Origin of the sequence: Vibrio sp. 1CM23M (genome assembly GCF_023161755.1) — a bacterium.
GTDB lineage: Bacteria > Pseudomonadota > Gammaproteobacteria > Enterobacterales > Vibrionaceae > Vibrio > Vibrio coralliirubri.
Genome location: NZ_JALNTR010000003.1, coordinates 1 through 57,671, shown reverse-complemented (window position 1 = coordinate 57,671; position 57,671 = coordinate 1). Strand labels below are relative to the sequence as shown.

Annotated in this window: 53 protein-coding genes (1 of these 53 running past the window's edge); 22 read left to right on the top strand and 31 right to left on the bottom strand. The window is 43.8% G+C overall.

Annotated elements, in window-relative coordinates; genetic code table 11:
- Positions 1 to 313 carry the final stretch of a methyl-accepting chemotaxis protein gene (locus MSG35_RS11255; protein ID WP_248383939.1) on the top strand. 1,586 nt of this gene lie to the left of the window's left edge, so 313 of the gene's 1,899 nt are visible here — the last part of the coding sequence; its start codon lies beyond the left edge, outside the window; the stop codon is at positions 311 to 313.
- A 41-nt stretch (positions 314 to 354) separates the two neighbouring features.
- Here MSG35_RS11255 and MSG35_RS11250 read toward each other — a convergent pair whose 3' ends face one another.
- A complete protein-coding gene (locus MSG35_RS11250) occupies positions 355 to 2,139 on the bottom strand; it encodes an SgrR family transcriptional regulator (RefSeq protein WP_086967556.1) in 1,785 nt (594 codons plus the stop codon).
- 602 nt (positions 2,140 to 2,741) lie between these two features.
- Between MSG35_RS11250 and rimK the strand changes: the two genes are divergently transcribed.
- Positions 2,742 to 3,647, top strand: coding sequence for a 30S ribosomal protein S6--L-glutamate ligase (rimK, locus tag MSG35_RS11245; RefSeq protein ID WP_019824669.1), 906 nt, complete (start codon positions 2,742 to 2,744; stop codon positions 3,645 to 3,647).
- Positions 3,648 to 3,679: 32 nt separating this feature from the next.
- Positions 3,680 to 4,108 (top strand): RimK/LysX family protein, encoded by a 429-nt coding sequence (locus MSG35_RS11240; RefSeq protein ID WP_019824668.1) that lies wholly within the window; start codon positions 3,680 to 3,682, stop codon positions 4,106 to 4,108.
- A 129-nt stretch (positions 4,109 to 4,237) separates the two neighbouring features.
- Here the strand turns inward: MSG35_RS11240 and MSG35_RS11235 are convergent, their stop codons facing one another.
- A complete protein-coding gene (locus tag MSG35_RS11235; protein WP_248383938.1) occupies positions 4,238 to 5,026 on the bottom strand; it encodes an MBL fold metallo-hydrolase in 789 nt (262 codons plus the stop codon).
- 387 nt (positions 5,027 to 5,413) lie between these two features.
- Between MSG35_RS11235 and MSG35_RS11230 the strand changes: the two genes are divergently transcribed.
- The 7 genes from MSG35_RS11230 to MSG35_RS11200 all read left to right on the top strand — a co-directional run bounded on the left by MSG35_RS11230 (position 5,414) and on the right by MSG35_RS11200 (position 12,592).
- Entirely contained in the window at positions 5,414 to 6,016 is a 603-nt protein-coding gene (locus MSG35_RS11230; protein ID WP_248383937.1) for a 2OG-Fe(II) oxygenase, read from the top strand.
- Between the two features lie 305 nt (positions 6,017 to 6,321).
- Positions 6,322 to 7,614 (top strand): extracellular solute-binding protein, encoded by a 1,293-nt coding sequence (locus MSG35_RS11225; protein WP_048609021.1) that lies wholly within the window; start codon positions 6,322 to 6,324, stop codon positions 7,612 to 7,614.
- Positions 7,615 to 7,855: 241 nt separating this feature from the next.
- Positions 7,856 to 8,737: an ABC transporter permease subunit gene (locus tag MSG35_RS11220; protein ID WP_248383936.1), complete on the top strand. Its 882-nt coding sequence runs from the start codon at positions 7,856 to 7,858 to the stop codon at positions 8,735 to 8,737.
- 38 nt (positions 8,738 to 8,775) lie between these two features.
- Positions 8,776 to 9,618: a sn-glycerol-3-phosphate ABC transporter permease UgpE gene (gene ugpE, locus MSG35_RS11215; RefSeq protein WP_017060566.1), complete on the top strand. Its 843-nt coding sequence runs from the start codon at positions 8,776 to 8,778 to the stop codon at positions 9,616 to 9,618.
- Positions 9,608 to 10,918, top strand: coding sequence for a sn-glycerol-3-phosphate ABC transporter ATP-binding protein UgpC (ugpC, locus tag MSG35_RS11210; RefSeq protein WP_248383935.1), 1,311 nt, complete (start codon positions 9,608 to 9,610; stop codon positions 10,916 to 10,918). Before ugpE ends, ugpC begins: the two co-directional genes overlap by 11 nt.
- Positions 10,919 to 10,974: 56 nt before the next feature.
- On the top strand, positions 10,975 to 11,694 hold the full coding sequence (locus tag MSG35_RS11205) for a glycerophosphodiester phosphodiesterase family protein (RefSeq protein WP_248383934.1): 720 nt from the start codon (positions 10,975 to 10,977) through the stop codon (positions 11,692 to 11,694).
- Positions 11,695 to 11,854: 160 nt separating this feature from the next.
- Positions 11,855 to 12,592: a sulfite exporter TauE/SafE family protein gene (locus MSG35_RS11200; RefSeq protein WP_048617090.1), complete on the top strand. Its 738-nt coding sequence runs from the start codon at positions 11,855 to 11,857 to the stop codon at positions 12,590 to 12,592.
- A 65-nt stretch (positions 12,593 to 12,657) separates the two neighbouring features.
- Here MSG35_RS11200 and MSG35_RS11195 read toward each other — a convergent pair whose 3' ends face one another.
- Together MSG35_RS11195 and MSG35_RS11190 are read right to left on the bottom strand one after the other, a co-directional pair.
- Complete coding sequence (locus tag MSG35_RS11195) at positions 12,658 to 13,431, bottom strand: L,D-transpeptidase family protein (RefSeq protein WP_248383933.1); 774 nt, start codon at positions 13,429 to 13,431, stop codon at positions 12,658 to 12,660.
- A 2-nt stretch (positions 13,432 to 13,433) separates the two neighbouring features.
- Entirely contained in the window at positions 13,434 to 13,916 is a 483-nt protein-coding gene (locus MSG35_RS11190; protein ID WP_048609033.1) for a GNAT family N-acetyltransferase, read from the bottom strand.
- 209 nt (positions 13,917 to 14,125) lie between these two features.
- Here MSG35_RS11190 and MSG35_RS11185 point away from each other — a divergent pair, with 209 nt between their 5' ends.
- The 3 genes from MSG35_RS11185 (at position 14,126) to grxB (ending at position 16,409) form a co-directional block, all read left to right on the top strand.
- Positions 14,126 to 15,106, top strand: coding sequence for a Gfo/Idh/MocA family oxidoreductase (locus tag MSG35_RS11185; protein WP_248383932.1), 981 nt, complete (start codon positions 14,126 to 14,128; stop codon positions 15,104 to 15,106).
- Between the two features lie 164 nt (positions 15,107 to 15,270).
- Positions 15,271 to 15,429 (top strand): hypothetical protein, encoded by a 159-nt coding sequence (locus MSG35_RS11180; RefSeq protein ID WP_004733064.1) that lies wholly within the window; start codon positions 15,271 to 15,273, stop codon positions 15,427 to 15,429.
- A 347-nt stretch (positions 15,430 to 15,776) separates the two neighbouring features.
- On the top strand, positions 15,777 to 16,409 hold the full coding sequence (grxB, locus tag MSG35_RS11175) for a glutaredoxin 2 (RefSeq protein WP_248383931.1): 633 nt from the start codon (positions 15,777 to 15,779) through the stop codon (positions 16,407 to 16,409).
- A 160-nt stretch (positions 16,410 to 16,569) separates the two neighbouring features.
- Here the strand turns inward: grxB and MSG35_RS11170 are convergent, their stop codons facing one another.
- On the bottom strand, positions 16,570 to 17,403 hold the full coding sequence (locus MSG35_RS11170) for a pyruvate, water dikinase regulatory protein (protein WP_048612835.1): 834 nt from the start codon (positions 17,401 to 17,403) through the stop codon (positions 16,570 to 16,572).
- Between the two features lie 178 nt (positions 17,404 to 17,581).
- Here MSG35_RS11170 and ppsA point away from each other — a divergent pair, with 178 nt between their 5' ends.
- Positions 17,582 to 19,954: a phosphoenolpyruvate synthase gene (gene ppsA / locus MSG35_RS11165; RefSeq protein ID WP_048609039.1), complete on the top strand. Its 2,373-nt coding sequence runs from the start codon at positions 17,582 to 17,584 to the stop codon at positions 19,952 to 19,954.
- Between the two features lie 95 nt (positions 19,955 to 20,049).
- Here ppsA and MSG35_RS11160 read toward each other — a convergent pair whose 3' ends face one another.
- Both MSG35_RS11160 and MSG35_RS11155 read right to left on the bottom strand, forming a co-directional pair.
- On the bottom strand, positions 20,050 to 20,841 hold the full coding sequence (locus tag MSG35_RS11160) for a hypothetical protein (protein WP_248383930.1): 792 nt from the start codon (positions 20,839 to 20,841) through the stop codon (positions 20,050 to 20,052).
- Between the two features lie 66 nt (positions 20,842 to 20,907).
- Positions 20,908 to 22,263: a serine hydrolase domain-containing protein gene (locus MSG35_RS11155; RefSeq protein ID WP_248383929.1), complete on the bottom strand. Its 1,356-nt coding sequence runs from the start codon at positions 22,261 to 22,263 to the stop codon at positions 20,908 to 20,910.
- 92 nt (positions 22,264 to 22,355) lie between these two features.
- Between MSG35_RS11155 and MSG35_RS11150 the strand changes: the two genes are divergently transcribed.
- Complete coding sequence (locus MSG35_RS11150; protein ID WP_052879142.1) at positions 22,356 to 23,351, top strand: AraC family transcriptional regulator; 996 nt, start codon at positions 22,356 to 22,358, stop codon at positions 23,349 to 23,351.
- Between the two features lie 46 nt (positions 23,352 to 23,397).
- On the opposite strand, the gene MSG35_RS11145 is transcribed toward MSG35_RS11150, so the two are convergent.
- Positions 23,398 to 24,513 carry a hypothetical protein gene (locus MSG35_RS11145; protein WP_052879141.1) on the bottom strand — a complete coding sequence of 372 codons (1,116 nt, stop codon included), beginning with the start codon at positions 24,511 to 24,513 and terminating at the stop codon, positions 23,398 to 23,400.
- 330 nt (positions 24,514 to 24,843) lie between these two features.
- Here MSG35_RS11145 and MSG35_RS11140 point away from each other — a divergent pair, with 330 nt between their 5' ends.
- Positions 24,844 to 26,178, top strand: coding sequence for an MATE family efflux transporter (locus MSG35_RS11140; protein ID WP_048609046.1), 1,335 nt, complete (start codon positions 24,844 to 24,846; stop codon positions 26,176 to 26,178).
- Positions 26,179 to 26,261: 83 nt separating this feature from the next.
- Here the strand turns inward: MSG35_RS11140 and MSG35_RS11135 are convergent, their stop codons facing one another.
- The 14 genes from MSG35_RS11135 to phnC form a co-directional block, all read right to left on the bottom strand.
- On the bottom strand, positions 26,262 to 26,903 hold the full coding sequence (locus MSG35_RS11135; RefSeq protein ID WP_248383928.1) for a DapH/DapD/GlmU-related protein: 642 nt from the start codon (positions 26,901 to 26,903) through the stop codon (positions 26,262 to 26,264).
- On the bottom strand, positions 26,900 to 27,667 hold the full coding sequence (phnP, locus tag MSG35_RS11130; protein WP_248383927.1) for a phosphonate metabolism protein PhnP: 768 nt from the start codon (positions 27,665 to 27,667) through the stop codon (positions 26,900 to 26,902). The genes MSG35_RS11135 and phnP overlap by 4 nt, the downstream gene beginning before the upstream one ends.
- Entirely contained in the window at positions 27,664 to 28,320 is a 657-nt protein-coding gene (phnN, locus tag MSG35_RS11125; protein WP_248383926.1) for a ribose 1,5-bisphosphokinase, read from the bottom strand. Before phnN ends, phnP begins: the two co-directional genes overlap by 4 nt.
- A 3-nt stretch (positions 28,321 to 28,323) precedes the next feature.
- Complete coding sequence (gene phnM, locus MSG35_RS11120) at positions 28,324 to 29,457, bottom strand: alpha-D-ribose 1-methylphosphonate 5-triphosphate diphosphatase (RefSeq protein WP_048609049.1); 1,134 nt, start codon at positions 29,455 to 29,457, stop codon at positions 28,324 to 28,326.
- A gap of 15 nt (positions 29,458 to 29,472) precedes the next feature.
- Positions 29,473 to 30,198 carry a phosphonate C-P lyase system protein PhnL gene (gene phnL / locus MSG35_RS11115; protein ID WP_052879137.1) on the bottom strand — a complete coding sequence of 242 codons (726 nt, stop codon included), beginning with the start codon at positions 30,196 to 30,198 and terminating at the stop codon, positions 29,473 to 29,475.
- 10 nt (positions 30,199 to 30,208) lie between these two features.
- Positions 30,209 to 31,036 (bottom strand): phosphonate C-P lyase system protein PhnK, encoded by an 828-nt coding sequence (gene phnK / locus MSG35_RS11110; protein ID WP_017066704.1) that lies wholly within the window; start codon positions 31,034 to 31,036, stop codon positions 30,209 to 30,211.
- Entirely contained in the window at positions 31,033 to 31,953 is a 921-nt protein-coding gene (locus MSG35_RS11105; RefSeq protein ID WP_048612809.1) for an alpha-D-ribose 1-methylphosphonate 5-phosphate C-P-lyase PhnJ, read from the bottom strand. The genes phnK and MSG35_RS11105 overlap by 4 nt, the downstream gene beginning before the upstream one ends.
- Positions 31,950 to 33,071 (bottom strand): carbon-phosphorus lyase complex subunit PhnI, encoded by a 1,122-nt coding sequence (locus tag MSG35_RS11100; RefSeq protein WP_061038551.1) that lies wholly within the window; start codon positions 33,069 to 33,071, stop codon positions 31,950 to 31,952. The genes MSG35_RS11105 and MSG35_RS11100 overlap by 4 nt, the downstream gene beginning before the upstream one ends.
- The gene (gene phnH / locus MSG35_RS11095; RefSeq protein WP_248383925.1) at positions 33,056 to 33,676 is read right to left on the bottom strand and encodes a phosphonate C-P lyase system protein PhnH; all 621 of its coding nucleotides are present in this window, start codon (positions 33,674 to 33,676) and stop codon (positions 33,056 to 33,058) included. The genes MSG35_RS11100 and phnH overlap by 16 nt, the downstream gene beginning before the upstream one ends.
- A 75-nt stretch (positions 33,677 to 33,751) precedes the next feature.
- Complete coding sequence (gene phnG, locus MSG35_RS11090; RefSeq protein ID WP_248383924.1) at positions 33,752 to 34,198, bottom strand: phosphonate C-P lyase system protein PhnG; 447 nt, start codon at positions 34,196 to 34,198, stop codon at positions 33,752 to 33,754.
- On the bottom strand, positions 34,199 to 34,894 hold the full coding sequence (gene phnF / locus MSG35_RS11085; protein ID WP_248383923.1) for a phosphonate metabolism transcriptional regulator PhnF: 696 nt from the start codon (positions 34,892 to 34,894) through the stop codon (positions 34,199 to 34,201).
- A 68-nt stretch (positions 34,895 to 34,962) separates the two neighbouring features.
- The gene (gene phnE / locus MSG35_RS11080) at positions 34,963 to 35,742 is read right to left on the bottom strand and encodes a phosphonate ABC transporter, permease protein PhnE (protein WP_048612996.1); all 780 of its coding nucleotides are present in this window, start codon (positions 35,740 to 35,742) and stop codon (positions 34,963 to 34,965) included.
- Positions 35,743 to 35,802: 60 nt separating this feature from the next.
- Entirely contained in the window at positions 35,803 to 36,798 is a 996-nt protein-coding gene (gene phnD / locus MSG35_RS11075) for a phosphonate ABC transporter substrate-binding protein (protein WP_050621794.1), read from the bottom strand.
- 17 nt (positions 36,799 to 36,815) lie between these two features.
- Positions 36,816 to 37,628, bottom strand: a complete 813-nt coding sequence (gene phnC / locus MSG35_RS11070; protein WP_017067518.1) for a phosphonate ABC transporter ATP-binding protein — start codon at positions 37,626 to 37,628, stop codon at positions 36,816 to 36,818.
- Positions 37,629 to 38,224: 596 nt separating this feature from the next.
- Here phnC and MSG35_RS11065 point away from each other — a divergent pair.
- The 4 genes from MSG35_RS11065 (at position 38,225) to MSG35_RS11050 (ending at position 42,139) form a co-directional block, all read left to right on the top strand.
- Positions 38,225 to 38,890 (top strand): PAS domain-containing protein, encoded by a 666-nt coding sequence (locus MSG35_RS11065; RefSeq protein WP_248383922.1) that lies wholly within the window; start codon positions 38,225 to 38,227, stop codon positions 38,888 to 38,890.
- A gap of 24 nt (positions 38,891 to 38,914) precedes the next feature.
- Complete coding sequence (locus MSG35_RS11060) at positions 38,915 to 39,298, top strand: RidA family protein (protein WP_248383921.1); 384 nt, start codon at positions 38,915 to 38,917, stop codon at positions 39,296 to 39,298.
- A gap of 34 nt (positions 39,299 to 39,332) precedes the next feature.
- A complete protein-coding gene (locus MSG35_RS11055) occupies positions 39,333 to 40,739 on the top strand; it encodes a cation:dicarboxylase symporter family transporter (RefSeq protein WP_248383920.1) in 1,407 nt (468 codons plus the stop codon).
- A gap of 77 nt (positions 40,740 to 40,816) precedes the next feature.
- Positions 40,817 to 42,139, top strand: a complete 1,323-nt coding sequence (locus MSG35_RS11050) for a CoA-disulfide reductase (protein ID WP_248383919.1) — start codon at positions 40,817 to 40,819, stop codon at positions 42,137 to 42,139.
- Between the two features lie 1,333 nt (positions 42,140 to 43,472).
- On the opposite strand, the gene MSG35_RS11045 is transcribed toward MSG35_RS11050, so the two are convergent.
- From MSG35_RS11045 to MSG35_RS11025, 5 genes are all read right to left on the bottom strand, one after another.
- Positions 43,473 to 44,279 (bottom strand): DUF5677 domain-containing protein, encoded by an 807-nt coding sequence (locus tag MSG35_RS11045; RefSeq protein ID WP_065608114.1) that lies wholly within the window; start codon positions 44,277 to 44,279, stop codon positions 43,473 to 43,475.
- A gap of 66 nt (positions 44,280 to 44,345) precedes the next feature.
- The gene (locus MSG35_RS11040; RefSeq protein WP_248383918.1) at positions 44,346 to 46,268 is read right to left on the bottom strand and encodes a DUF4365 domain-containing protein; all 1,923 of its coding nucleotides are present in this window, start codon (positions 46,266 to 46,268) and stop codon (positions 44,346 to 44,348) included.
- A 680-nt stretch (positions 46,269 to 46,948) separates the two neighbouring features.
- On the bottom strand, positions 46,949 to 48,418 hold the full coding sequence (locus MSG35_RS11035) for a P-loop NTPase fold protein (RefSeq protein ID WP_065608113.1): 1,470 nt from the start codon (positions 48,416 to 48,418) through the stop codon (positions 46,949 to 46,951).
- A gap of 383 nt (positions 48,419 to 48,801) precedes the next feature.
- Complete coding sequence (locus MSG35_RS11030; RefSeq protein WP_141922192.1) at positions 48,802 to 49,056, bottom strand: hypothetical protein; 255 nt, start codon at positions 49,054 to 49,056, stop codon at positions 48,802 to 48,804.
- Between the two features lie 240 nt (positions 49,057 to 49,296).
- Positions 49,297 to 50,007, bottom strand: a complete 711-nt coding sequence (locus tag MSG35_RS11025) for a hypothetical protein (RefSeq protein ID WP_141922193.1) — start codon at positions 50,005 to 50,007, stop codon at positions 49,297 to 49,299.
- Positions 50,008 to 50,133: 126 nt separating this feature from the next.
- Between MSG35_RS11025 and MSG35_RS11020 the strand changes: the two genes are divergently transcribed.
- Positions 50,134 to 50,631, top strand: a complete 498-nt coding sequence (locus tag MSG35_RS11020) for a hypothetical protein (RefSeq protein ID WP_141922196.1) — start codon at positions 50,134 to 50,136, stop codon at positions 50,629 to 50,631.
- Between the two features lie 265 nt (positions 50,632 to 50,896).
- Here the strand turns inward: MSG35_RS11020 and MSG35_RS11015 are convergent, their stop codons facing one another.
- The 4 genes from MSG35_RS11015 to MSG35_RS11000 form a co-directional block, all read right to left on the bottom strand.
- Positions 50,897 to 52,339, bottom strand: coding sequence for an SEFIR domain-containing protein (locus MSG35_RS11015; protein WP_065608109.1), 1,443 nt, complete (start codon positions 52,337 to 52,339; stop codon positions 50,897 to 50,899).
- An 807-nt stretch (positions 52,340 to 53,146) separates the two neighbouring features.
- Positions 53,147 to 54,004: a hypothetical protein gene (locus MSG35_RS11010; RefSeq protein WP_141922197.1), complete on the bottom strand. Its 858-nt coding sequence runs from the start codon at positions 54,002 to 54,004 to the stop codon at positions 53,147 to 53,149.
- A gap of 133 nt (positions 54,005 to 54,137) precedes the next feature.
- A complete protein-coding gene (locus MSG35_RS11005; protein ID WP_065608107.1) occupies positions 54,138 to 54,344 on the bottom strand; it encodes a hypothetical protein in 207 nt (68 codons plus the stop codon).
- A gap of 121 nt (positions 54,345 to 54,465) precedes the next feature.
- The gene (locus tag MSG35_RS11000; protein WP_248383917.1) at positions 54,466 to 55,044 is read right to left on the bottom strand and encodes a hypothetical protein; all 579 of its coding nucleotides are present in this window, start codon (positions 55,042 to 55,044) and stop codon (positions 54,466 to 54,468) included.
- Between the two features lie 961 nt (positions 55,045 to 56,005).
- On the opposite strand from MSG35_RS11000, the gene MSG35_RS10995 reads away from it, so the two are divergent.
- A partial coding sequence (locus MSG35_RS10995) for a recombinase family protein (RefSeq protein ID WP_248383916.1) occupies positions 56,006 to 57,671 on the top strand: 1,666 nt, incomplete at its 3' end.

The window sequence follows — 57,671 nt, the reverse complement described above, 5'->3', positions numbered from 1 at the left end:
TCAACAAGCCGTGACGGCTATCGAGACCAGCACTACCCTTGGCAGTAATTGTCAGGTTGAAGCCTCCAACTCAGAGCAACAACTCTCGAGTATTTCTCATAGTGTCGACGAGATGAATGCCATGAACATGCAGATCGCCTCAGCAACAGGTCAGCAATCAAACGTCATCAACGAGATCTCACCGCATATCTCTGGAATTTCTGAAATAGCCCGAGAGAGCGACAATATGATAGAGAAAACGGCGCAAGAGTGTCAGCACCTACGCGCCAAAGCAATGCATTTAACGAGTTTGGTTTCTCAATTCAAATGCTAACTTGCATGGAACAGGAAATATGCTGACCACTCCCACTCAAGTTAATCAGCAGACCATACATTCTTGAAATCTGGCCATCCCCAGTTGGTGATGGCCACGTTTTTCAGAATCCCTTGGAAACGAACGGTCTGTAAGTGATGGAACATAGGCACTAACCAATAGTCTGAGATCAGAGTAGACGCGATGGGTTCTAGCTCTGCCAAGTAATTAGGCAGTTCAACCGATGCTTTATGACTATCCAAGCGCTGCTTGAGCCAGTCGCTGTTCATCTCTCCCAAAGCAGAGTGCAAAACAGGATCGTTCATCATCCATGAGAACAGCGAAGACGGAGCATTGTCATCGAGGTTGAGGTTACACAACACTAAGTCCTCCTTTAACTCGCCACTCTGAGAGAGCTGCGCCAACTCTCGAAAACTGTAGGTGTTCACCTCAACTTCCACGCCATAGCGTTTGAGTATATCGGATACGCAAATCGCACATCGATACAACGCATAATAGTCGTAAACCGCAATGCTCATCTTTTTCGGCAGTTGTGTCTCTTTCGAAGGCGTTCGATACAATTTCTGCCAACTTGGTAGTATATTTTGAGCTAAAGAGACACTGAACAAACCCTTGTTATGTTCCAACTGAGACAAAATCGCTTGTGGGTTGGTCAGTTGTGAAAGGTATTTGCGCTGCTCATTATTTAGTGGGCTAGCCGCTGAGTTCTGATTGAACAGGATAAACAAGCATCCATCCTCGACTCGGCTACGAAGGCCGTCTGTGTCTGCTGAAACAAGTTCCGCATCGCTTTTCCCTAATTGATGGAAGCACGATGAATCTTCATAAGGCGATACGTGCATTTGGCTATCATCGAAACGAGCAGTGCCCGTCATTGATTCCTCAAACTGCCAGATGGTCACCTCATCGGTTAACGAGCGACAACCATAATAGTGTTCAAATGCAGCGAGCTTGATTCGTTCATTGTTGGTCTCAACCACTTTAAATGGGCCGGTTCCAATAACAGCATGGGACACGGTACTTAATGGCGACGGTTCTCGGGTGACTTGCGCTGCGGGTTGAATCGAATATTTAACACCAGCAAGTAAGCCAGCAAAGCCGGTATCTGCTTTAGTGAGTTGAAAACTGATCCTCAATGGCTGCTCACTGTAAACCGAAGCGACATGGGCTAGCTCTGTCTGATAGAAAGGTAAGGTTTGCAACGCAGAAAACATCGAAACTAATTGCTTAGCATCCACAGGCTGTCCGTCATGGAAAGTAAGTCCCGGGCGCAGATAGAAAGTCCAAACGAGCTTTTCAGCATCATATTGCCAATGATGCGCCAGTTCAGGCTTCAACTCGCCTTTGCCATTACAAGTCACTAAACAACTGAACACTTGCCTGATCAAAAATCGTTCACTACTACGATGAATATGATGCGGGAACAGATCTTCGAACTTACGTTTGTAGGTTAATTGGACGTGCAGTAACCCTTCGCGCATCGTCGCACCGGATGTTTCTTGGAGAAGAGAGCCAAACACTGCACGGTCATTATCCAAAATAGAGAGCGCTTTTTCGTACTTGCCCTGCTCTATCAGCTTGCTGGCAACATGCTGAGTCAGTTGTTGATTGCTAAAGCGCAATGTCAGGTTAGAACGTTGATTCCTGCCAACTTTTGGCTCCCACACCACCCATTCAGCCTGATGCATCTTGCCGAGTAAGGTTCGTGCATGGCGCAAACTGGTAAACAGCTTGTCTGCCACCTCAGTCAAAGTCACCGAATGTGAGATGTTAGGCTCAAACGAATCCAGCCGAGTGTAGTAACGCATCATGTTTAGATCAGACAAATAATGAACCTTTTAGAAACAACCCTTCCTCATAAAGCCGATTATAAAACACATTTGTCTCTAAGTGACGATAAAAGACAAAAACAGGAACAACTTACCAAAAAACCGTCTGTTTATTACTTCCTGTTAAATGACCATAATTAATGGGTCAGCAAGGAACTTTGAGTTCCCACCAAAGCCTAATACAAGAGAAGTAATCATCATGAGAAAATACTATCTTAATAAGCTAAAAAGCACCTGTAGCAAGCTCGAAAGAGAAGCACTACGAACACTTATAGAGCTATGTAACTGGCGTTATTAGTACACTTTTAAGCACCGAGTTAACGCGAGTTGAGTACAACCTAATATGCTCCTGCCCCCAATATGAGTTAGGTCTCAACTCGCTTTTCCATTCCAAATCCCCTCTCAACCCAGTTGTACCAATCGTTCACGCATTCGATAAATTTCTGTTGTCGACTCGACAAATTTAATTCGTTTTCTTAGTTAAACGAAAAGCCTTAAGGTTCGCCCCGAAGCAAGCAAGGAGCCTCAGAAAAACTGAAAGCTCAGCTAACAACTAATTTATTTGCAGTTACCAATCAGGTATTAACTAAGGAAACGCCATGCGTATCGCAATTCTTTCTCGCAACGAAAATCTATACTCTACTTCTCGCTTAAAAGCGGCTGGAGAAGCACGTGGTCACCAGGTCGATGTTATCGACACGCTGCACTGTGATATAGATATCGCGAGTAACAATCCGAAGATTCGCTACATGGGTGAAGAGCTACCTCAATACGATGCTGTTATTCCACGTATTGGCGCTTCCATTACCTTTTACGGAACTGCGGTTGTTCGCCAATTCGAAATGATGGGCACTTTTTGTATCAATGAGTCAGTTGCAATCAGTCGTTCTCGCGACAAACTGCGCTCACTACAACTATTGTCTCGCAAAGGTATTGGCTTACCAAAAACAGGTTTCGCTAGCCGCCCAGACAAGATTCAAGACTTGATCAAAAACGTAGGTGGCGCGCCACTGGTTATCAAGCTTCTTGAAGGTACTCAAGGTATCGGCGTGGTTCTAGCTGAAACAAACAAAGCAGCAGAAAGCGTTATCGAAGCATTCATGGGCCTAAAAGCGAACATCTTGGTTCAAGAGTTCATTGAAGAAGCAAATGGCGCAGACATCCGTTGTTTTGTTGTTGGCAACAAAGTAATTGCAGCGATGAAGCGTCAAGCTGGTGAGGGTGAATTCCGCTCTAACCTGCACCGTGGCGGTACAGCTCAACTGGTTAAACTAACCAAAGAAGAGCGCGCTACAGCAATCAATGCTGCGAAAATCATGGGTTTAAACCTATGTGGTGTTGATATTCTACAATCTAAGAATGGCCCTGTTGTAATGGAAGTTAACTCTTCTCCTGGCCTAGAAGGTATTGAGAAAGCGACAGGTAAAGATGTAGCAGACATGATTTTCGAATTCATCGAAAAAAATGCAAAACCAAACGCTAACCGTACTCGTGGCAAAGGCTGATTTAACGCCGTTAACTCATGATTGGAAATAACATGAACAATAAAATGATCATAGGGAATACAGAAGCACTTTGCTTACCAGAGTTAGGGATAACTGGGCTACATACACGTGTTGATACAGGGGCTAAAACCTCTTCTCTACACGTAGACAATCTACTATGTGTAAAAACAGACGGTGAGAACTTCGTTGAATTCGATCTTCACCCAGACGTTTACCACCTAGAAGAGACTGTGCGCTGCAAAGCGAAGCTGAAAACAAGTAAAAGAATCAAATCATCGAACGGCGAAGTTGAACACCGTTGTGTGATTGAAACCATGCTAAAAATCGGCGGTCAGGAATGGCCTATCGATATCACGCTAAGCAACCGTCAAGATATGACTTATATGATGCTACTTGGTCGTCAAGGCATGAGTGACAAAGTGATTGTTGATCCAGCGGGTGAATTCCTGCTGACTCACTAATCCGAGTCATCGTAACCGCTCCACAGGTTATAACTAAAGTTAGTCACAACGATATAAGGCCAGTCTCATGACTGGCCTTATTGCGTTCTATTCTTTAATTTCGAGTTGCCGATCTTGCTTTGAGCTTATCTATTTCTTAGATTTGCCATGGGATTGAAAACCAAATCGCCAAATCGATAACAACAATTTCTTGGTTTTAATTTTTGTCACTCGCCAATGTGTAACGGGCCTTCTTGGCGCACTCATTAACAGATGTTCAAAAGCTTTCTGACTAAAATCGACTTGGCCACCATGCGCCACCAGCAAGGTATCAAGCTGCATCTCATAGATACGAGATACTGACGCTCGGTACTTGTTAGGGTGAAAGATAGGGAAAGGCGGAATCAGTTTCTTTTTCACTTCTACCATTAAGTCTGCCACATAGGCAACGCTGTGAGATGGACAATAAACCGAAAGATCTCTGTCAGTGTGCCCCGGCGTTTCTAGAACCAACCAATCATCAAATCCCGGAATGCTATCCCCATCAGACAGCTTGTAATCCGGCTTTAACTTTCTTGAATACCATAGGTTTGCTTTAGGCTTGCCTAAGCGGTTCGCCATCCACCTAGCAAGCGCTAAGTCGGTCAAGTGCATCAAAATGCCATCAATGCCGTGATACCAATCCTTATCTCGGTTTGCTGCCACCAAATGACAATTAGTGAGCTTTCTGAGCGTATGCGCAGCGCCTGCATGATCGGGGTGCATGTGCGTCACAACCACAGTGTGTAGATCGCTAAATTCACGGCTAAGCTCATCTTCAATGAAAGCTTTAAGGTGAGGAATATCCGCACGGCACGCGCCATCAAGCAACAGTAATTTGTCTGGATACTCCACCAAGTACATGTCTTGGATGTAACCTTTAATGGTATGCAGCTGCAAACCCACTCCTTGTGATAAAACAACTGGTCAGACCTATACAATAGCAAATCCAACTTCGATTGTGATCATTTTGTTAAAAACAACAATCTAAAAACGGATAGAGAACTCGAATCAAGATTTCTATTGGAATCCACTAAATCACTCAGATCGAATGTTACTCAAATCCAATTCAACTCAATGCAACGGGAACAGATTCCAAAGATGAGCATCAATTTCATCCGATATTTTTCAGCATTATCGAATGCCCACATTGCCGTAAACCTTGCTCTGTAGGCCTTGCGATTCAAGCCTCCAATACCATTTGTCGTAACGACAAAACATGTGATTTGTTGACCTAAGTTATTAGGACTATATATGCGCCTCTAATTTATTGTCTGAGTGCTATACATGAACCAATTAATCGATGCTCTTTCTACCCATGGTTATTTCGTTTGGGATGACTTCTTAACTCAAGAAGAAGTGGTGGCATTGAGGGATTGCATTCCAGAGAACTGGAAAAAGGCTAGGATTGGCCGTAACGATGAAGTAACGCGAGAGTCGACCATCCGTAGTGACAAGATTCAATGGGTGCGCCGCGATATGGGTCAGCCAGCATCTCTGTTCCTAGACAAGATGGAACAAATTCGTTTAGCGGCAAACCAAGCGTTCTTTTTGGGTCTGTTCGAGTACGAAGCGCACTTTGCTAAATACGAAAAAGGCGACTTCTACCAGAAGCACTTAGACTGTTTCAAGGGCAATGAAAACCGCCGCCTGACCACTGTGTTCTATATGAATGATGAGTGGACAGAAGAAGACGCTGGTGAGCTTGTGGTTTACGACCTAAAAGACAACCACATCGCGACCATTCCACCAAAGTCAGGCCGCTTATTTGTGTTCTTATCTGAACAGTTCCCACACGAGGTACTGCCGACAAACACAGAACGATTCAGTATTGCAGGTTGGTTCCGTATTAACGGCGTGAAAGACAACCAACTCGATATTGCACACTAGAACCAAGCCGATTATTACAAGCTCTAGCTTATTCAAAGCCTCTCCTTCGAGAGGCTTTTTTATGGAACAAATATTGAGCGAGCATTGAACAACATACCTATTAAAAACCGTACCCAATAAATATCAAAATCATCAATAACTTTTCTCTTAAATGAAATCGAAATGAATCTTTCATATCAATGAAACGGTTTAGCCACTTAAGTGAAATACGCCCTGTTCAAGATAGCTTCAAACGACACCCCTACCGTCTCGTTAACACTCTAATCCAATACCTCGACATCGATTTCATCCAAAAGGAAACGAAGATGAATAAGCTAATTTTGGCAGGCGTTCTTTCTGCGACAGCGGCAATGCCAGCGTTCGCAACGACTCAAGTCACTTGGTGGCACGCAATGGGCGGCCAACTTGGAGAAACAGTAAACAAAATTGCGACCGACTTTAATGCGTCACAAGATGATTACGAGATAACGCCAATCTACAAAGGTTCATACACAGAGACCTTAACAGCGGGTATCGCGGCATACCGAGCAGGTGAAGCACCCAATATTCTGCAAGTCTTCGATGCTGGCGCAGCAACCATCATGAACGCGAAAGGCGTCGCGAAACCGGTACAGGATATTCTGGTTGAGTCGGGCTACAACTTTAATTCAAACGACTACCTAGCGGGCGTTCGTAACTTCTATGCCGACAACCAAGGCAAGATGGTTGGTATGCCTTTCAACAGTTCGACACCGGTTCTTTACTACAACAAAGATCTTCTCGCGGAAGTCGGTGCAGACGCGCCTAAAACTTATGAAGAACTAGAAGTCGTTGCTAAGAAGCTGAAGGCGGAAGGACACATCGCCTTTTCTCAATCTCTGACCCCATGGATCATGTTCGAGAACTTTAAGTCTCGCCACAACCTGCCAGTCGCAGATCAAAACAACGGCTACGATGGCTTGTCCACTAAAATCATGTTCAACACCAAAGACATGATGATGCACGTAAGCAAGATGAAAGAGTGGTCAGATCTCGGTTACTACAAGTATTACGGCAGCGACTGGGATGCAAACCAAACCCCTTTCGAGCGCCAAGAAGTGGCGATGTGGATGGGTTCTTCAGGCTCATTCGGTGGCTTACGTAATCGCGTACCTTTCGAACTCGGCACCACATACCTTCCATACTGGAAATCGGTTAACCCAGACGCAGGCTTAACCTTCATTGGCGGCGCAGCTCTGTTTGCACTCAATGGCCATGACCAACAACAAGACAAAGGTGTCGCAGCGTTCTTTGATTACCTGACTAAGCCTGAAACTCAGGTCTACTGGCACAAAACCACTGGTTATGTACCTGTAACAACGGCTGCCTATGAGCTAGCGAAAGAGTCTGGCTACTACAACGAACAGCCAGACGCAGAAGTGGGCGTTAAGCAGCTAAGCCTAAAATCGGGCGAATGGACTAAAGGCTACCGCTTAGGTTACTACCCTCAAATTCGTGAAGTGATGCATCGTGAATTCGACAATATCTTCGCCGACCGCTCTAGTGTCGAGAACAGCCTAGATAAAGTCGAAGATGAGAGCAGCAAACTGCTGAAACGCTTCGCTCGTACGATGAACTAATTCTGCTTTTTAACCAAAGCAGATTACCGAGCTAAAGGCTTAATAAACCAAAGCCGTTCATTGCTCCTCACCACTTGTCACTGCGTCATTAAAAACGTAATGGCAAGGTGTGAGGAGATTCTTCACTAGCGCCATTTCTTGCTCCAAAAACTACAACTCAACTGGATGCATTCCTTTGCTATAGCGCTAGTGCTCACCGTAACTAACAGTGATAACAGTCACTAATTTTGGGGATTACCCTGTGGAACGACGTCAGCAATTCTTTCACTCTCCGCTGCCTTACCTATTTTTGGCGCCTCAGATACTCATCATTGCGGTTTTCTTTATCTACCCAGCGGCAAAGGCAGTTTACCTGTCCTTCATGCTAGAAGACCCTTGGGGCACTTCATCGATATTCGTATGGTTCGAAAACTATCAGATGCTATTCGAATCGAACGAGTATCTGAACTCGATTGGCTTCACATTAATGTTCGCAATCGTGGTCTCTTTCTTATCGCTTGCCTTAGCCTTGCTGCTCGCCGTAAAAGCCGACAACATCATTCACGGACAAGGCGCTTACAAGGTCACTCTCACTTGGGTTTACGCGGTTGCTCCTGCGATTGCTGGTGTTATCGGTGCTTTCTTGTTTAACCCACATATTGGCGTGTTTACCGAGATATTTGCGGTTATAGGCTGGAACTTTAGCTTCCAGACCGACCCTTTAGATGCCACGTTTGCTCTGATTTTGGTTTCGGTATGGAAACAGGTTTCGGTGAATTTCATCTACTTTCTGGCTGGGCTTCAATCGATCTCTTACGCCGTAAAAGAAGCGGCGATGCTGGATTGCGTCAGCGACTCAAAACGTTTCTGGACCATTACTTTCCCGCTACTCGCACCTACAGGCTTCTTTCTTTTGGTCATCAACCTCACCTACTCGTTCTTCGAAACCTTTGGCGTGATCGACACCATGACCAATGGCGGCCCGGGTGGCAGCACAACGTCGTTGGTGTACAAGGTGTATCGAGACGGGTTTGTTGGCGCAGATTTAGGAGGCAGCTCTGCGCAGTCAGTTGTGTTGTTGCTACTGGTGCTCACTCTTACATTTATCCAGTTTCGCGTTGTAGAAAAGCGTGTTCATTACTAGCCCACTACAACTAGGTTTTAACGCGACAGGAGTTATTTATGAAAAGTAATAAGGTTTCTGACCACCTAATTTTAATTGCTGGGATGCTGTTCATGTTGGTCCCTATCTGGCTCATCTTCGCTAGCTCGACGCATAACCCAAATACCATTGTCAGCGAAGGCCTGCAATGGCTACCAGGCGATAACTTTACGGCCATATATAGCGAAGCTTGGAACAAAAGCATGGGCTTCAGTGGCGAAGTCACCGCCAGCAAAATGATCGCCAACTCGATGATCATGGGGCTAGGTTTTGCGATCGGTAAGATCATCATTTCGATGATGGCGGCATATGCTTTGGTCTACTTCAGACTGCCTTATGCTACAGCTTGGTTCTGGTTGATCTTCGTGACGCTTTTGCTGCCATTAGAAGTGCGCATTATCCCTTCCTATGAGGTTGTCGCTGGGCTTGGGCTTCTTAATAGCTACACAGGTTTAATTCTGCCTTTGATCGCCTCAGCCACCGCGACGTTCTTTTTTAGGCAGTTCTTCAAAACCATCCCCGATGAATTGTTAGAAGCCGCTCAGCTAGATAACGCAGGTCCGTTTCGATTCTTTGTCGACATCTTATTGCCACTGTCTAAAACCATGATCGCAGCAATCTTCATCATCATGTTTGTGGTGGGTTGGAACCAATATCTGTGGCCAATCATGATGACCACGGACGAAGGCTACAACACCATCGTGATGGGCATCAAACAAGTACTCAACAACATCAATGAAACCAGTTTACCGCGCTACGACTATGTTTTTGCCATGGTGATTTTAGCTATGTTGCCACCCGTTTTAGTGGTGGTTGTATTTCAGCGTTGGTTTGTAAAAGGGCTAGTAGAAAGTGAAAAATAATAACGACACAAATCAAATGAACGACAACCGCATTCAATCACTCGCTGAGTACAAGATGTCTCACCTGCCTTCTCACCAAGCTATACACAAAAATACAGAGGACACCCCGATGCCAAAATTAAAACAAACGTTAGGGCACACCCAAGCCACTCAAAACCATACGCACAAAGCACCTACCATGTTAGGCATCAAAAACTTGGTAAAGACTTATGAGAACGGTCATCGTGCAGTGAAAGATGTCTCGCTTGATATCGAAAAGGGTGAATTTCTTGTGTTGGTTGGTCCATCGGGCTGCGGCAAGTCTTCTATCCTGCGTTCAATAGCGGGGCTGGAAAGTATCTCTGGCGGTGAGATTCACTTAGGTGGCCGTCGTGTTGATAACGAAAAGCCAGCTCAACGTGATATTGCCATGGTCTTTCAAAATTACGCACTCTACCCTCACATGACGGTATACAAAAACCTCGCTTATGGTTTAAAGAACCGGGGTGTCAGCCAACACGTGATTGAAGAGAAGATTGAGAAAGTCGCCAAGACACTGAAAATCGAAGAGTACCTAGACCGCAAGCCAGCCAAGCTTTCGGGTGGTCAGCGCCAGCGTGTTGCCATGGGACGAGCGATTGTACGTGCCCCTCAACTGTTCCTGTTTGACGAGCCTTTGTCTAACCTAGATGCTTCATTGCGCGCTCACATGAGATTAGAAATCAAAAAGCTGCAACGTGAGCTAGGCGTAACCAGTGTTTACGTGACTCATGACCAAGTCGAAGCCATGACACTGGCAGATAGAATTGTGGTTCTCAACAAAGGTCAGATAGAACAAGTCGGCACACCAAGAGAAGTCTACCACCAGCCTGCCAGCACCTTTGTGGCAAGCTTCATTGGTAGCCCCGCGATGAACTTCTTAACTGCCACGCTCGATGATGGCTATCTTGAAATCGGCGATCAACAAATGTATCTGCCAGAGTACGCGCACGTTAAGAACGCGACTATCACACTTGGCATTCGCCCTGAACACTCTGAGGTTTGTTCCGAATTAAAGATGAACACCTTGCCTCTCGAACTGCGTATCAGTGTGGTTGAGCCGTTGGGGCCGAATCAATTAGTTCATGGCCTTGTAAACGACCAACCCTTTATCGCTGTCACGCCAGAAACGACACTATGCCAAGTACTGCCGCTCGGATTAAGCATTGATAAATCCAACCTGCATATTTTTGACAGTCGTGGAAAGCGTATTCAGCCGAATAACTTTACTTCACAAGAGTCACGCGAAGAGACGACAAGCATAACGACGGCTCTCGCTTAATCGAGTACACTGATATTTAATGCGTTTTTACGGTGCGTCTTTAAGAAGGATTAATTATGTCGTCTATCATCGTAGGTCATCGGGGTGTAGCAGGTACTCACCCAGAAAATACCAAAGCAAGCATTGAACAAGCCGCTAAACTCGGCTTGAAATGGATTGAAGTAGATATTCAGCCAACTCAGGATGATCAACTTGTGGTTTGTCACGACCACACCCTTGAGCGCTGCAGCGATGGCAAAGGTCGTGTCGACGAACACACCCTTGCAGAACTGCGTCAGCTCGATTTTGGCAGTTGGAAGTCTGAGCAGTTCGCTGGTGAAAGAATATTGACGTTGGAAGAGTTGCTTGCGCTTGTTGAGCAGCATGATCTCAGCGTGAACTTAGAAATCAAAGTCGACAGTCGACATCAAGCGCCTCATGTCGTTGATTTGCTGCATACCGAGTTGATTCGTTCAAATCTAGACACCGACAGAGTGCTGCTTTCAAGTTTCAGCCATCAAGTCGTTTCTGAAATGGCTCATCACCTGCCGAGATACAGAGTTGGTGTGATCACAGAGCAACTGACTCAAGCCGACTTGATGTTGATTGACGAGGTGAAAGCGTTCAGCTGTCACATGAATTACGAGCATGTGAATCAGAGCGATCTTGATACACTCAGTGAAGCAAATATTCAAACTTGGTGCTACACAGTAAACGATCCGTCTCACTTCAAACTCATCTCAAAAGTAGATGCCGTATTCACTGATTTTCCGAATCAATTTACCTCTATAAATTGACCAAACGAATACTGCAAAAACAACCCCGAGAGACTTTAAAATTAACTCTCGGGAAACCTTAAAATTAGGTAGCAAACACAAGTGAGTAGGAGTACATTCCGCTACTCACTTGGTTTCATTAGCTCGCTCTATTTAGACAGCTTCATTGGTTACTTAATTTATGGATCTCATTTTTAGTCCAACCTTCCCAATTTTGGGTGCAATCTTCATTTTCGCCGCTATTGTTCGTGGCTTCTCAGGTTTCGGTTTCACCTTAGTGGCATTGCCATTAAGTGCGTTATTCGCGCCTGTTATCGAACTGGTTCCTGTCTTCATGCTGATCGATCTCCTAGGCAATGTTCAATTACTGCCTAAAGTTCGAAAGCATGTTAACTGGCGCTGGGTTTTAAAGGTATTTATCCCTTGTTTTGCCTTCACACCAGTCGGCTTACTTCTGCTTAAATCCGTTAGCCAAGACACGATCATCTTGATCATCAGTGCCTTCATTTTTGCGTCTGCACTTATGATCTACAAAGGCTTCCAGTACAAAAGCGAACCTAGATTTGCTCCCTATATTCTAGGCAGCCTTGCGGGTGTAATGAACGGCGCGGCTTCGATGTCAGGGCCTCCAATTGGCACTCATGCATTAGCAAGCCCAGTAGCTCCGCACATTGCCAGAGCCGGCCTGATAGCCTTCTTTGTATTAGCTGATTCCACTGCGTTTGTTTCGGCATCTATCGCTGGGTTAGTCGACCGCGATGTAGTTTGGCTGACCCTCGCACTCTTACCAAGCAGCATGTTTGGCGGTTATGTGGGTTCTAAACTGTTCGAGAGATTTGGTGGAGCGAAGTTTAAGCCAGTCACCATTGCATTGCTGATTGTGATTGCAATCTTCAGTGCAGGTCGAGTCTTACTGTAACTGGATTTAGCGCTGATTTCGGCAATTGTTGTTGAGAGTTGTTCAGGGAAATTGGGTACCGATAACTACCATTCAATATGGATAGGGGTACCCATTTTTACAAGTTGGAGAAACTCATCCATATCTTGATTGGTTAATGCGATACAACCATCCGTCCAATCAAAGCTTTGAATAAAGCTCGGCGAACGACGCTCACCATTTTTGATGCCATGGATTTTTATGTTTCCTCCGGGGTCTACGTCATTTTGCTCTGCCCATTGCATATCCGAAGGTTGCGGATAGTTAATATGTACTGAGCGATAAAAGTCCGACTCTTCCATCACATAATCTAGCTGGTATTCCCCTTCCGGCGTTCGGTTGTCCCCTTCAAAGCGTTTATGCCCTTTCGGTTGTTTGCCTAGCGCAATACGAAACTCCTGAATCACCTCTTCACCTTTTAGCAGATACATCCTACGTTTCGATTTATCAACTTTAACTAAAGTAACCACTTGCGACAGCGAATCTATCTCAGAAGCGCTATCCGGTACGTTGTAAAACTGTCGAGAGGAACTTTGAGGTGGACGTTTTGATGAGCCTTGAGAAAGCTGAGCTACCTTTTCATCAGAGCGACTGTTAAGAACATCATCCACAATAATCACATGCGTGGAGTTTGAGCTCGTGGAAGAGGTTGAGTTAGATGAAGACGTTGAGACACGTTGAGAATGAGCCGGTGCCGACTCGAATACGATGGTTTCGATAGCGGTCGCGTCTGAGACTATTTTCTCGACCACGACCTGCTCAGCATTCACATTCGAAGCCATAAACAGTAAACACAGTGATAAAGGCAGAAACAGACGCACCTTTAGATCTCCTCAAAACGCATGGACATGGTTCGTGACTGAGTTTCCATTCCTAACGACTCATAGAAACTCTGAGCTTGTTGGTTAAACTCCATTACCTCCAACCTAAGTTCTATCGCTCCTCTCGCCTGCGCCCATTGATTAAACGACTTCATTAACGCTCGACCAGCACCTTTGCTCTGAACCTGATCGTTCACCACAATCGTATTCACCCTTGCCACCTTGTGTGGCTGAATAAAACTGACACCTTTGTTCTGCGTTACCTTACCCGCTAAAAAGCCAACGACTTGCTTGTCGTCTACTGCAACCAAGAAAGCGCCAAGTGGGTCAAGCATCAAACCTAACCAATACTCTTCACTGTCGGCCAAGCCTTGTGACGCTGGCGCAAATACCATAGGTGCACCAAGATGATGTTGACGGTTTATCTGCTCAGAGAGCGCTAAGATCGCGTTAATATCAGTTACCTTGGCCGTCCGGATTTGCATATCATCACCTTGTTTGAATTCAATAACACCTTAGCAAAAATGGCTTAGTTGTGCACCGTTACACTGGTCAACTCAGACGCTCTGTGAAGGCTGATCATTAATATTAGGCACTATGTTTAGGGAAATTGTTCCGTAAATCTCAGGCACATTGCCAGCCGTTGAGTGCTACTATCTCTGCAGAATCAATATACTAACGACTGGATACCTATATGATTAAGTTTGCTGTAATTGGAACCAATTGGATTACACAAAAGTTTGTTCAAGCTGCTCACGAATCTCAATCGATGCAACTTGCTGCGGTTTACTCTCGAAATCTAGGGAGCGCAGCACAGTTCGCCCAAGAATTTGACGTTGAAACAACGTATGACTCTCTAGACGCATTGGCCAATGACAGCACTGTAGAAGCCGTGTACATCGCTTCACCGAACTCACTGCATTGCGAGCAATCTATCTTCATGATGGAACACGGAAAGCATGTTATCTGTGAAAAGCCGGTTGCATCAAATATTGAAGAAGCAACACGCATGTTCGAAGTCGCAGAGAAAAACGGTGTGGTGCTGTTTGAGGCGTATAAATCTCAATTCCTACCGAACTTTAAGCAAGTTCAACTTGGGTTAGAAAAGATTGGCAAGGTACATAAGGCACACATCAACTACTGCCAGTATTCATCGCGCTACCAAAAGTACCTAAACGGCGAGAACCCAAACACCTTCAACCCAGCTTTTTCTAACGGCTCATTGGTCGATATTGGCTTTTACTGTGTTGCCGCGACAGTCGCGCTATTTGGCAAACCTGAAAATGCACAGGCTTCTGCAAAGCTACTTGATTCAGGTGTCGATGCTCATGGCTGTGCGATCTTCCAATACCCTGAGTTTGATGTGACCCTTGCGCACTCCAAAGTCAGCGACTCTTATGCGCCAAGCGAGATCCAAGGTGAATTAGGGGCGATCATCATCGATCACATCGCTGAATGTACTGACGTTAAGATCCGCTACCGCGATGGCACGATAGAAAACCTTACTCAAGCACAAAGCGAAAACTCCATGAGTTACGAAGCGCAGGCCTTTGCTAGCTGCATTGCTGGCGACAACGCAACACAAGCGCAAGCCCAACTGCGCGCTTTAACGGTTGCTAAGTTAATTACAGAGATGCGCCAACAAGTTGGTGTCGTGTATCCAGCGGATAAATAACGTCACAGCGTAAGTTAACAAACTGATTTTTAAGACATACTGATTTATACATAACTGAATTTAATCTTTACGACAAATAACTGGATTAGTTGATTGGGGTGCCATCTGTTTAAATCCGCGTTCGATATCTATCGTATTTATTTAATTTATTGAAGGTGTGTAAAGTGTTTTCAGTTGATGATCGCGTTGTAGCAACAAAAGGTGTTGAACTAGGTGAAATGGTAGTAACTGGCCTGAGTGCTGGTGGCGGCTACGTTCACGTTACAACGGTAGAAGGCGCAATGACGCTTACTTACCCAGCGCAAGATCTTAAAAAAGCATAGTTTAACCACTCTGCGCTTTTAGTAGTCACTCTACTAAAGGTAAAAAAATTGAGGCTTTGGCTGACTTCACTCTTCTGCATTAGAGTGAGCAGCCAGAGCCTTTTTTATGCCCGTCATTTACCCACCAGCTTTCTCATTCGCTTACTCGTTACGATAAAACGGCACCCAACTGACAATAGAATTAGGCAACGAGTTTCTACACTAGGCGCTTATTCTCATCGTTCTCTTGATATCCCTGAGCACTTAATCGCAGTGAATCGTTCTGGTTAACAAAGGCTTATTGTCTGCGAAAGTTTCTGGTACATTAGCATCATCTTATACTAAGAAAGACCCGAACGAGGGAAGCTATGAAGCTTTACATTTATGACCACTGCCCTTTCTGTGCAAGAGTCTCCTACGTTGCTCAATCGCTAGGCTTGAACATTGAGCTTGTTTCTGTCGATTATGATGATGCCCAAACCCTTATCGATCTGATCGGTAAAAAGATGGTACCCGTCTTACAAAAAGACGATGGCTCTATTATGTCAGAGAGCCTAGATATCATCGCTTACTTCATGGACTTGAAATCAAGCGATGAGCAGCGTATGCCATCAGAGCAAGTGACAGTGTTCCAAACTCGCGCATTCCCTCTTACTCAACAGATTGGACGCCCACGTTGGTGGAACCTCGACTTGGCTGAATATCGCTCTGCTGGAGCTAAAGAAGCTTGGCGTGCCAGTAAAGAGACTGAAGGTTTTAACTTTGAAGAACTGTTAGAAAAGACGCCTCAGTTCGTTCAACTGATTAACCCATTACTGAAAGATGCCGAGCTATTACTGGATCTAGAGAATGGTGAGTCATCACTACCTCTAATCGATCAAGCGGTGTATTTCTCGATGCTTCGTGGCTTTTGCGTAGAACCAAGCATCAGCTGGCCACCAGCACTTGAACGCTGGTTAGAAAAGAAAAGTGAAACGCTAAAGCTGTCTTTGCTTCGCTAGAAAACTATCTCTGATAAAGAAAGCAAACTCTAATTAAGAAAGCAAGCTCTGATTCGCAAGCGACTACAACGAGCACAAACAAAAAATCGAAGCTCTCAGGTGTAAACTGCGAGCTTCGATTTTCTTTTATCTGGCCATTCTATTTCTCTAAGGCTTTGTCTTACAGCAGACGCCTTCTCAAACCTGTTCGCTCCAAGATTCGTGTCGAAATTTCTTCAACCGATAGTGAAGAGGTGTTGATATACGGCACAGCCTCTCTGCGGAACATCGCCTCCACCGTTTGCAATTCATACAAACATTGTGAGTCACTGGCGTATTCACTGCCTGCTAAGCGGTTCTCACGAATTTCAGTGAGCCTTTCTGCATCAATGGTTAAACCAAACAGCTTATGTCGGTAGATCTCAAACTCTGGCAACAGCTTTAAGCGTGCCAAGTCATCGTGGATAAATGGGTAGTTTGCTACGCGTAAGCCAAACTGCATCGCCATATACAAACTTGTTGGTGTTTTGCCACTTCGAGAAACACCCAACAAGATGATATCGGCTTCTTCCAGCCCTTTTAGCGTGATGCCATCATCATGCGCGAGCGTGTACTCAATCGCAGCAATACGGTCGAAATACTTCACCGAGTCCTTGTTTACACTGCGTGAGCGCTGCAACTTAGGAACAGGCGCCATCTGAATGTCATCCTGTACTTTCTGCACGATGCTCTCTAACACGTCATAACAGTGCGCGGGCGCTTCTAGCAATTTGGTTTTGATATCAGGTATCACAATCGAAAAGAACACTAGCGGTTCTAACCCGGTATCACGATACGAAATTTCAATCTCTTTTAATAAATCAGAAAGTTTGTCCTCACTTTCCACAAACGGAAAGGTTTTTTCATTGGCTTTGAAAGGGAATTGACCTAGAACAACATGCCCTAAAGTCTCACATGTTATGGCCGTTCCATCAGAAACATAGAATACATCACGACTTTGGATATCAATTTGCATTTTTTATTTAATGTTTAAAATTATTTTGAGTAGGATGGGAACCATAATATATATAACGAAACCCTGCTGACTATTACGTCCCCCACAGCTTTAAAAAATAATTTACATTTTTTTAAACTGATACGTAATCGTTTGCCTTTAAATCCCTACAATGCTTGCTATGTTTCTGGAGAAATAAATGCAAAATAATACCCTATGGTTCAATGGCCTATCCATGGAAGATGTCGACAAAGTCGGCGGTAAGAACGCCTCACTGGGCGAGATGGTTTCTAACCTGTCCAATGCTGGTGTTTCTGTACCTAATGGTTTTGCTACCACCTCTTATGCGTTTAACGACTTTCTTGATTACAAAGGTCTTGATGAGCGCATTCACCAACTACTTGATGAACTTGATGTTGAAGACGTTGACGCACTGCGTAAGACAGGTGCAACGATTCGACAATGGGTTCTAGATGCACCCTTCCCAGAATCACTAGAGCAAGACATCCGTGAGAACTACCGCGAGCTAATTGAAGACAACGAAGAATTGTCTGTAGCGGTTCGTTCATCGGCAACCGCAGAAGATCTTCCAGATGCTTCTTTCGCAGGCCAGCAAGAAACCTTCCTTAACGTGAAAGGCATAGATGCTGTACTCGAAGCAACTAAGCACGTTTACGCTTCACTCTTTAACGATCGCGCTATCTCTTACCGTGTACACCAAGGCTTTGACCACCGTGGCATTTCACTGTCTGCGGGTATCCAGCGCATGGTTCGTTCAGACAAAGCCTCTTCAGGTGTGATGTTTACGCTTGATACTGAGTCTGGCTTCGACCAAGTGGTATTCATCACCTCTTCTTGGGGCTTGGGTGAAATGGTTGTACAAGGTGCTGTGAACCCAGACGAGTTCTACGTTCACAAACCAATGTTAGAAGCGGGTCACTACCCAATCGTTAAAAAGACGTTTGGTTCTAAGTTGATCAAAATGATCTACTCGACCAATCAAGAGATCGGTAAGCAAGTAGATATCATCGACACCGACACTCAAGAGCGTAACGAGTTCTCACTCAACGATGAAGAGATCAAAGAGCTAGCAAAGCAAGCGATGATCATCGAGAAGCACTACCAACGTCCGATGGACATTGAGTGGGCGAAAGATGGCATCGACGGCAAGCTTTACATCGTTCAGGCTCGCCCAGAAACCGTATGTTCTCAAAGCGACCAAAACGTTATCGAGCGTTACGAGCTAAACAACAAGGCGGATGTCTTGGTTGAAGGTCGTGCTATCGGTCAACGCATCGGCTCAGGCCCAGTTCGCTTGGTTGATTCACTAGACCAAATGTCACTGGTTCAAGAAGGCGACGTATTGGTAACAGACATGACAGACCCAGATTGGGAACCTGTGATGAAGAAGGCGTCTGCGATTGTCACTAACCGTGGCGGCCGCACTTGTCACGCTGCAATCATCGCTCGTGAACTTGGCATCCCAGCGATTGTTGGTTGTGGTACCGCAACAAGCAGCCTAAACGATGGCGATACCGTGACAGTGTCATGTTCTGAAGGCGAAACAGGCTACGTTTACAACGGCGAACTCGACTTTGAAATCAAACGTTCTGAGGTTGATGAGCTACCAATGCTACCAACCAAAGTAATGATGAACGTGGGTAACCCAGATCGTGCCTTCGATTTCGCACAAATCCCGAACGAAGGTGTTGGCCTTGCTCGTCTAGAATTCATCATCAACAAGATGATCGGTATTCACCCTAAAGCACTGCTTAACTTCGATGCGCAAACGGATGAGCTAAAAGCGGAAATCAACGAACGTATTCGCGGCTACAAAGATCCAATCGATTTCTACGTAAGCAAATTAACAGAAGGCATCGCGACTATCGCCTCTGCATTCTGGCCTAAGCGTGTCATCGTACGTATGTCTGACTTTAAGTCGAACGAATACAGCAACCTAGTCGGCGGCAAAACGTTTGAACCACATGAAGAGAACCCAATGCTAGGCTTCCGTGGTGCATCTCGTTACATCTCACCAGTATTCGAAGACTGTTTCGAGCTAGAAACTCAAGCAATCAAACGTGTTCGTAACGAGATGGGTCTTAAGAACGTTGAAATCATGATTCCATTCGTTCGCACTCCAAGCGAAGCGGCATCGGTTATCGACATTCTGGCTAAGTTTGACCTACGCCGTGGCGACCAAGGCCTGAAAGTCATCATGATGTGTGAGCTACCATCGAACGCAATCTTGGCTGATGAGTTCTTGAAGTACTTCGATGGCTTCTCTATCGGTTCAAACGACATGACGCAACTGACACTTGGCCTCGACCGAGATTCAGGCGATGTGGCACACCTCTTCGATGAGCGTAACCCAGCCGTGAAAGCAATGCTGAAAATGGCGATCGATGCAGCAACCAAAGCGGGTAAATACGTCGGTATTTGTGGCCAAGGCCCATCAGACCATGATGACCTAGCAGAGTGGTTAATGGAGCAAGGCATCAGCTCTGTTTCACTAAACCCGGATACGGTTATCGATACGTGGTTGAAGCTAGGTAACGTTGCCAATAAATAAGTAAATAAGTAACGCTTCACGCGGTACCTAAACGACCAAAGCCAGTCACGTTGACTGGCTTTTTTAGGTTCTTTGCAAATTAGCTGGCTAAAGCGCTAGAAGTAGTATCTCACACCAACCCAAGCCTCGGTTTGCCAACCATTCGGCATTGACACACCTTTCACATCAACATCCGCTTTGGTAATGTCATAGCGCGTATTCAACCACCAAGTTCTTGTAGTGTTCATCGGCACATTTAACGATGTTTTAAATGAGAAGTTTTGCATGTCGATATCATCACCAGAAAGATCCTGCCACTCAGGGACTAAAGACACATAAGCGCCAGAGTCACCGAGATGCTTCGCGGTAATCAAACCAAGCGAGTATCCCGTTAAATCATCTTTAGATGAAGTGACGCCAGGGATCTCCATGCTACCTGTCATCAGCCCTGCTCTTGGAAACACAAGGAATCCACCGGTATAAGCTGGATTAATCGCAACAACACCGCCAACCGACAATAAGTCATTTTTAATACTGTTGCGCGTATTAATATAATCTAAAGAAAGACCCACTTTAGGCGTAGCTTTCGTCCCCGTTTCAAAGACATGGAAGTACTGGATTCTAGAGTTACTATACTCTGTACCGAATTTGTCTGGATCGCGAAGCGCTGTGTTGCTTTCATCGACAAACGTCCCTTCAGCCAGTAGGGCAAACTGTTGACCGTTTTCTAATCCGCCAGAAACTTGCCCTTGAAATTGGATATCTGAACTACCATTAAACACCAATGCAGCTTGAGTATAAACTTTAGTGACATCAGCAGGATCGATAACACGTTCGGAATCTGAATCGGCATGTGCAGGAAGGGCTAGACCTAAACTCAACGGGATTAATAGAGCAAACTTTTTCATTATATCTCTCGAAAGTCGTTTGCTTCCTCCTTGAAGCCTGGAACATCCTGTTAGGTAATAAATAGATTACTTGTCAGCAAGTAGTTTTGCTGCTGAACGCATTAGTGCAGGGCCTTTATTCTCACCAAAACCTGAGTGGTATGGGTTGGTTGAGAACATCACCCCCACAAAGTCACGTGCAGGATCGATGTAAATAAATTGGCCTAGGTTGCCACTTTTCGATATCGCACCATCGTTGAAGATAAAGTCGAATTGGTATGCGTTGTAGTCTGCTTTTTCGTTGTATGCGTGCAGTGAACTGCTCTCTTTGCTAGTACCTACGAATGCTTTTGGATCACCACCGTTGCGGATACGATCAATCACAGCTTGTGACACCACTGGCTCATCAGCCACCGCTTTCCAGCTAGGTGTAAATAGTGTTCCCCAGCGAGCCATGTCTTCTACCGTTGATGAAACCAAGCCAACCGCGATCGCCATGCCATCTGGCGTCAAGTTGAATTGCATTGGTTGACGTGCGTGCACTTTTGACCAAACACGATCTTCGAATACTTGAGTCCAAGTTTTGTTTTCAACGTTTTCAACTAACTTAGTCAGCACCATGGTGTTGATAGATGCGTAACGGAAATGGTCACCGGCTTTTTCACCTTCCAGTTTCTGTGCACCTTGAGCCACTTCCATCCAAGTTTCCATTTCACCCGTTTTTGCACGAGGAGAGTTGAACGATGCAGCAAAGAAACGCACCACATCAGAGTCTGGGTTCAAGATAGACTCTAATGTCTCTTCATTGTCTAGCGCGGTCGACATGTTCAGAACCTGGTGTACTGTGATGCCATCCCAGTTCGTTCCTTTCAATTCAGAAACATACTCAGCGATCTCTTTTTCAGGGTCGACTTTGCCCTCTTCCGCTAACATCGCAATCACTGTGCCAACCGTCGTTTTTGCTGTAGATGCCCAAACGTGCGTATCTGTCGGCTTCATACCTGGGTAAGCTTCGTAAACGATCTCCCCTTTGTGAATTAACATAAAGCCTTGGGTACGGAACTGTTCATCCGCCAAGTACTCATCCATTGTCAACTGACCTTTGCTTTCAGTATCAACCTTGAGTGCAGCGAGTCGTGGGTCGATATTTTTGACTAATGGCTTGTACTCTTCGTTTGGAGCCGCCAGTGCCGTTGGTAGAAACTCACTCATGTACATGTTGTAGTAAACGCTGTGGTCGCCGCCCATTTGCCAATGAAAGTTATTGAATAACTCACGAGCTGAGTCAGTAAAACTTGGGGTAAATGCTGTGCTCGCCTCTTTCACGGTCAAGGTAACTTGAGCGCCTTCAACTTTCAGAGCTTCTTCAACTGGGTTTGCTGCAAGAGCAAATGATGATGCGGTCGCTAACGATACTAGAACGGCAATGTGTTTAAGTTTCATAATTGTTCTCCTGTTTGGGTTAGGAGAAGTATAGGGAGATGCGCTACACTTAATTAGGTCACTTGGTGACATTTAATGGTAGGCACAAAACAGTGAAAGCATCATCGAACACCACCAGCATACTGCTCACTTCGACCAGTAACATTGCTCCATATATTCAGTATTGTGACAAACATAGACTGGATTGGCGCACCGTCGCCGTTGCGTGCGGTCTACCCTTTGAACTGACACAATCCAATCAATGGCTTCCTACACAAGACGTGATTCGCTTCATTCATGGCCTTGAGCGTAAGTTTGGCTATTCGATAGGAATTGAGGTTGGACGTAAGGCCTCTCTAGAGCAATTGTCACCTGAGCTAGACCGAAAAATTGAACAATGCACTTCACTCGAGCAAGCGGTACGCTGCTTGATTACTGAGATATCGACCTTAAGTAATCACGTCACCATATGGACGGAAAAAAACGATGGATTGTGGTGGCTGTGTCATCGAAGTTGCTATCACCCATCGACTTCAGGTTTTGAACAAGCAGAATGGTTTCGCGCCCTGACGGTGATTAGCCTATGCCGTAAGTTCATTGACAGTCGCTGGCAACCATCACACGCCAAGTTGGTCTCTAAGCACAACAGCGCACGTAAATTACCTAAGCATTTCTTTGATTCTGATATTCAGTTTGAAGAGCAATACGGTGCGTTCTCGATTCCGCTGCCCGATGATTATCGTGCCATTTCAGAACGAAATAGTACCCAAGATTGGCATCACGCTGTCGAGATATTAATAGACACCTATGCGACTCTACCTTGGTTCAATATTGAGTGGTTTGCGACCATGCTCGGCATGACAAAACGAACGCTGCAGAGAAACCTGAAGAGCAAAAACATTCTCTTTAAAGAAGCCAAAGAACAAGTTCGGGAAGCTAAAGCAAAACAGCTACTTGAAGAGACCAACCTTTCTGTTCAAGACATCAGTTGGCAAGTGGGTTACAGCGACTTGAGTAATTTCAATCGCGCATTCAAAGGTTGGGTGGGACAAACAGCCCCTGACTATCGACGCCAGAACCAGAGCTCAGCAACAAAAAATCCGACCTAATGGCCGGACCAATTATGAACACATAAAGCAAGTGACACCGACGGCGTTAATCAAGCAACGCTCGCGCATTATCGCCTTGCTCATAGATGCAAAGGCTAACACTGGATAGGATTTTGATATCCTCTAAAGTCACAAGCAACGAATTGATGCCATTGGAGAGGTTTTGATTTAAACGGTTAACGATGAGTTGCACCTTAGCAATGTCCTCCTTTGCTTTTGGGACGCGAGTGTTCATAAAGTTAAACCACTTTTCATTCATATTACGAGACACTTTGGCGAGTACCTCTGTATTGGTAATTGTGAACGGCTTATCCAATGTCCCACCATCACGCAGAATATCGTAAATAATGTGGCCGTTCTTTTTCGCCACCATCATATTTTTGGTATTAAGTTGCAGTTCACCAATGTGTCCGTTTTCCATCTCTAGGAAGAATTTAATATCTTTGTATCCGGCATCCGTCGCACCACAGTTATATTTGGCTTTTACACCTTTACTGGTGCCATAACGATCTTTCATCGCCGATTGGTGGTGCTTGAGCTTGTCGAACTCTGTTGACAGAGCGATGATGGACTTAGCAGCAACCATATCTTGCATAGTTTCAAAAACGATCGTCATTCGGGCCGCATCTTTTAGATCGCCGATATCATAATGACGTTTACGATTGGTAATTTTATCTAACGCACCATGAAAATCTTTAACCCCTAAGTAAGCACCCGGTGGTTGTTTCAACGTGCCATTACAGACAGAAGCAACTTTAACGGCGTATTCTTTTAGAGCTTCCTGTGCTTCAACCGTCTCCATAAACATCATGAAAAGCTGCTTTTTCTTAAGCGTGGCATTTGCAACCTGATTTCGAGAACCAGCATCTAAATTCCCACTGGCAAGCTTTTGGCTCGTTGCGTCATCCAAGTAATCATTAATTTTCTCTTTCTGAGTCATGATGTCTAATATCACTTGGTCTTGTTGCTTGTTCGCAGCATTTAAGTAGTCAAAGTTTTCTATCTTCTGTCTCAACGCCTGCAGCCTTTGGTTGTAGTCTTCAACATTAACTAAACGGAAACCTTGAGACATGATTCCTTGCTGGTTTATCTTCGCCAATACCTTTGCTTTGTTTTTTCTTACTTGATCTGCGGTGATCTGGATGACTTCTGTCCCTGACATATTTAGTTCCCTCTCAAATATGAGTTAGTTAAACGCAACTCCTGTGCTTATTAAACGATACTAGTTTATAGATACTGGAATTACATTAAGCAACAATGATAAGCCTATAAAATAAATGAGGTTTGAGATACGGTTCTATAAATTAGCTCACTAAAACCTTGCCGTACAAGTTAGTTATTTAACCGATCAACTCGAACACGAAATCTTCGCGCCCCATAGATCTCCTGTCATTTATTGGTATCCTACGGGCCTTACGTTATCCTTAACGCAAATCTTCATTGAGAGGTTCATCAATAAAGTGAATCGACCTTCAAGAATAATAAGAGTGCTATGAATTCTACGACCGCAACTCCCTCGCCTTCTCTTGGCCGACAACTCTATACAATGACATGGCCAATGCTGTTTGGGGTGCTCTCCCTGATGAGCTTCCAACTTGTAGACAGTGCTTTTATTGGCCAGTTAGGCGTACTGCCGCTCGCGGTTCAAGGTTTCACGCTACCAATTCAGATGATCATTATCGGGATTCAGGTCGGGCTAGGCATCGCGACAACGGCTGTGATTGCGAGAGCGATTGGCGCCAACGAGATACGCTACGCCAAACAGCTCGGCGGATTAGTGGTTGCGATGGGCAGCGTGAGTGTCGCGCTGTTCTCCGTCATCATCTACCTACTTCGTGGTCCTATTTTACAACTCCTCGATGCACCACCAACGGTACTGCCGATCATTGATTCTTACTGGATCTATTGGCTGGTAAGCTCTTGGACAGGTGCACTGCTCTACTTTTTCTACAGCGTGTGTCGTGCCAATGGTAATACCATGCTGCCCGGTTCGATGATGATCGCGACCAGTATCATCAACTTGATATTGGACCCGATTTTCATCTTCACGCTCGACATGGGCATCAACGGAGCCGCGATTGCGACCATCTTGGCGTTCGGTGCGGGTATCTTTATCGTTGCTCCGAAGGTGACTAAGAAGCATTGGATGACATTCGACTGGCACGATCTTGATATCGGCAAAAGTGTTCGCTCTATTGGAAACATCATGGGGCCTGCGATGATCAGTCAACTGCTGCCACCAGTCTCTTCGATGCTCGCCACCAAACTGCTTGCTGGCTACGGTACTGCAGCCGTTGCGGCTTGGGCGCTAGGTTCACGTTTTGAATTCTTTTCGATTGTTGCAGTGCTTGCTCTTACTATGTCAATGCCACCTATGATTGGCCGAATGTTGGGAGAAAAGAACCTAGAAAACATACGCAAGCTCGTCAAGATTGCCGTGACGTTCGTATTAGGGTTCCAATTGGTGATCGCACTAGTAACTTGGGTGTTCTCTGGCGGGTTGGCAAACCTCATGACTAGCGAAGACGAAGTCTCGACCATTTTGAACTACCACCTATTGATCGTTCCTATTAGCTTAGGACCACTGGGTATCTGTATGCTGATGGTTTCTATCTCTAACGCTTTAGGCAAGTCTTATACTGCCTTGACGATATCAGCACTGCGCCTGTTTGCTTTCTTCTTACCTTGTTTATGGGTTGGTTCGCAGCTTGCTGGCATTGAAGGCCTATTCTGGGGTGCCATGGTCGGTAATGTACTTGCCGGCACTTGTGCATGGTTTATGTACCAACGCGCACTTGGGCAAGTCGAAGCTAAGCTAGCCAAATAGGTAATTGAACAGGTAGAGCGTTACGAACTAAAAAGCAGCCACTTAGGCTGCTTTTTCGTTTTAAGATTTAAAGGATATCGAGTTTAAACTTGCTCAAAGTGACTCAAAAACTCGCCGCAGTCTTTTTGGAAAAGGGGCAAAGCCTCAGCGAGCTTTTCATCATTCCAATGCCACCATTCAAGGCTTTCTAGCCGCTCGGCATAGCTAGGGTCGTCAAACCGAGGACGTAGCACTTTGGCAGGGTTACCAACCACAATCGAGTATGGTGGTACGTCTTTGGTCACCACGCTACCCGCGCCAACGATAGAACCATTGCCAATCGTAATACCCGGCAGCACAATCACGCCGTGACCAATCCACACATCATGTCCAACCTGTACTTTGTCTTCCTCACGCCACGAGAACACCTCATCGTCCAAGGAAGTAGGATCTTCACCTAGTTGATACTTGCCCGGGCGATAAGTGAAATGATGCAACGTTGGACGCCACCATGGGTGATTGCTCGGGTTCAGGCGAACCGCCGCAGCGATGGATGTGAATTTACCAATCTCGGTAAACATCAAATTACAGTCATTTTGTATGTAGCTGTAGTCTCCGACTTTCACGTTATTTAGCACGCAACGGTCAGCGATTTCAGTCCAGCGCCCAAGTTCAACGTTGTGTAACTTACTGCTTTCAGCAACGCTAGGTTCACTGTTTAAGGTAGGGGAAAGTGGTTGGCTCATAGGGTTATCTCCTCGCCATCGTTGAGAATGCGCAGTCGCTCTGCAAAGGCTTGTGGATGTTGCTCAGCCCAGCCAAGCATGTGGTGGCTGACGTGAATCAAGCCCAGATTTGTGGGGCGACAGGTTTCATCGATGTCTAAAATATGGTGGAAGTCGTTGTGGTTTAGGCTGGCTCGAGCTTGAGGGTCTTCAATTGGCGGGTAATTACAATCGGTAATTAACCAATCAACGGGGAACTCTTTCAGCCAACGCTCGGTTTGCTTTGGCAGCCCTACCGTGTCGGTTAAATAAGCCAAGCGCTTGCCTTCGAATTCAAAGCAATAACCAAGACATAGTTTAGAGTGATTGAGTGGCAGAGGCGTGATGGTGATTCCCTGCCAATCAAACGACTTAAATGCTTGTGCTCGTAGGGAAAAGTCCAAGATACCTGGGTGTTTATAAAGATCGTCGCAGCCAAGCGGGTCATCCGGTGAAATCACCGAGATCTTATCGCCAGCGCCCCAGCGAAGATCAAACAAACTATGGACATGATCCATGTGGTAATGAGTCAATAAGATCTTGTCTATCGAGCCCGCAGGGAAACGGCGCATGAGATCAGGAGCATTGGCATCCAGTAGTAAAAACTTACCATTATGTTCAAGGTAAGCCGATGACTTTTCACGCCTCAAGTTTGGGTCTTCCAGAGCAGCACCACACACCGAACAATCACACCCATAAACCGGTACCATCGCACTGTTGGCTGTGCCTAACATGGTTAGCTTCATGCGACACCACCTATGGGTTCTGCGAACCTTTCAGCTTGTTCTTTTAAACGGGCAAACTGCGCAATGCTTTGTTCAAGGGTACCGCTATTATCAATACACAGCGTATTATTGAGAGCCGATGAGCCTGATGCTGAATCGATACAATAGTCTGCCGCCCGCTGTAGGCGAAGGGCTATCTGCGCTTCACTCTCTCGTCCACGAGCTCGCAAGCGTGCTTCTAACACCTCGGAGTTGACGCTCACCACAACAGGGACTAATCGTTCGCCAAACAGCTCTCTTGCCGCATCCAAATAGGCTCGTGAGCCATTAACCACGACACTCAAACCGGCATCCATCCATTGATACACTTCTTGGCCAATGCCGTAACTCATGCCGTGCGCTTGCCAACTCATCGCGAACATGTTGCGTGAATAGCGAATGAAGAATTCATCATCACTGAGCTCTACGTGGTTTTCGCCACCAGCATCGGCCGCACGTGTGATGTAGCGATGAGCGACCACTAAGTCTTCAACAAACGGCTCTCGTAGCGCTGAGATAATTGAATCTTTACCAGCTCCAGAAGGACCAATTACGTAATAAAGCTGACCCGGTTTGTCAGCTTTAGGGGCAGCGTTCACCACCCCATTCACATCAAATGAGTGACCTTTAGACATGGATTAGAATACCTTCTTGCCTTCACGCCACACACGAGATACTAGCTGGTGATCATCCAAACGATGCGCTAATACCAGATCAGCACGCTTACCTTCCGCGATGACACCACGGTCAGTTAGGCCAAGAGCTTGTGCAGGATTCAATGTCGCCAATTGCACCGCTTGTGCTACATCTAGGTTATTGCGCTCATCATTCACTAGCGTAAATACCGCGTCTAACAAGCTCACTGGGTAATAATCGGAAGACAAAATATCCAACACGCCCAAAGACGCCAACTCATGCGCTGCGACGTTACCCGAATGCGAACCACCACGAATTACGTTTGGCGCACCCATCATTACCTTCAAGCCCAATTCGTGAGAGCGCTTTGCCGCTTCAACTGTGGTTGGGAACTCTGCGATGACCATGCCCAACTCTTTAGATTCCGTCACATGCGCGCTAGTTGCATCGTCATGACTTGCGGTTGGAATGTTCAAATCACGGCACTGACGGGTGATCTCATCACGATTCTGTTTCGACCAACGCTGTGATTGAGCAACCTGGTCTTTTTCGTAGACCGCCATTTCAGCATCCGTCATGTTGTACTTGCCCTGATAGTAAGTACGGTACTTATCAATGTTCACAAATTGACGCTGACCCGGCGCGTGATCCATCAAAGACACCAACTGGACTTCTGGCATATTCACGTAACGCTCAAACAAACCAACAGTCGTCGAGTGCGGCACTTCACAGCGCAAGTGGATGCGGTGCTCGGCACGGGTTAGACCACGCTTCTGGCTCTCGGCTACGGTATTAATAAACTGATCGAGATTCTCTTGGCGATTGCCATCTCGGTAGTCACCCAAAGCAACCGCATCAAGCACCGTGGTGATGCCCGAACCAATCAACTGAGTATCATGCGCGCTCATTGCCGAAAGCGGTGGCCAGTTTACCTTTGGTCTTGGCGTGAAGTACTTCTCTAGATTGTCGGTATGCAGCTCAATTAAACCCGGCATCAAGAAGCCATTCTCACCATCAAAGGCACCCGGAAGCTGGCTAGTAGAGTCAGACATGTTGGCAATCACGCCGTCTCGCAGCTCAACAGAGCCACGCACTACTTCATTTTCAAGCACCAGATTTACGTTGGTAATAATCATTTGCGTCAGCTCCCTTTACGCACACGCTGTGGTGAGTTGTTTTGGTGAAATGTCTTTTTGTAGCTTCACGTCATACAGGCGGTCAGCGACCAAATCTCGCGTTGCTTCATCATGGAAGATACCGATGATTGCAGCGCCATCCGCTTTGGCTTCTTCAATCAAACTCACAACCACTGCGCTGTTGGTCGCATCAAGCGAAGCCGTTGGCTCATCAAGCAGTAGGATTGGGTAATCAACAATAAAACCACGTGCGATGTTTACACGTTGCTGTTCACCGCCTGAGAAGGTTGCAGGCGCTAAGTGCCACAAATGCTCAGGTACGTTTAAGCGAGTCAGCAGTAACTTAGCTCTCTCTTGTGCTTCTTGCGCGCAGCCACCCATTTCCAACATAGGTTGCATCACCACTTCCAGTGCACTGATACGTGGAATCACACGTAAGAACTGACTCACCCAACCTATGGTGTGCTTGCGCACGTTGATGATTTCTCTTGGGGTTGCCTTCGCAAGGTCGAGCGTACTGCCTTGGTGTACAACGTTAATTGAGCCAGAGTCCACTAGGTAGTTGGCATAAAGCGCACGTAACAGAGTTGATTTACCAGAACCTGAGTGACCGTGCAGAACCACACATTCACCACTGTCTACTGAGAAGTTCGCACCAGTGAGAACTGGCAGTTCAACACCATTTTGATTGTGCAGCACAAAGGTTTTGCTGACGTTGTTTACGGTTAATTTGGTATTCATGTCATCGTCCTTAATTCTGCAATACAGAAGAAACTAGCAGTTGTGTGTATGGATGTTGAGGATCATCAAGCACTTGATCAGTAAGGCCGCTTTCTACTACTTCACTGCGGCGCATCACCATGAGTCGATGGGCAAGCAAGCGAGCCACAGCAAGATCGTGGGTTACGATCACCACGGCCAGTTCAAGCTCTGTGACCAAACGGCGAAGAAGATCGAGCAACTTAGCCTGTACCGACACATCCAAACCGCCAGTTGGCTCATCCATAAAGATCAACTTCGGATGAGTCACAAGGTTGCGAGCAATCTGTAATCGCTGCTGCATGCCGCCAGAGAAAGTCGTCGGCATGTCGTCCATTCGATCTGTTGGGATCTCAACATCACCGAGCCATTTCGCGGATTTCTCACGAATTTCGCCATAGTTACGTTCGCCCACTGCCATTAGGCGCTCACCAATGTTGCCGCCCGCCGATACTCGGCCACGTAAGCCATCCATTGGGTGTTGGTGCACCACGCCCCACTCTGTGCGAAGCAAGTGACGACGTTGGCTTTCTGCCATTTGGTATAAATCTTCCAGTTGTGAGATTTGCTTATCCGCGTCACCACGCAAGTAAATCACTTCACCGCTGTCTGGTGTTTGACGACCTGAAAGCGACTTCAATAAGGTACTTTTACCCGAACCCGACTCACCCACAATACCCAACACTTCACCGGGGAAAAGGTCAAAAGATACGTTCTGAAAGCCCTTACCCGGCGCATAAAGCTTGGTGAGATTAGAGACAGACAATAGAGGCTGCTCTGACTGGTTCCATTCGTGTTTCATGTTCGTCACAGCGTTCATGCGTTGTTCTCCTGTTGTTCGCGACAGTAATCCGTGTCTGAACACACGAACATATGTGAGCCTTGGTCATCCATAACGACTTCATCAAGGAAGGTATCCGTTGAACCACAAATCGCACATGGCTCGTCCCATTGTTGAATCTCAAATGGGTGATCTTCAAAATCTAGACTTTGAACCTTGGTGTAAGGGGGAACGGCGTAAATACGCTTTTCACGACCCGCGCCAAACAATTGCAATGCGGCCATATTGTCCATTTTTGGATTATCGAATTTAGGAATTGGCGATGGATCCATGATGTAGCGATCGTTTACTCGCACTGGGTAAGCGTAAGCTGTTGAGATGTGGCCAAAACGAGCGATGTCTTCATACAGTTTGACGTGCATGATTCCGTACTCTTGCAGTGCATGCATTTTACGAGTCTCAGTTTCACGAGGCTCAATAAAGCGCAGCGGCTCTGGGATCGGCACCTGATACACCAAGATCTGATCTTCTTGAAGATCAACTTCAGGGATACGGTGACGAGTCTGAATAATGCTCGCTTCCGTCGTTTTTTCAGTCGTATTTGCACTGGCGATGGACTTGAAGAACTCACGAATCGACACGGCGTTTGTTGTGTCATCTGCACCTTGGTCGATCACTTTTAGTGTGTCAGGTTGGCCGATTATTGCAGCGGTGATCTGCACACCACCCGTTCCCCAACCGTAAGGCATTGGCATTTCGCGACCACCAAATGGCACTTGATAACCTGGAATGGAAACCGCTTTAAGCAAAGCACGACGAATCATGCGCTTGGTTTGCTCATCAAGGTAGCCGTAGTTGTAACCCGTCGCACCTACTGGGCTCTGAGATGCTGTTTCTTCAGCATTGAATGTCGCTGAAGCGTTACCTACCGGTGCATTAAGCGTTGCTGTGTTCATGACTGACCTCCTTGTACGCCATTACCTTGTTCGTCATTACCTGGCTGAGCCATCAATTCATCGTGCTCTTTGTGCATTTTTCTCAGCAGTTCCAGTTCTGCTTGGAAATCGACGTAGTGAGGAAGTTTAAGGTGAGAGACAAAGCCTGCGGCTTCTACGTTGTCTGAGTGAGAAAGCACAAACTCTTCATCTTGAGCTGGGCCATCCACGGGCTCATCGTATTCTGCGGCTTGCAAAGAACGGTCAACCAATGCCATCGACATTGCTTTACGCTCAGTCGCACCAAATGTTAAGCCGTAGCCGCGAGTCAACTTAGCTTTGTTCTGTTTATTACCAACAAAGCCATTGATCATCTGACACTCTGTCAGCTCTATTTCACCAATGTCGATGCTAAAACCTAGCTCTTCAGGTTCAATCGATAACGTTGAGAAACCGGTACGAATCTCGCCTGCGAATGGGTGATTACGACCATAACCACGTTGGGTTGAGTAGCTCAGTGCCAATAAGAAACCTTCATCGCCGCGCACCAAGTTTTGTAGGCGTGCACTGCGGTTACATGGGTAGTTCACTGGATTCATGGTGATGTCTTCTGGTACTTGTTGGTCATCTTCTTCGGTCAACATCATGTCGAGGTTTTCAAGAATGCCTAGCACCTGAGGGCAAGGTTCAGAGTCAGTCACATCTTGCGTGGGGATCTGCGGTGTTTCACCTTCGGCAAGTAGGCTGAAATCCAATAAGCGGTGCGTGTAATCGTAGGTTGGGCCTAAGATCTGACCGCCCGGTAAATCTTTATAGGTTGCTGAAATACGACGTTCAATTCGCATTGTATTGGTATCAACGGGTTGCGCAGTGATCAGGCGAGGTAACGTGGTGCGATAAGCTCGCAACAGGAAGATAGCTTCAACCAAATCGCCCGCGGCTTGTTTGATGGCTAATGCCGCGAGTTGTTTGTCATAAATTCCGCCTTCCGTCATCACTCGGTCTACCGAACCTGACAGCTGCTCTTGAATCTGTTCAACGCTTAATTCTGGTAATTCAGGATTACCGCGACGCTTCTTCGCTTGCAGTTGGTGCGCCAGACTAATGGCCTTTTCTCCACCCTTTACAGCAACGTACATGTTGTCGCCTCCACTTTAGTTGTACGAGGCAAACACAGCACTTGCTGGTTCGCCACAAAGATAAAGTCGACACCTAATGGGAACTTCACCAATGATTGACGTTCTTTAAGGTGAGCAATAAAACCCGCCGACAATCCTCTAAAAAACGCAGCTTGTTCACTTTGAATACCCGGGCCACTCAGAGACAGCTCAGTTCCAGACGTTAAGCTATCAACCTCTATCACAACTGTTGTTGAGGTATCTGGGTACTCTTCGTTACCGAGATTGAATGTCAGTTCTGACCAATCAACATCATCTAGATCTTGGGCTGAAATCGCAGCAAAGCTCGCTTGTTGAGTCTGTGCGACAATCGGTGCGCCAATGTGAAACTTGATGTTTTCAGTGACCGCGTGATCAGCTTTTAATGTCGAAGATAGCCAGATCGGCGTTGCATTGTCAGCCATGGAAAGTAGCGTTTGAGCGGTTGCACTCATCATCGAACCAAAGCCTTCGCAACGATTTAGTGTTACGACGGTACCGGGTTCAGACATCGCCTTGAGCAGCAATCGAAAGCACTGCTGACTGTCATGAACTGCATCTTGAAATGCAGGAGAAATCATACTCATTGAATTCGTTCTAACCTGTTTAATTCGTTAATCTTATTCTTGAATGACATGTAGTTCTTTTGCTTACCTGCGAAGCTAATCTTCACCTCGAACCATGGTAAAAAAGTCCACTTTGCTTGAAGCCACTTCTTGGCGACGTTGACTGTCTCGTTCATGTTTCATCGCTGCCAAAGGCTCTATGAGTTGCGTGTTGATCACTTCAGCTTGCTGTCCGTTTTGCATCAGGGCATCGACGACTGCTGCTAGCTCTGCATGAGGCTTGCTTCGCCCCTGTAGGTAGCTGTAACCAAGCTCTCCACTCGTTAGCTTGATGACGGCGCGAGTAACCGTGACATCCCCCATGTTGAACTGACGGCCTGTTGAGCCCATACGTGCACGCACTTGTGCTAAACCAATCTCTGGTTGGCGAACCATTGCGTATTCTGCGTCTAGCCCTAATGCTTCCCAGCGCGTTTTCAATTCTGAGAACTGGCTCTGCGCGAGTACTGACATCCACTTTTGTCGCTCTTTCAAAGCTGTCATTTAGTGCTCCATTACAATTTCGGTTGCGTCGGCACGGGTGTTCGAACTTGAAAATTCCGCTATCACTTGCGTGCCTTTGATTACGTTGGTGGTTTTAATTTTGAGTAGCGGTGTACTGGTGCTGATTTGCAGCAAACGACACTCTTCATTGGTTGGGATTTTCGCGCCCACTCGAGTCTCTTTTCGCTCTAAATCAGTTTCCAAGCCACGCTGAATAAATTGGTGCAAAGAACCGTTGGTGAAGTTCTTGAGAATCGGCCACCACGCCACATTGGGTAGGTAGTGGTCGATGATGGTTCTCGGTGTATCTCCGGTTTTTCGCAGGGTACGGATGTGGATAACCTTGCTCCCCTCTTCAATCTCCAAGTAGCCCGCAATCTTGGGAGAAACATTGATAAGACGAGACTGAAGCACCTCACATCTTGGCATCGCGCCTTGCTCAATCAGGTTCTTGGTGAAATGCGCTCCTGAGTGAAGTCGATATTCACTTGGCTGACGAATCACCATGTTGCCTTTGCCTTGGTGGCGTTGAATCAAGCCCGTTGACACGAGTTCATCGACTGCGCGGCGAAGCGTGTGACGGTTTACTGCAAAGCGCTCAGCCAATTTGGATTCAGGGGGTAAGTAGTCACCTGGCACAAAGTGGTCTTTCACTTCCTTTTCAAGCTCTGAGGCAATATCTAAGTAAACGGGCATAAGGGTTTCCTTTCCTAAAATTCAATCACTTATCTAGACAAGTTTGGTTAAATAGGCATCTGAGATGCCTAGATAAACTTCTTACGGATGATTTGAGAAACGAAGTCGATAATGCTTACCGTCACGATAACAATCGCCATGATTGCTGCGGTTTGTTGCAGCTGGAAACCTGAAATAGATTGCCAAAGCAGCACACCGATACCGCCTGCACCAACCATGCCGACAACCGTTGCCGAGCGAATGTTCGACTCCAAGCGGTACAGTGAGTACGAAATCCAAAGTGGTAACACCTGTGGAATTACGCCGTAAAGAATCACTTCGATAGGATTCGCGCCTGTCGCTTTCACACCTTCCATCGGTCCGGGTTCAATCGCTTCAATCGCTTCGGCAAAGAGCTTGGCAAGCACGCCAGTTGTGTGAATGAACAACGCCATCACGCCTGCAAATGGCCCTAATCCGACAACCACGACAAACAGCATTGCAAACACCATTTCATTGATAGCGCGTAAACAGTCCATCAATCGACGAATTGGAAATGTCACCCAGCTCGGCATCAGGTTTTCAGCACTCAGAATGCCGAATGGAATCGCTAACAGAATCGATAACACGGTTCCCCAAATGCCCACTTGAATCGTCACTAGCATTTCGGTTAAGTAGACATTGCTTTCACTAAAGTCAGCTGGGAAAAAGTCTTTACCTAGTTGAACCATGTTCTCTGGGTGTTCAAAGAACATCATTGGTGCCATTTCCGCGCCTTGCCACGCCCAGCTAAGGACCAGTAGTGCTATCACAGCAATCACGCCGTTTTTAATCGACAGCTTTGATGAAGGCTCGTAACGTTGAGTCATTGCAGTCATTGTTCTCATACTCTTTTATAGCGCCGCCCACAGCGGCGCAGGGGAATTGGATTAACCTTTCAGCGCATCAATTTCTGTTTGCAGCTGGTCGATTTCGGCTTGGTATTGCGCCATACGATCGGCTCTCACTTTCTCGCTAAGGTTGCTGTTGTTTTCCGCTTCAACCAGCTTCTTAAACGCTTCCATTTGACGAATAGGCAGTAGTTGGTTGTTATCTGTAGCAGCAAAGCCAGACCAAGCCAGTTGATTTAGGTTTTTAAGCTGCTCAGGCTGTTCGCCGTAGCTCACGAAGAAATCACGCGCCTTTTGTTTCAAGCCTTCATCTAAGTCTTTACGGTAGGTAATCACGTCTGATGGAATAAGCTCTGACTGCCAAACCACCTTCAGCTTGCTAAACAGCTCAGGGTTCTGATCTTCAATGCGAATAAGGCTCATGGTGTGATTAGTTGCGACATCGACTTGGTTATTCGCTACGGCCATCACGTTAGCGCCATGGCTTGCGGTCACATTGCGGTGAAAGTCATTCGCGGAGATGCCATTGTTGGCAAATGCTTCGAAGTTCGGAACGAGGAAGCCCGAAGTCGAATTAGGATCGCCATTACCAAGCTTGAGTGTTTTGTGTTGCTCTAGAACATCTTCAAGCGTGTTGATGTTGTCGTTTTCAGCGTTAACAATCAGTAAGCTGTAATAACCCTGTAAGCCATCTTCATCGATGTAACGAACGAAGGCTTCAGCGTTGGCACGGTCAACAGCTTCCATTGCCGCCTTGTTTCCGTAGTAAGCAAAATCCACTTTGCCAAAACGTTGTGCCTGAATGATGCCTGCGTAATCGGGTGCGAAATAGGCGTTCACTGGCATGCCTAACGCTTTACCTAGGTCATCCAAAAGAGGCTCCCAGCGGCTACGCAAGTTTTGTTGTGCATCGGTAGCGATGATGCCAAAGTTAATCGAATCTTTAGCAAAAGCGTGGCCAGCAGTGAGTGTCGTCATCAACACGGTTGCTAGTGTCACTGCCTTCTTAATTCCTGATTTCATTGAATGAAACATCTTAAATTCCCTGATACTTAAAAAGACGCAGCGAGCACGTCGTTAGGTTGAATATGTGGCGTGTTTGTCGATTTTTTAGAACGATATAGATCTTCAAGCTGAGGCTTAGTCAGTTCCGCACTCTTTCCTTCGTAGAACACTTGGCCGTCTTTAAGCGCGATGATGTTTTCGCAATACTTAAGAGCGTGGTCGACTTGGTGGAGTGTTACGATGACAGGAATACCTTCCTTTTGATTGATATCCGTAAGCAGCTCCATCACGATGCGTGCTGATTCTGGATCAAGCGAAGCAATTGGCTCATCGGCAAAAATGATTTTGGCTTTCTGCATCAGCGCACGTGCAATTGCGACACGCTGTTGTTGACCACCAGATAGGTTACCAACGCGTTGGCCTGCAAAATCTTCCATACCAACGCGACGCAGTGCTTCAAGCGCTTCTTGCTGTTGTTCAACCGTAAAAATACCCGTCAGAGTGCGCCACTTAGGTGTTGAGCTCAGTGCGCCAATCAGTACATTGGTCATCACAGATAAGCGGTTAACGAGATTGAATTGTTGGAAGATGTAACCCGCTTGCGCACGGATGTCGCGGACATTGCTGTCTGCCTTACCGTTCGCCTGTACCGTTTGGCCAAGCACGTTAATTTGAGAGTCGGTGCTTTTATCTCCGATGATCAGACCGCTTAAGTGACGAAGCAGTGTAGATTTACCTGAACCAGACGGGCCAAGTAGCGCCGTCATCTTACGACTGGTAATCGTCAAATTGATGCCATTCAGTGCCTTGTTCGAACCGAATGTTTTGTTGACCTTCTTAACTTCAATGATGTTATTCATCGTCAATGTCCCTGTTTGATTTAAGGCCACTTTGACGTTTGAATATTAAAGTTACGTGTCGGTTTATTTGCAGAAATGAAATATTTCAAGGGGTCAGCCAACTTGTCTAGACAAGCTTAACTCGCTGTTTTAAATACCAAAAAATCAAGGAATTTGCGGGAGAATATCAACTTATATACGGAGGTAATTCACAGTAATTTGACAATAAAAAGCGCAATAAACATCGCTGCGTCTTGGTGTTCTCCAAGCGATAGATACACACCTCCAATAACTAACAAGCTCACATATAAAAAAGCATCCCATTATGGAATGCTCGTTTCACCTCAATCGAAAATTTGTTCTAGATCATTAAAGCCTTCAAAAATGCAATCTTTGGTTTTAAATATGTAAACCTTGATGAAGTTTAAAAAATTAAACCTAATTTACCTATTTCGAGTGATCACGTTCAAATTTCGTTCGTGATTTAGCTCTAAAACTTACGACTTGTTGATGTTTTAGACGTTTACGTCAGGTTTACAGAAGTTTACTGCGTATTGTGGAAATACCACCAAAGGAGTAGATTTCAGTCATTGAGTTCAAAAATGTAAACCGAAATCATGAATGTAAAACAAGTCCGATTCACCGATGAAGACAGAGAATGTTTAAACAATTACTTCCGCTTGGCGGACACAATTGCTGACTTGATTGGCCCTTACTGCGAAGTGGTCATTCACTCCTTTGAAAGCCTAGAAAACTCTGTCGTGAAGATCGTCAATGGTCATCACACAGGTCGTGAAATCGGCTCGCCTATCACCGATTTAGGTTTACGCATGTGGAGTACATTCGAGAAAACTGGCGAAGTTTCTCCAAAGAGCTATTTCACCAACGCAGCAGACGGTTCCCTACTGAAATCGACCACCTGTGTATTGGCTGGTCCACAGCAAAAACCGATCGGCATGCTGTGTATCAACATGAACTTATCTTTCCCATTTCCAGAAATCGTCAAGACGCTAATGCCGCAGTGCAATGTACCTCAAGCCATTGTCAGCGAGACCTTCAGCAACAATGCAAATGATGTGATTCAACAAGCATTGAGTTCAGCCATTAAAGAAGTTGACCAAGACGAGACGATTTCTTCCAAAGGTCGCAATAAAGCCATCATCCGTTGCTTATTTGATAACGGCGTATTTGAGCTAAAAGAGACGACTACTCAAGTATCAGAGCAACTTGGGATCAGCCGACAGGCGGTTTACAAGTTTATCCGTGAATTTAAATCAGAATAAAACCAATAATTTAGGAGTTACATCGTGAAACAGATCATTGCCACTGAACAAGCACCTGCAGCTATCGGCCCTTACTCACAAGGTACGTCTTACGGCGACATGGTTTATACATCAGGTCAATTACCTCTCGTTCCAGAAACGATGCAGTTTGTTGAGGGCGGCATCAAAGAGCAAGCTCGTCAGTCTCTAGAAAACTTAAGAGCTGTATTAGAAGCAAGTAATGCAGGACTGGACACTGTATTGAAGACAACCTGCTTCCTATCTGACATGGAAAACTTTGTTGCCTTTAACGAAGTGTACACAGAGGTGTTTGGTACAGAGAACGCACCTGCTCGCTCTTGTGTTGAAGCAGCACGACTACCAAAAGACGCACTGGTTGAAGTTGAAGCCATCGCATACAAAAAATAACCGATTTAGGTATTAATGGGTATAGGAGATTCTCATGAGCGTTTCATTTATTGGATTAAGCGTACTGTTCTTTGGGTTCTACGGACTGCTGTCGAACTTCAAAAAGCAAAAGAAAAGTTTTAACTTCCGCGTACTGAGTGCGCTTGCTGCTGGCTTACTGTTCGGTGGCGCTATTCAACTTGTGTTTGGTGTCGGTAACGTTGCGACATCTGGCTTTGCTGAACTGATTTCAGTGTTCGGTAAAGGCTACATCAAACTTCTACAAATGATCGTTATCCCACTTGTATTCGTGGCGATGATCTCTTCGATCATGAACGTTGAAGGCGGTGGTGCGCTATCTCGTATCGCACCAAAGATCATCGGTATTCTACTTTTCACTTGTGCAATCTCAGCAGCCGTTGGTATCGCAAGTATTTACCTATTTGGTATCGATGCGAACGCGCTAGTAAACACTATCGGCACAAACAGTGCGATTGAAGCTCGCGGTGATTCACTGGTAGCAACACAAGATGCAATGGCGAGCAGCGGTCTGTCTGGTATGGCTCTGTCTATCATTCCAACCAACATCTTCGACATGCTAACGGGCTCTCAACGTACTTCTACGCTATCAACTGTACTGTTCGGTATGTTCCTTGGTTACTGTATCCTTCAAGTGAAAAACCGTAAGCCAGAGAAAGTGCAAAACTTCGTTGATTTCATCAACTCTGCAAAAGAAGTGGTGCTTTCAATGGTACGTGAAATTCTGAAGCTAACGCCTTACGGTGTATTCGCTCTGATGACTACGTTCATGATGACCAACGACCTGTTCGCACTTGCAGAGATGGGACGCTTCCTTCTAGCAAGCTACGTAGCAATTGGCGTGATGTTTGGCATCCATTTCGTGATGGTGTCAATGTTCGGCCTGTCTCCTGCTAAGTTCATGAAGAAAATCTGGCCAGTATTAGTGTTTGGCTTTGGCTCTCGCTCGAGCATGGCGGCTATCCCGCTAAACGTTGAAACACAAACTCAACGCCTAGGTGTAGACGAAGAAACAGCAAACATGTCAGCGACGTTCGGTACCAGTATCGGTCAGAACGGCTGTGCGGGCATCTATCCTGCAATGCTAGCAATCATGGCGGCACAAGTAATGGGTATGCCAGTTGACCTAGGCTTTATCCTACAACTGATTGCTGTTATCGCGATTGCTTCATTCGGTATCGCGGGTGTGGGTGGCGGTGCAACGTTCGCAGCAGTAGCAGTACTGACCATCATGGGCCTAGACATCACAGTAGTAGCGATTCTGGTGTCTATCGAAGCGCTAATTGACATGGCTCGTACAGCGCTAAACATCTCAGGCTCTATGTTGTCTGGTGTTCTAACGGCTAAGAAAAACGGCTCGCTAAACACAGAACAATACGACGCTGACGTTACAGCGACAGTATCAAAAGAAGCAGCAGTATAATTCTCAAACTTAATCAAGAGCACTCCGCTTGAGTGCTCTTCTGATTTTCCTGAGTTCAGGTTATTTAGGTAGTAAATATGAAAGTTGTTGTTATAGGCGGTAGCGCCGCTGGTATGAGTTTCGCAGCAAAATACAAACGTAATCAGCCATCAGACGAAGTCATCGTGTTAGATAAGCGTAGCTACATCTCTTTTGGTGCATGTGGTCTTCCCTACTTTGCAGGCGGCATGTTTGATGACACCGAACGAATGATTTCTCGCACGCCAGAACAAGCCATTAAATCTGGCTTGGATGTACGTATAGAAACAGAAATGGTGTCGTTCGACCGCAATGAAAAGCAAATTACGGTACGTCACCAAAATGAAGAAAGCATCATCGATTACGATATGTTAGTGATTGCGACAGGCGCACGTCCGATCGTTCCATCATTCGGTGAGTTCAATCCAGAACACGTATACACACTAACAAGCATGGAAGATGGCTTAGCAGTCAAACAAGCGCTTAAAGACGATAGTAAACAACGCGTGTGTGTCATTGGCGCAGGCTTTATCGGCCTGGAAGTCTTCGATGCGGCACATGGCTTAGATAAGCACGTGACGATTATCGAACGTGAACAACACATCATGAGCCGTCAGTTCAGCCCAGAGATCATTGAAGTAGTTGAAGGTGCGATTCGAGAATCCGGTGCAGAGCTTAAAATAGGTTGCAGCGTGTCTGCGATTCGCGATGCCGAGCACGGTGGTTACATCGTAGAAACCGATAACGGTAATGTAGAAGCTGATATCGTGATCCTGTCACTCGGCTTCAAACCAAACACTGAAGCATTCGAACTACCAAAAGCCGCAAATGGCGCGTTGTTGGTAAATGAATATGGTGCTACTGAAGATGCTTACATCCATGCTGTAGGTGACTGTGCCGTCGTCCATCATATGGCACTAGGCAAACCCGTTTATGTTCCTCTAGCAACCACAGCCAACAAACAAGCACGCATGATGGCAGACAAGCTAGCAGGAAAAGACACTTACATGTCGGGCTTCTTGGGGTCGTCTTGTTTGAAAGTACTCGATTACGAATTGGCGTGTACAGGCGTATCTGAACTTCTGGCGAAAGAACACAGCTTAGATGTGAAAGTATCAACGATTTCAGATAAGAACCAAACGGATTACTACCCAGGCCAAGAAGACATTAAGGTGAAGTTGGTTTATCACCCAGAGACTAACGTTCTACTTGGTGGTGAGATCGTAGGTAAGAAAGGAGCGGTTGGCCGTATTAACGCACTAGCGGTAGCTATCACCGCGAAGATGACGACTCAACAACTAGGCTACATGGACTTCTGTTACGCTCCCCCATTTTCACGTACATGGGATGCTCTAAACGTGGCAGGTAACGTCGCTAAGTAAGCGAGCTGATTATACAAGTCCCAAAGCATATTCATTTAGAGATCAAAGCAGAGCAATTCGCTCTGCTTTTTTAGTGCCTTAACGCCAAAACACCGATGCTTAAGCAACGGGTAACCTGCAGCTTTGTTTACCAAACTCAAGACGAAAAAAAGCCCGCTGATTTCTCAGCGGGCTTTTCAATAGTGGTGGGGCGAATGGGATGGTAACGGGAACTGGGAATTCTTAGTGTTAATCGATTGATTTACATATAAAAATTCAAATTCATACAATCCAACTTTCTAGCCCCAACTTCATATATTTATGCTTCTGATTGGTATTACGCACTTGCGTCAAAGAAGCATAAATACACTCAAGCGGATAAGAATCAGTCAATGTAGGAGCCAGAAAAAAGTGTCTCCAAATCAACTACAGTCTCTTTAGCAAAAATAGATAGGCCCTTCAGAGCCACACTTCTGGACTATAGTGTTTACTTTAATTCATCTTGGGCACAGACATGCTAGTACTGATCACACAATATATTCTGCACACGTCAAGAAATCACAACCACTAAGGGCAAGACTGGTGAGTTGAAGTGCATGTCCAAGTATGGAGCATAATTGCCAGAGTCAGGAAAATACTCTATTCGCATGCCAAACGGCAGACCTGAACTTATCGCCAACATTTAAGCGCCTGCCATTTAATAAAAATGGCACTATAACAACGTTATAAGACAGTTGTTCTGATGTGTTTAGAGAAATGTACCCTTGCTTAACGAGAGCTTGCCTAAGGTCATGGAACTGCGGAGGGTCGAATGTGTAGCAGCCTCCGTTGTAGTAAAAGCCTTGGCAGCTCACCACACCATTTTCTGAATTTGCTAACCGCAGATCTCGTTGACTGATAGTGAATGAGTCGGCACCCATTTGGTCGAATTGATAATTGTGATCAGTCGATAATGGCTGGTATTCAATTTGATTTCGTCGATCTTTTATTGACTTCATCAGTTCAGCAACATTGCTATATAAGTCCGCTATGTCCAACTCTACTCAGCTGTTCCCTTTACTGAGTTTAACATAAACACCGAAATTGTTCATGTTAGTGGCTCTGCTACTGGTATAGAAACATCTGGAGACGCCTATGTTGAGATTCGTAGTTTACACAGCTAAAATCGATCTGGGGCAGTGACTAAATCTTCGTTACTTGAGTCTGTCTGTGCTGAGCAATTTCCAGCTCACCTTTGGACAGAGACGCGTTAGAGAAGTCGCTCTAATGGGAGAGTCTCAGATAAGGAAAAATATACTGAAGCATGAAACATTTGCTATGTGTTACTTACGGTTGCGAGTATTTTCTTTTGGCCCTACGTGAACTTAGATTTTTTGCCTTTTCTAACCCCTTTGCTATTCGGAAAAAACTCTATCATTCGATCAGTAGAGCTTACTAGCCAATTTGTACATTTATTGAGGGATACAATTATGTACGACAGGTCTGAATGATTATAAGCACCAGTTCCACGCCCATTGGAGTCCATTCTATAATATGACATTGGGAGTATATGAGTATAATTGGAAACAGCATCGTAAAATGCATTAAAATCCCCAACATTTTCACCTAGTTGACTGAGCAATTCTTCTCGTGTGGGGATCATCAACGCTCTACCTTTTAACAGATTTTTCTTTAGCTGAGCTGATAAAGAGTCGAAATAACCATTAACTTTTAGGCGCTGCTTCAATTCATCTTGTTGGAGCCTGAATTGCTGCTCATCAACTGAGTTTTTTATATTGGCATGAAGCCGAATCCTACGAGTACAATCGTTTAAGTGCATGATGTTCAGTTTTACATACCACTCATCTTCACTCTTCGGTGTTTCAGCCAAATACCCAAAAAGCAAATAACCTTCCATCACAGCTCTCACATGAGCAGCTATAACGCTAAAATCCCAAGATTCATAGTCTCGTTTTGCCCAACGAGACTTGGGTAACGAAGATATTAGCGCTTCAGAGTGGACACATAACCGTGTAAACACATGGGAAGAATGCCCTATGTAATGAGCAACCACCAGATCCGCTGTGAAGTTGCTAACCGCACATGCTTCACAAACAGCCTTATCAAATGAACTCAAAGCCGAATAATAATCATTTAAATCAAACTGTTGTGGTTCAACCAATTCCTATACTCCTGAGGCACCTCAATGCCTTGTTTAATGTCTAGAAGTTCGAGAGAAGATCATGATCTAGGTATTAACTATTAACGAGTTAGAAGTATTGCTATCTCCAAACCTCAATTCAAAACTTTTGTCGTCAAAAGTGCTGATATACTCTTCACAATGTTGTATCAAACCTAATGCGAATTCATTAAGCCTAGAATCATCATTTTGTGGAAAACTCTCAATAAATTCACTTATTATTTCAATTCCCCATTTCCTGCTAGATGTTTCTAGAATAAGCACAAATAGCCCTAATAGATTGGCATTGAATGCACTTGCCATAGCATGAATCCATGACAGCTTATAACGTTCATCTGAAAATGCAGAGATTAAGAAACAGTAGCAAGCCTCTTCAAACTGATCGCGTTCAGCGAGTTTGGTTCCAATAAAAAATTGACTGTCAGGGCAAAGAGCATTTTTACTTTCAAGGAAAGCCAAGATTTCATCTTCACTAGATTGCTCAATGAAATCTCGTCCAGCTTCTCCCTGTTTTATTTGTGCTTTTAGCTCATATTTATCAATAAGGTACTTTAGACAGATAGATTTTAAGCTCCATTCTGAGTTTCTTATTGTTAGCTTTGGCTCAAATTCCTCTAGGATTTCTAGTGCCTTTTGATATTTGCCAGCTAGCATAAGGCTATCAGCATAAAGAACCTTGTTTTCTGGTGTGTTGTCGTCTTGAGTTAACAAGGCGTATAACTTACTAGAGGATAAGTATTTTCCAATCATGAAAAACTGGCCAGCAAGTTCTTTTCTCCAATATGGTCGAAGCTTATAGTCGGGGTTTAGTTTAGCTGCTTTGATGTAATGTTTGATAGCTTCGCGATCGTTATCACTTCCTCTTAAGCAATTGCCAATATTGTAATAATACGTGGCTTTTACTAGAGGGTCGTCAGTGCTCTCAATCAGCTCATGATAAGTATTAACGACAACTCTCTTCTGACCTTTAGGCACTTGGCTAATGATTAGAGACAAACCAAATTGAGCAAAATTAAGGTCATCATTTTCTGCACTTATTTGCTTATCAACCGTAACAATGTACTTAAGTGCATCCGGGATAAGGTTAAGTTGAACTTTGGTAGATAAATATGAGAAAAAAATGAACTCTTTGTATTTGAAATTGGATTTATTCAGATAGTTGTCAAAGAGTGTGTTTGCTTCTCTAATATGGCTAAGATTCTGTAAAATGAAGGCTAATGCCACGTATATGTCAGATATAAGGATCTTTAGGTCTTCGATACACTTAGGAGGCTGGAAGTTTGCTCGGAAGCTGCCAACTCCAGCTAAGTTGATATAGAACTCTTCATTAAAAATTTCAATGAAGCTAGTTATACTTTCATCAAGTCGAGAAACAAGTGAAAATGAGAATGGGCAATATGATTCTTTGGCACTTCTTATCAATTGAGTCGCAAACTGAGATGTATATCGTGACAGTGAAGATCCACTTTCAACCCTTAAGGCAATAGGGAAAGGTTTCTTTAGTATTTGCTGCTTAAGACTATAGTATGCGTCAATATCATTGGTAACTTTGTCGGCACTTACTTCATTCCACTTATCTTTTTCTTGAAAGAGCATGCAAAAAGTTTTTTTTGCTTTCGTATCATTATTTGGGTTTAGAGAGTAATGCCAACGAGTATAGATGGCGTCTGATTTAGCAAGGTAGCGAACAATAAGAATTGGGACTTTAAGTTGGTTAAAGTAATTTAATGATGAGTTTTTCATTCTTAGCTTAAGTGCTTTAGATTCATCTTCTTCATCTGTTGCTTTAAGTTGAACTAAGAATTTTTTTCCTGTCGTGTAGCCTTCTGTGTCTATGATCTCTACTTCCCCATCAATACCGTAATCGTGAGATGGAGTTCGGTAAATCCATTCTTCAGGAAGGAGGGATTCAAATTTTCTTACAGAACGTTCTTCTAAAATATGGGTTCGAGTTCGTCGCGGAAGATTCATTATTTACCTACATAAATCAATTAATTACCATTCAATGCCGCGTTAAATATATGGATAAGTGATAACTATTGAAACAACTTTTTCAGAGTTATGAGACACTAGCTGCGTATTCCGGTGACTGCTTTGGGCCAACCGATCTAGTTGTTGATTTATCGCTAACGTTAAGAGCTATTTCTGGAAAGTGCTAAGGCATCAAGTCAACAACTGAGCTGGTAGTAACGAATGCTATGCAATTGCTCAATGTACTAAGCTGCAAATACAGAGCAAAATAGATTTCCAGCTCCGATCAACCTTGTAATAAAAATGGACGTCCTTTTGTATAAGTGTTCTACTCCAAGCTGTCTAGAGTTTTCTAAATGGCTTTGCTATACACGTAACATTGTTTAATGAACCGCACAGTCATCACTGGTTCTTTACGTATGCACGCCAAAACTTCAAAGTACTTGGACAAGCTTTGATAGGGAAAACATCATGAACATGTTGCAAATGAGCAATTGCACTAACTGATAATGGGGCAGATCTGCGTTACGGTGATCTACCCCTTCAGCACGGATTAGGACAAAATCTTGTCAGTGCCTTTGCTAAATTAGCAATTTTTGAATAACCACTTAGCATCCAGTATTGATAGTGACATCAAAGTCGCTATCAAATATTGGAAAGCCCAAATGCTGATTTTTGTGCTAGTTTAGATAACCTGCTAACTCAATCACTTGTTTATAATCAGACCATAGCCATGACTTACCTTGTCCATTTATTGATGCACTATTTATAGTTACTACTCTATTTAGAAGGTTTCTTATTGAAGCACTTGTACCTTCATGCTCCCAATCACTCGGGTTGAAATCACTTCCTACAGGTATACTATATCTAGTTCTGAGGGTGCCACGATAAGAGGCTTCATCTTCTTCCGCTCGTTCAGTTATGCTAAACAAACATATTTCAATGAGCAAAGTTAAAGGTATTTCTTCCTCGTAATCAACATTTTGATTCATCAAAACTGGTCTTGACTCGTTTCTGTTAGTTCTTGTATGGTAACTTGATAAGTTTTTCTCATACTCAATTAACCCACAAATTAATACTGGTAAATTAACCGCCTGAGATATTCCCTGCGTATCTTGATACGCCTTTGCTGTACGTAGACATGATAGAACTTTATTAAGAAGTTGGTCTATATCTCTTATTTTCAAGTCAAAGCCATCAGAAAATGCACTTATAGTCTTTACAATAAACATTCGTTCATTTTCTGATACTCGTGGGTACAACCTTAAGTCTGTAATACCAGTAAAATCAAAATCTATTGCATTTATATAATCGTGATTATTAGGCTCAGGTAAAGTTGCTGTACGATCAAAAAATCTTTTCAAGTATTGATTTGAATCGAATTTATTACCATAAATGTTTTTAATACTTTCACATAACTGTTGAGTATCAGAAGCAACAACAAAAACGAAATTTTTAGTCGTGAAGAAATGCTTTATCACCTCTAACATTTCTATTGCGTAATCAGGACGACAGCGATCAAGTTCATCAATAATAACGACTACTGGCAACTGCGTTCCTACTTCCGATTCTAATGCCTCTGCTAAATCAGTAAGTGTTTGGCGAATAAACTTTATCGACTCAACTTGTTCGGTATAGTCTGTAGCTAATTGGTCTATAAATGTTTCAGGGTCTACTTCAACACCAACCAACTGTTGCGCAGCTGCAATACCAGTAGAAGAGTCATCAAATAACTTTTTGGTTACTCCGCCAGCCAAGCCGACAAACAACCCTTTCAAAGTTCTGCCAAGTACTTTCTTGATTTCTTTTGTTTTCTCTAATCCGACAACATCCGAATGCAATTCCTCCATTTGTTTCAGTAATTCAGAAGCAACAACCGTAAGTGGCTCTTTACTAAAATCACTTTCCCAAGCATCTATATACACACACGGATAATTTTTGGTAATTAGATCTGAATAAAGCCTTTTACAAAATTCAGTCTTACCTGTCCCCCAAGCACCATTCAAATTAAGTACAAAGCCCTCCTTTTCACCAACAAGGTAGTTCGCCAAAAATTGACCGAACTCTTTACGCTTTAACAAACAATTATCAAACGTAGAACTTTCTAGCCATTCTTTATACTTAGGCTCTGAAAACAAACAATCTGGCATATACAACACCTTTGCAATTTAAAACGATTTACGATTATAAGCCTATACGGTCAATATACATACGGTTTCACTCACAAAGTATTAAGTATAAAAGGGCTGTTTTTCACTCAGCTAACAGTATTAGAGGAATGGATAAGTTTTAGTAGGGGAAAAGCCTATGAACAAGATGTGAATGAGTAAAAGATCTAACGCGAAAAGGGGCATTTTCGAGTTTCATGGCACACCTTTGGACAAAAACGTTTTATAGATTTCACTAAATTAGTAGTTACCGGATTACCTGAGGTATAGCAAAGCTTTTAGTCGATAGGTCGACATCAGTCACCCACAACACAAGTCTTCCCTCTGCAGCTTGTTATGCCAAAGATCAACAGCATACTTCCTTTTTAGGAAGCTTCTGAATTTAGATCTACCCCCATGTATTCCCCTAGCTCCCTTTTTATTCGGTGCAACTCATTAATTGGAACTGTAAAACGAGCATATGAAGCGTCTTGTGAACCTTGAAGGGCAACAACGTACCTTCCAATCTCCGGGTGAGCTGTCGTAGTAATACTCAGGCATTGACCTTCAATAGAGAATTCAGTCACCGTATCCATATTGATATAATAATTATTTTCCAATTTTAACGCTTTTTTTGTCATAGTAAACTCCTTGCTCTCTTGAGAGGCATTAGCGTAACGTACTGTTATAATTTAGATTTTTCAATAGTTTCCTTTGTAGGTAGTTGGTTTTCAAAATACTGTCGAAATGCAATATGGACATCTTAAATCCAGTGCTCACTATTATCTGTTTCTAAAAACTTAATTGCTTTTTCAAGTATGGGAAATTCGCTTGGTGCAGTGTCCAGTTTTGCAGTTGCAGATCAGTTGACGATGTCGCTATTATTTCCAAAGAGGGATATGACTATGGGTAAGCCCTTCTTCCTTACTGTTCATTTGATGATCGTAAACTTCTATACAAGCACGGTATTGTTCTGTTCTCAATAGTGAACAATCAACAAACGTCTTTGCCGTAAGAGACTTTGCTGTAGAAGCGGTACTGTCACCAATGCTCGCTGCAAACCACATTCCCAGCAAATTACCGCCCTGTACATACGGTAGTGCCACGTCTACCCCGTCATGGGGGTTGTGGTAGACTTGATCTAAGTTGATACAGGATTGTTGTTCATTTCGAAATCTGCACTCTATCTGCGCATTAATAGCATGGGCCAAGCATATATGAGGGTGTTCTGGTTTCATCCTTTCAATTAATCGCTCTATCGAATGTTTGCTAAAACGTAGATCTGAAGCGTAAAAAGAGTATTTTCCATTAAGCTTAGTTACATAGCCCCCACCAAACTTTTGCGTCATCGGGTCAAAGAATGCCTGCATTGCTATGTGCGACTTATCCCCTAAATAGATGCCTGACACTGCCTTGCCATCACCAATGAACTTCATACACTTTTTCTGTAAATTCTTTATGCCTTTAGCACTGGCAAGTATGTTTAATAGATGATCTTTGTTTTGTTCGCATTCTCTGGCAAGTCTACCAACTAACCCTTTTGCCAATGACTCAGTAATGACTTTTGGGTCAACTCTTAAAGCTCGATTCATATTCACTAACTCCTTATCGTTTGGGCTCGCTCACACTATATTTATGCCAGTGCACATATAATAGTAAACAGTTGGAAAGGTTAGTAAAAATAAGGAAAGCCTTAATTTTCATTTGGTTAGAAGAACATGACAGACCGTAGAAAAATAGTAAATGCACCTCAATTCCTACCTAAACTTATTAAAATGTACGAAACTCAACAGTCTTTCGCCGATGAAGTTGGAGTAAGCTCTTCTCAAATAAGTAAATGGAAAGACGATGATGACAGTCAATTGCCTCAGGTAGATAAGTATCCCCAACTGGTTTCAATTGCACTTGAGCACGACTTTTTTGTGGAATTAGATGATGGCGACCGAATAACGCCACCCACAAAAGAGCCAGATTTTATTCAAAAGCTCCCCCCCGACACAAGGCGAAAGGTAGCTCAATTCTTAACCGTTGGAGTCTGCGTTTTGGCTACTGGCGGAAGTTATTATGCCTACACCACATACCGTGATATTAGCGATAAGTTCGGCAACAAAGAGGTTGTAGAAGTGCTCAAGCAACGTTCCCAAAAAAGCATAGAACTGTGCGAGCAAGATTCTTCTTTATGTGCTGACATTGATAAGGGTAACAGTGAACCATAGTTCTTAAGAGAGCCAGAATAAATATAAATTTGGTATTCTAACAATAAGTACTGTCGCATAAGATTTAGTAGGGAAAGTAAGTACTAACAGTATATGAATGACCTTTTACTCTAAACGGTTTTGGGGCATTTTCGAGTTTCATGGCACACCTTTGGACAAAAGTGAGTTAGAGATGACTCAGCTTAAAATCAAAAAGAGGTCATATCGACCTCTTAGGTGGATTCGTACTCTCGATTCTAGAAGACTCACAAACTAGCACTCAAACTCACTTCACTGTATCTAACTTATCTAAGTTCATCAGGAGACCAAAATCAGGAGCGTAGAAAAAGAAACGCGCTTGATATTGACTTCTTTTCTGTAACTCGTCTCCTAATTTTTGCCTCAATAGATTTGCATCTTGAATGCCTGTTATAACAGCCAGATTAGAATAGTTCTTGTGTTGAGCAGCCCGTAAGAAGAAAGGCAACTTCTCATAGTGTTCAGCGTAATGAAGTGTTGCGGGATACCAATGGACTTCTTTGAGCATAGACATCATAAAGACTAGAGTTTCTGCCTCTATTAAGTTTTTAAAAGTAATGTCTTGTCTATCAGCCTGTCCTTTAAATAACTCTGCCACTGGAGATAAGAGGTTATCATTAGGTCTTAAGACCTCTTGTAGTGAATCTGCATTCCCATAGAATGTGCTAAAGCTCTCTAGCTCAGTACCTCTTTGAACAAGTTCTGGTGGAGCCATGTAGCTAGAAGTGAAGAGTTCATGAAGAACTTGATAGCACCTAACCTTTAAGAGAGCTGCCACTATATAAAGGAATGACTCATATAAGAAAGCTCTAGGAGCATCACTCCATCTTTCATTCCAGTAGTTCAATTCGAGTGGTCTCGTTTTCATCTCTCTAAGCTTCTCAAGAAGTCCAATAATATCCTGAGCTAGCTCTTGCTCATTTGTTACATTACCTTCAAGAAGAACCCAATCACATATCTGATTTCTGACTACTTTTAGCTTTCCGCAATCTTCGAGTACCTTGCTAGGGAAGCTACTTTCATCTGGACGTTCTTTCACCCTAATCTCTTGGACATAAGTCACCACCGAGTCAAAGAAGTCGTCTCTATACAGTCTTAAACCTTTTTTCTCTTGAAGAACAGCTTGCTTTAATGACTCAAACTTAGCTCTAGCTTCATTAGCTGGTAGAGGTGTATCACTTGTAATGTAGGAAGGAACAGCACCTTTCTTTGGTTTCACATGAAGAGGTTTGCTGTAAAGGAGTCTTACTAGTTGCTCCCAGTTTTCATTGACAGCTTCAGGAGTAGAGAAGTTAATGCCGATTCTTGCATCCATGAATACAGGAGCAACAGGCTCACCATTGTCTTCAAATTCACACAGTATAGGAATGAACTTGCTTTGCTTTACCTGAGAGTAAACTTTACTTGAGATGATAGTAGACTCAGTACCAACTCCCTTCTCTCTAGCATCAGCTCTCTCTTTGTACTTAGAATCACATACAACTAGGACATGAGTCACGTCTGGGTCAGTTACCATAGACTCCATGAAAGCATACTTATTATCACCTTCATTCAAGTCATAGATATCAAGTATTACATCTACACCATCACTAATTAGCCTATCAGCCCACAGCTTAACCATCTCTTGATGATGTGTACTAGACCAGCTATACGAGATAAAGACTTTTGGTTGCTTGAGTTCTTCTGTCATCAATGCCATTCCCAGAAACAATCTACTTCTAACAAAACATCATCTTACAATGGAATCTATGCCACAAGTTTGATGTCTATCTATAACTTTGAAGGATGTTCCATAGATACTTCAAAACTAACTACTAATTCACAGAAAAACGTCACATTCGCTAGGATAACAAAACAAAATCAATATGTTAGTTGCAATATTTATTCGTAATACCACTATAACGTAGTCATACCTAACTGAGGACACTAGTTACAAATATCATAAGATAGCGTTTGAACTCCTCGTGATAGTTTTATCAGAAAGATAGTACTTTGATAGAAGGGGTATAAGAACTATGCATTTGAACCCCCTCAAACTAACTTTGGGGCTGGAATAATTTAGGAAACAGGTTGTTTCCAAATTTGACAGCTTGATAAAACAGGCTGATTAAAATTGCATTTGCCTCCTATCCAAACTCATTTGGGGGCAATTTTGAGTTACATGAAGTTGCTAAGCCAAGGTTCGTTAGCTTGGCAAAACAGGAACTTAGGGGTTAATCTAGGCAAAGCGTCTCTAGTACGTTCTTTTAGGGGGATGACTCTTTTCAAATGCTTTACGTCCGAAATATATATACATAAAAACGGTGCAGCTCAACTCCTGCGGATTCCTAGCTAGTTAATTGAGAATCAATATGCACATTGAGCTTAAGTGCAGAAACGATCTAGATTTGCACTTTAAGCCATCGTTGGATGAGCCCGAGCTACGTTCCATAGAACGCTATGCCTTTTCGGATCACTTCTAGTGTCGCAACCATTTATCAGGATCAAAGTTACCCTATCAACAAGGCTCTTTAATCCAATAGTCAGAAGGGGGGTTCCCGCACCAAATGAAATCATCTATTTGAACACTTGATTCCCCCTTTAATGCCAACTCTTTTGTTCGCGTGATTAATGCACTTTCTGGTAGCTCGTTATAACGCTCGTGATCAAATCGGTACCTCGCAATTGGCTTTCCGAATGTGTTATCTGATAACGCTACATAGCACATTGAACCATCCTTTTCGTGTGTGTTCACATAGCAAAAATAATCGTAGCCATCACTGAGTGCCCACTTTCGAAGTTCAAGAGTTAGGTATATCCAGATGGTCTCTTGTGGCTTACTGAGCGACCATAACTCACCAAGTGACAGCGAACGATGCTTTCTTGATGCCATTTCGTCTCTACCAAGCTTTGTCCTAGTGATCTGTTTATAGATTTTCGAAATATCACTCTTTGAATAGACTTTAGCTACATGCTGGGGGTAAATGACACCAATGAATGGTGAGAAGATAGCCATAACTTCCGTTTTCTGTTTTTCCGTCAAAACGTTCACATCTAATATATCGATTCCGGCACTACCAATTGGGTCATCTAACCAAACGTCATTAAGTTTAAGGGTTCTGCCCTTCGGCTTCTCGTATTCATAAATTGTGATAGCACCCATGCTCTCAAGGAATGCATCCTTAAATTGCTCAGGGGTAATGGTTGTTGTAGAACTACCATTATTAGGCACATATAAAAATGTCCCGTCCCTATTTGCTCTGTATTGTTCAATGCCAGCAAAAATTGCAAGTGCTCTTGTGATCGCAACATCAAGCTCATCTGCATAATGTTGGAGCGTCTGAGTAACGTTCTCAAATCTAGCCGCTCTAAACATACCTACCTCACTTCATCGATAACTATCTCGCCAGTCATTTGTTACCAAACTACCTTAAAGATGGTTGGTATTAACATTAATTAGTAAATGTAATCCAATCAGATTGTTAACTGACAATCAAAACTTGGTTATATTAAATAGTGATATCACCTCGCTCAACAGCACCGCAAAACTCGTCCCAATCCTGTATGTAGATATAGATGGGATGGCTGACGGTTTTACCACGCATGTATCTATCTAATGCCGCCAACGCATCAACAGGTAGCGTACTCGGGTCAACTACTAGAAATGGAATTCCGTTGAATCTAAATGCTTTTAGGTTTGGTGGTGTTTTTTTCATCTAACTACCTAATTTTTAATTTAATATGAGGGTGTTTGGTTACTAAAAAGAAAAAAGAAAAAAGAAAGCCCCAACCTAAGTTAGGGCTAAGTATGAGATTTTAATCAAATACGCTTAAGTCCTATTTCTCACATTCGAAACTACCAAACAATAAGTGGAAAATTTCATCTTCGAATAGGTCTTCAAGTATGAAGGCTTTGCCACCCCAGCAATGTAACCATTTTAAAAGTTCAACAGCTCCATTAATTATATAAACCACCTCTTTTAGTTCATTCCTATAAAAATCTATTAACATGTTTGTTTCTACTTGTTGTGATGGTTGTCTTATCTCTAGTGTTTTATTTTCGTTATCTCTTTCCCAGTGACTCATAAGAGAGGATAGTTTATAGTCAGGTACTAATTTAAATAGCCAACGCTCATTTGTAACCTTACCTATCTCAAATTTCGGTCTAATATTAATTTTACTTTCAAGAGCATAATATCGACTATTGATGTCAGGAATACATTTTGAAGAATTATCCCTTAATAATTCATCTTCAATCCTTTCAAACTCAGTCGACTGAATAGCATTCAAAAAGTTAATTTCTTCAATTGATTTCAAATCAAAGCAATCCATCAAAAATTCTATTTTACTTTCAAAGCACCTCTTTTCATTCTTTGATTTTAACAGAACTGATTCAACATCAATTTCTTTTTCCATACTATCGACGCCCCCAAAACGAGGCAATTTATTTCCCACACTTACCTTCCAAAACGATTTTTAAAGAGATGTTCCGTCTTTCATTTTAATCATCCTAACTAGTAGGCTAACTTTACCGAAACTATTAAGCTCTGATTAGATCTATGGCAAAGACAGCATTTTAAAAAAAACCATCAAACCTTAATTAACCATTAAAATCACTTGTTATTTTTTAAGATAAAATCAAGAACAAAACAATACTAACACTTAATCCAAAAATCGCGCAACCCATTGATTAAGCTCAATAATCCATGCCTACTTGTTTACTTTTCGATAATTAACCAGAAAAATATAACGGATTTTTTTCAGGTTTTTCAAAGATATGTAGTTTTCCTTTAATTTAATCATTGAGTTACAGAAGATATACCTTGTTTACTTCTACTTCTTTCGTAAAAATATTATGAGTTTGTAAGTCATTCACACGGGGGGGGATTTAGATAAATACACTTAAATATAATTGCAATTACGATCACTTTTTATAGCCAAGTGCCCTTGAACAGAACATTCGATAACAAAACAACATCGATTATCAAGCAATAATGGTAACGTTAGTTTTTTTATATCTTTTTTTCATAAAAAAACAATGTATATATCTAAGAAATAACCCCAAATTATTTAAGCTTATGAATTAAGAGGGTGAGTGCTATTTTACCCCGCCTGATTTACTTGATAAGTATATCCACAAGTAAACATGTAAATACATAATAATTATTAGTGTGCTAACTTTGTTCTTGTATTCGTACCGTTCGATAGCATATAGGATAAGAACTATGAGCAATAATCTAAACGTAAAGTTAAAATTATCTAAAGATCTAGAGTCTAAGTTAAAAAGCATCATTCTATGTTTAGAGGAACGAGAATTTAATAAAATCTTTGTCCACTCTATTTCACGATTTCCTAAAGTTAAAAAAGGAGCTAAGAAATGAAATGCGTCGCTTATATTAGAGTTTCCTCAGAATCACAAGTAGAAAAAGGAGACTCACTGGATGGACAAAAGTACCATATAGATAAGTGGTGCAAAGAACAGGGGTATGAAATTGTAAACTACTACGAAGATGCAGGTTACAGTGCCTATAGTGGAAAAAGAAGGCCTAGTTTTGAGGAGATGCTCCAATTTATACAGAGTGAAAATCAGCATAAAAAAGTAATTGATGCAGTTGTGGTTTACAACCTATCAAGACTGACAAGAAGAGTAGAAGAGCAGGTAAGATTGATCGGCATATTTAAACGATTTGATGTGGAGCTGAAATCAATAGCAGATAATCTTATAGATTGGGACTCAACAACCACTCTACTATTCAATATCTTAGGCTCCGTGAACGAACATCAGAGTGCACTAAACGGCAAGACAGTGACAGACCGCCTCTACGATACTGCAAGAAAAGGCTTCTTCACAGGAGGAACGGTACCGTTCGGATATAAATCCATCAATGCTGGAAAGACCAACGATAAACAGAGAAAAAAGTTAGTTGTCGATGATAGTGAAGCTGAGTACGTAAAGCAGATATTCCATTGGGCAAAGGGGGATATTTCGAATCAGCCAATGGGGGTCAAGAAAATCGCAAACAAACTCAATGAACTAAAAATAACCAATCGAATGAAACTTTGGAATAAAAACGCAATTGGGAAGCTTTTAAATAATCCTATTTACATAGGCCAATATATATATGGAAAAACCTCAAAGTATGAAGAGAAAGAGCCAATTGTAGTCCCAGTTCCTCCTATAATCGATGAGGAGCTATTTAACACAGTCAAGAAGGGGTTGAGGCAAAGAGAGCTTAAGAACCGGGAACTCGCAGCATGGAACACTAAATACCTTCTTTCAGGAATTTTAAAGTGTCCAAAATGTGGTTCAAAACTGGTTATGATGACTGGAAAGTCTGGGAGTTACAAATACTACGATTGTGGCAAAAAAATTAGAAAGGGTAAAAGCCTATGTAGCTTTAAACCGATTCCAAAAGACAAAATTGAATGTATTGTGTTAGATAAGATATTTGCTGAGGTATTCACGCCAAAGAACATTATGGGTATTAGTAAAGACTTGAGGAAAAGGTATTCAGAGTGTTTTGCGAAAGATGCAAATGAGCTCACAAGGCTTACTCGTAAGCTCAAGGTTGAGGAAGAAAAATTACATAGGTTTATACAAAAATTCTACAACGAACCCACTGAAGTACAGTTTTCATCAGTTTCCGATTTTATCAAGAAACAGGAAAAAGAAGTTCTAGAAGTGAAAAAAGCAGTCATGAAGCTTTCTAAAAATTCAAAAGAGCTACCAATAATGAAATTCGGAGAGGTTCAAGCTCAGTTATTTTGTACTAAGCTAAGTAAGTGCTTAAGAGAATCAACTGATAGTAACGCGAATTGGTTACTTAAGAGCCTAATCACTGATATTAAGGTGGAATGGAACGAAAAAAAGAAATTGAGGATACGAGGAAAGAAAATCGTACTTCTTAATTGCGTATCAAAAACAAAAACGGGAACCGATTTCTCAGTTCCCGTTTCCGTATCAAGGTGGTGGAGGGATAGGGATTTGAACCCTAGAACCGCTATTAACGGTTGCCGGTTTTCAAGACCGGTGCTTTCGACCA

Bases quoted from the DNA above. Each gene is read 5' to 3' on its own strand.
- MSG35_RS11140 (WP_048609046.1), top strand. From the start codon at position 24,844: ATGAATTCTACGACCGCAACTCCCTCGCCTTCTCTTGGCCGACAACTC.
- phnC (WP_017067518.1), bottom strand. From the start codon at position 37,628: ATGAATAACATCATTGAAGTTAAGAAGGTCAACAAAACATTCGGTTCG.
- MSG35_RS11020 (WP_141922196.1), top strand. From the start codon at position 50,134: ATGACAGACCGTAGAAAAATAGTAAATGCACCTCAATTCCTACCTAAA.
- MSG35_RS11025 (WP_141922193.1), bottom strand. From the start codon at position 50,007: ATGAATCGAGCTTTAAGAGTTGACCCAAAAGTCATTACTGAGTCATTG.
- phnD (WP_050621794.1), bottom strand. From the start codon at position 36,798: ATGTTTCATTCAATGAAATCAGGAATTAAGAAGGCAGTGACACTAGCA.
- phnH (WP_248383925.1), bottom strand. From the start codon at position 33,676: ATGAGTATGATTTCTCCTGCATTTCAAGATGCAGTTCATGACAGTCAG.
- MSG35_RS11190 (WP_048609033.1), bottom strand. From the start codon at position 13,916: ATGCAAATCCGGACGGCCAAGGTAACTGATATTAACGCGATCTTAGCG.
- MSG35_RS11040 (WP_248383918.1), bottom strand. From the start codon at position 46,268: ATGAATCTTCCGCGACGAACTCGAACCCATATTTTAGAAGAACGTTCT.
- ugpE (WP_017060566.1), top strand. From the start codon at position 8,776: ATGAAAAGTAATAAGGTTTCTGACCACCTAATTTTAATTGCTGGGATG.
- phnK (WP_017066704.1), bottom strand. From the start codon at position 31,036: ATGAACGCTGTGACGAACATGAAACACGAATGGAACCAGTCAGAGCAG.
- MSG35_RS11030 (WP_141922192.1), bottom strand. From the start codon at position 49,056: ATGACAAAAAAAGCGTTAAAATTGGAAAATAATTATTATATCAATATG.
- MSG35_RS11035 (WP_065608113.1), bottom strand. From the start codon at position 48,418: ATGCCAGATTGTTTGTTTTCAGAGCCTAAGTATAAAGAATGGCTAGAA.
- MSG35_RS11205 (WP_248383934.1), top strand. From the start codon at position 10,975: ATGTCGTCTATCATCGTAGGTCATCGGGGTGTAGCAGGTACTCACCCA.
- MSG35_RS11225 (WP_048609021.1), top strand. From the start codon at position 6,322: ATGAATAAGCTAATTTTGGCAGGCGTTCTTTCTGCGACAGCGGCAATG.
- ppsA (WP_048609039.1), top strand. From the start codon at position 17,582: ATGCAAAATAATACCCTATGGTTCAATGGCCTATCCATGGAAGATGTC.
- MSG35_RS11185 (WP_248383932.1), top strand. From the start codon at position 14,126: ATGATTAAGTTTGCTGTAATTGGAACCAATTGGATTACACAAAAGTTT.
- MSG35_RS11155 (WP_248383929.1), bottom strand. From the start codon at position 22,263: ATGAAACTTAAACACATTGCCGTTCTAGTATCGTTAGCGACCGCATCA.
- MSG35_RS11160 (WP_248383930.1), bottom strand. From the start codon at position 20,841: ATGAAAAAGTTTGCTCTATTAATCCCGTTGAGTTTAGGTCTAGCCCTT.
- phnE (WP_048612996.1), bottom strand. From the start codon at position 35,742: ATGACTCAACGTTACGAGCCTTCATCAAAGCTGTCGATTAAAAACGGC.
- MSG35_RS11100 (WP_061038551.1), bottom strand. From the start codon at position 33,071: ATGTACGTTGCTGTAAAGGGTGGAGAAAAGGCCATTAGTCTGGCGCAC.
- MSG35_RS11050 (WP_248383919.1), top strand. From the start codon at position 40,817: ATGAAAGTTGTTGTTATAGGCGGTAGCGCCGCTGGTATGAGTTTCGCA.
- MSG35_RS11135 (WP_248383928.1), bottom strand. From the start codon at position 26,903: ATGAGCCAACCACTTTCCCCTACCTTAAACAGTGAACCTAGCGTTGCT.
- phnM (WP_048609049.1), bottom strand. From the start codon at position 29,457: ATGATTATTACCAACGTAAATCTGGTGCTTGAAAATGAAGTAGTGCGT.
- MSG35_RS11005 (WP_065608107.1), bottom strand. From the start codon at position 54,344: ATGAAAAAAACACCACCAAACCTAAAAGCATTTAGATTCAACGGAATT.
- MSG35_RS11000 (WP_248383917.1), bottom strand. From the start codon at position 55,044: ATGGAAAAAGAAATTGATGTTGAATCAGTTCTGTTAAAATCAAAGAAT.
- MSG35_RS11170 (WP_048612835.1), bottom strand. From the start codon at position 17,403: ATGCAAATTGATATCCAAAGTCGTGATGTATTCTATGTTTCTGATGGA.
- grxB (WP_248383931.1), top strand. From the start codon at position 15,777: ATGAAGCTTTACATTTATGACCACTGCCCTTTCTGTGCAAGAGTCTCC.
- phnF (WP_248383923.1), bottom strand. From the start codon at position 34,894: ATGCCCGTTTACTTAGATATTGCCTCAGAGCTTGAAAAGGAAGTGAAA.
- phnL (WP_052879137.1), bottom strand. From the start codon at position 30,198: ATGAATACCAAATTAACCGTAAACAACGTCAGCAAAACCTTTGTGCTG.
- MSG35_RS11065 (WP_248383922.1), top strand. From the start codon at position 38,225: ATGAATGTAAAACAAGTCCGATTCACCGATGAAGACAGAGAATGTTTA.
- phnG (WP_248383924.1), bottom strand. From the start codon at position 34,198: ATGACAGCTTTGAAAGAGCGACAAAAGTGGATGTCAGTACTCGCGCAG.
- MSG35_RS11015 (WP_065608109.1), bottom strand. From the start codon at position 52,339: ATGACAGAAGAACTCAAGCAACCAAAAGTCTTTATCTCGTATAGCTGG.
- MSG35_RS11105 (WP_048612809.1), bottom strand. From the start codon at position 31,953: ATGAACACAGCAACGCTTAATGCACCGGTAGGTAACGCTTCAGCGACA.
- MSG35_RS11200 (WP_048617090.1), top strand. From the start codon at position 11,855: ATGGATCTCATTTTTAGTCCAACCTTCCCAATTTTGGGTGCAATCTTC.
- phnP (WP_248383927.1), bottom strand. From the start codon at position 27,667: ATGAAGCTAACCATGTTAGGCACAGCCAACAGTGCGATGGTACCGGTT.
- rimK (WP_019824669.1), top strand. From the start codon at position 2,742: ATGCGTATCGCAATTCTTTCTCGCAACGAAAATCTATACTCTACTTCT.
- phnN (WP_248383926.1), bottom strand. From the start codon at position 28,320: ATGTCTAAAGGTCACTCATTTGATGTGAATGGGGTGGTGAACGCTGCC.
- MSG35_RS11055 (WP_248383920.1), top strand. From the start codon at position 39,333: ATGAGCGTTTCATTTATTGGATTAAGCGTACTGTTCTTTGGGTTCTAC.
- MSG35_RS11145 (WP_052879141.1), bottom strand. From the start codon at position 24,513: ATGTCAGGGACAGAAGTCATCCAGATCACCGCAGATCAAGTAAGAAAA.
- MSG35_RS11230 (WP_248383937.1), top strand. From the start codon at position 5,414: ATGAACCAATTAATCGATGCTCTTTCTACCCATGGTTATTTCGTTTGG.
- MSG35_RS11240 (WP_019824668.1), top strand. From the start codon at position 3,680: ATGAACAATAAAATGATCATAGGGAATACAGAAGCACTTTGCTTACCA.
- MSG35_RS11010 (WP_141922197.1), bottom strand. From the start codon at position 54,004: ATGTTTAGAGCGGCTAGATTTGAGAACGTTACTCAGACGCTCCAACAT.